We start from the raw sequence: 57,671 nt of genomic DNA on the forward strand, positions 1-57,671 counted from the left end.
CTCACCCGCCCCTACGTTGGCCTCCCTTCTCCCTGGAAAAACCCACGCGTAACCAAAAGGGGTCAGGAGAGGATCCACGATAAGAGTAGGCTCCGCCTCGCTCACCCTCTCCATTTCCACCCTTTTCCCTACCGCGAACCCGAAATGCCTCACCTTCCCCCCTAAAAAGTTCCTAACCAGCGAGAGGGCTCCATCCGCCCCTATCACCATCTTGGTCCTGAGTTCCCCATTCAGAAGCATATTTCCCTCCTCCCTTTCCAGCAGGTGGACCTTTTCCCTCCTGATCTCTCCTCCCTCTCTCCTCACCTTTTTCGCCAGCTTCTCCTCCCATTTCTTCCTGTTGATGAAGAGGAATCTGAACTCACTACGCCATCCAGGGGCCCTTACCCCCGAGAAGCGAAGTTCCTTGCCGTGGAACCTGACGGTGAGGCTCTCATGGACCTTCTCCACCGCCCCCTTCACCAGCTCCCCCACGTCGAACCCGTAGAGCCTCTCCGCCATAAGCTCCCCGCATGCCTTGTGCCCGAACTCCGTGCTCCTCTCCAGCACCAACGGAGATATACCCTCTTCCAGTAAGGAGAGGGCCGCGGTAAGGCCCGCTGGCCCTCCCCCCACGATTACCACCTCTTCCATCCTCTACTTTCGGAGAGGGGCTTTAAAGGGGAAAGAGGAGCTTTAAAGATGGAGAGGTCCCTTCAACTGGTAGTCTTGATAGCACTCGCCCTTACCGGACTGGGTGCTTCCTTCCTTTTTCCTCCCAGCGGACTCATCCTGAAAAACCTAACTATGGAGGCGGGAGAGGGGGACCTCATCGTCAGGGCAGAGGAAATGATCATCACTGGTGCCCTAGTCCCCTCTCAAGGAAAGCTGGTAATTGAACTTTCTGAAATGACAGCGAGAAAGTTCTCCATGGATTGGACAACCAAGATAAGGGCTGACCAATTGAAGGCCAAGAAGGTGAGCATGATAGTGGATCCCTCCAAGCTCGAGAACCGGGGGATGGGATCCTTCCTTCTTCTTCTGCTGGAAAGGGGAGAAAACATAGAAGTGAAGGAGCTGAAGATAAGGGGAACGGAATTAAAGGCAGAACGCCTCTATACGCGTGAAATCCTGCTGAAAGGTATGAGGCTCTAATCCTCACATCCCCATTATCTTCATGCTCACCTCTCGGAGCACCGTATTCTCTGCTTGGAGCAGGAGAAGTTTGAGGCCCACGTTTGTCATGAGGGCTGGATCCTTTGCCAATTCTCTCAAGTTGGGGGGCTGCTGGCTTCCCAACCAAGTCGCCCCAAAACCTAAGACCTGACCACGAGTTTCAATAGACCTTATTTCCGCCTTCCTTTGCTCCACCTTTCCACCCAACACGCAACGTTTATAACCCATATACATTTCCCCACTCAGTTCCTGAACGGAAATGAGGGTGACTTTGACTTCCTTCCCCGATGGCAGACGATAATCCTCTGGACCTCTCATTTCCCAACCCCTCATCCTCACGTAAGGCATGTTAACTTGCTTGAAATCCGAAAGGGAAGTGGCCTCCACACGGAGGGAAAAAGGAACCATTTCTTCCGCCTCCATGGCGAGGATCTTCATCCTAACTCCCGTCATCTCAGCATTTTCCCTCGGCAGGAGAAGCTCGAGTATCCGGAGGGGGACATTCCCTTTCTCCCAGCCTGCCTCCACTCCTCCGGCGGTTCCCTCTACCGAGAGGGCATAAACAGTGAGTTTTCTTACCTCCACCAAGGGAGAGAAGGTACCTAGGGGAGAGAGGGTGAGGTTGGAAAGGATGGAGGAATCTGCCGTGATTTTGGTGACCTCGTATCCACCGTATTCCGCCGGCTCCATTTTCCAACCGCTCATTACCACCCTTTCAGCTACGAGCTCGAAGAAACACCCTTCTTCACCCCTCCATTTTGAAAATCCAAGGAAAGCGAGGAGAAGGAAGAGAACCGCCAAAAGACCCCCATTCTTCTTGTCTAGCACTTTTTTCCTTTGTAGAGAACAAATATGAGGTTTCCGGAAGCTGTATTTTCTTTTATTCCGTGGGGATATGAGAAAGTGGATCAAAAAGGTGTCTCAGAGACAGTTGGGGCAATAATGGTCATCTTGGGTACGATAGCCTTAATGCTCATGGTCACGTATGCCATGGGGGTACTCAAGGAACCAGCTCCTAGAGTTCATGGGATTCTGTTTCTTAACTTAGTGCCCACTGGAGAGAACCTCTGGTCTTTCGAAGTCCTAGGAGGAATACACTCTTCCCCCTCTACGGATGGACAGAGGATATATTTCGGTTCCGATGATGGGAAAGTATACGCCCTAACCCTTTCTGGAAATCCTGTCTGGTCCTTCAAGACTGGTGGGCCTGTGGTCTCTTCTCCCCTAGTGCTAGGCGATACCGTTTACGTGGGGTCCTACGATGGCAAGCTCTATGCCTTGGAGAGCAGTACTGGAAGGGTGAGGTGGGGCTTTCAGACCGAGAGCTCCCTTTTTTATTCCCCTTCCGCTTGGGAAAATCGCATTTTTCTATCCTCACCTCAAACTGGTGAACTTTATGCCCTTTCAGCTGGGGATGGTCTTCTAGTCTGGAAACAATCTCTTGGTTCTCCTATCTGCTCTCCTCCCCTAGTCTGGGAAAACAGAATTTACGTCGGCACCTGGGAAGGAATTTATGTCCTACAAGCGGAAGACGGCAAAATCCTCTGGTCCTTGCCTGCTCCCTTTCCCTCCGTAACCGGCATCTGTCTGGCGAACGGTAGGATTTACCTGCCCGTTGGTCCCTATTTCTTCTGTTTAGATGCGGAAAACGGGGAAAGGCTATGGTATCACTATTTTGGGGAAACCTCCTATTCCCCGGCTTTTTGGAAGGGTAGAATTTATGTGGGGGATGCAACTGGAATATTGCACTGTTTAGATGCCGAAAAGGGAGAAGAACGATGGTATTACAGGACGGGTGATGCCATTCTCCATTCACCCTCTTTCCGAGGAGAAGAATTGTACGTCGGTTCTCGGGATGGAAGGGTCTATTGTCTGGATTCAGAAAACGGGAACTTACGAGGATACTTCCAAACGGGAGGTCCTGTCACATCACCCCTACCCTTGGAAAATCGCCTCTACGTGGGCTCTTCCGACAAACACCTCTACTGCCTGAACCTTGGAGAGTTGACAATAATGGCAAAGTGGAGGGGGGAAGAAATAAAGGACGCTCTTTTGTTGGAAAACGGAAAGATAGAATGGAAGAACTTGAGGCTAAGGATAAACGGAAGGAGACTAAAGACTGAATGGGCTACCCTGAACGGAAATCCCAATCCTGGCCTAGTTCCGTTGAGAGATGGGGATTTGTTGGAGCTACTCCCTTCCCCCCCACTAAAGACCGGTGACAAGCTCACCGCAGCTTACGCTCCTGCCGACCAACTCCTTGGCTTCTGGAGGATTGAGGCCAGAACCTCCTGAGTACCCGCCAAAACATGTCCTCAATCTTTTCCCTTCTCTCCCTGATCTGGTAAAAAACCCATCCTGCAGCTGAAAAATAGAAAATGCCCGCAATCATCCTCCACTTTTCCTCCAAATCTAACCATTCCCTAAAAACGAGCATGAAAGAACCCTTACCCACGATATATCCCAGAGGAAGGATGAGGAGTGCGGGGGGGAGGGAGTGAAAAGTATCGAAACCGAAAGCCCTCCTGAAAATTCTAAAAGTTAGAAAGGAAGCAATGGGGGCGCTCAAAAGGACGGCCCAAGTGACATAGAACCAATCCCCAAAAAGACGCATCTCCTTAACCTTTCCCGGAGGTTCTTCCACCCCCATCGCTATCAGAACTAGCGAGAAAAGGAGTGGAAGGAGCCAGAGGAAAGAACATGCAAAAACTAGATGCTCTATTTTGGAATAGGAGATTCTCTTACCAAGGAGTAGACAACCAAAATATCCAATGACACTAACATAAAGGAGTGTTCCAGCCGCTGCCGCCCCCCCGAAAAGGGAATGCAGCCAGAAGAAAAGACCGGCATGAAACTCCTCCACGGTATAAACGGGGTAGAGGAAGAAATGGAAGGTGTTGTAGAGAAAACCTAAATAGAAGGAGACTGCTATCATGAAACCCAGAGAGAACCTTTCTTTCACCCTCTCCGGATGTAGAATCACTTCCTTCCAAGTATAGAAGACCTCCCTCGCTATTCTCATGAACTTCCCCTGAGGAGAGTGAAGAAGATCTTAATCCCATCCAAGAGCGGCGAGAGTTTGGATTTACCCGTTCTACGGTAGGAAATGGGTACTTCCCCTATCCTAAGACCCTTTCTAACGGCTTTTACGAAAAGTTCGGTCTCCACTTCGAATCCCCTGCTCTTCAAACCCAAGGACAAGAAATCCTTCTTCCTCATCGCGAACATCCCGGTGAGGAGGTCGGAGGTGTTGGAATAGAGAAGGGAAGCCAGCCTGCTCAACAACTTGTTTCCCAACTTCCTAAAGGGGGAGAAATTGGATTTTCCCAAAAGCCTTGAACCCCTCACCAGCTCGGCCCTACCCGACAGTAAAGGGTAGAGAAGGTAAGGAAGAGAAGTCGGTGGATAGCTTCCGTCCCCGTCGAGGAAAAGGAGGATTTCCCCCTTGGCTTCCTCGGCCCCCCTCTTCAAGGCCAAGCCCTTTCCCCTTACCGCTCCCACCACCCTAGCCCCTGCCTTCCTGGCTTCCTCCACCGTATCATCCTCGGATCCCCCATCAACTACCAATATCTCGGCCCAAGGTAACACCTTTCTCGCTCCCTCCACCACTCTCCCTATGCGTCCCTCTTCGTTGTAGGCGGGAATGATCACCGAAACCTTCATCCTTTTTATTGGGATGGAAGGGGTAAAAGCTCCGTCAGAGTAAAAGCCTTCCCCACCAGATGATAAAAGATGGTATTCCCCAGTATTTCTCCCACCCTGGCGGAAGTCTTGCTCCTGAGTCTGACCTTAGCCCTAGGTTTTTTTATTGGATGGGCTGTGGGCTCTTCTCAAACTCCAGAACCCCCATTCTTTCCCTTCCTCACCGTCTCCGGCTTCGGGGAGAATTCCACGGAACTCACGATAAAGCACCTTTACGGAGGAACTATCAAAAAAGCCTTCGATTTGGAAAACGGTGCCATCGTTTGGAGAAACCTAGAGGTGAGGATAAACGCCCTGAAAGTTACTGTCAAAGAAGGAGGGAAGCTCAACGGAAGGATGGATGGGGGAAGGTGCGATTTTAAAGCCGGTGATGTTTTGAGTTTTCCCTTGGGGGGACTGAGGAAAGGGGATGAGCTCTTACTCGTTTACGTCCCACAGGGAATACCCCTCTACAAAAGCGTGCTGGAGTGAGAGATTGCCCAAGGTCCTCTTCACCACCGTGTATAGGGAAAAACCCTTCGACTTCCTAGACTTGGGCTCAAAGGAACCCATCCGTTTTTCCTCCCCCGCCCAAATTTCTCCAGGTCTCCGCTTCCTCAAGCAGAACGTTCCTGAATTGGAGATCTTGGAGTATCCCACCAAGGAGGAATACCTGAGGAAGCTGGAGGAAGGGTGGGATGTGGTGGGTTTTTCCTTCTATGGCCATGAAATCCCGGAAATCCTGGAGATGGCGGATCTGGCCAGGGAGAAGGGGGTGGGAGAACTCTGGGCTGGTAACTACGGGGCCCTCACTCCCGGGATGGAGCTTTACTTCGACAGGGTTTTCAGGGGATATGCGGAGGAGGAGGTGGCTTCCTTCTTCGGGAGGAAGATCAAGGAGGTGGTACATCCTCCCTTGGTATATTCCTTCACTTCTCCCTTTTGGTTCAAGCTTAACCGCTTTGGGGTGATTTCCACTTCTAGGGGATGTCCTTTCAGGTGTAACTTCTGCCAAATCAAGCTCTTTTGTCCCAAACCCTACACCCTGCCCCTCCGGAGTATAGAGAGAGTCTTGGCCTACTATGCTGAGAAAAAAATTTGGCAGGTCTGGATCTTCGATGACACCTTCGGTGTTTTTAGACAGCATGCGGAAAAGGTGATTTCCCTGCTCGAGGAGTACGGTTTTTACTGGATCCCCATGACCACCATAAGAATTCTGCTGGAGAATTGGGAAGACTGGACGGAAAGGGGAATGGTAGGAGCCGTCATAGGGGTAGAGAGCCTAAACCAAGAGAACTTGGATTTCCTAAAGAAAGGGCACAGTGTGAGGGAAGTCTATGAACTCGCCCAAAGGGTGAAGGAAAAGAGGGAAAGTGGAATACCCCCCGAGCTAAGATTTCACAAGTTCCCGCACCTGCTGGCCTTTTACATGCTGGGCTTTGAGAACGAAACGGTAAAGGGGATCAAGGAAAGTGTGAGAAAGTTGAAGGAGCTTCCCTTCCTCTTCACCCAGCTCTTCGTTCTCACCCCCATCCCTGGTACGGAGCTGTGGGACTACATAGGGGAAAAATATGGAATCTTCGAAAGTGATCTCCACAAGTACGATGGAAAACATTTGGTATGGAACCATCCCCACCTCCTCCCAGAAGAGGTGGAAAGACTCGTAAAGTGGGGCATGAGGGAGTTGAACTCTTGGGCCCTTCCGCGTTATATGCTGAGGGGTCTTCCCGATTATTTCCTCCATCTCAAATGGCACTTCACCCATTTCGCCCTCACCAACACCTATGACTACAGGAGGGAGAGATTCTTTGAACTCCGGTGAAAAAGTACTCCTCACCACGGTATACACGAACGGTCAGTACTACGACTACATAGAAAGCAACATGCTCTTTCCCCTCAGGATGACTTGGGTGAGGAGAACTTCCTATGGCCTCCGCTTCCTCAAGCAGAACGTTCCTGAATTGGAGATCTTGGAGTATCCCACCAAGGAGGAATACCTGAGGAAGCTGGAGGAAGGGTGGGATGTGGTGGGTTTTTCCTTTTACGTGAATGAAATCCCGGAAATCCTGGAGATGGCGGATCTGGCCAGGGAGAAGGGGGTGGGAGAACTCTGGGCTGGTAACTACGGGGCCCTCACTCCAGGGATGGAGCTTTACTTCGACAGGGTTTTCAGGGGATATGCGGAGGAGGAGGTGGCTTCCTTCTTCGGGAGGAAGATCAAGGAGGTGGTACATCCTCCCCTTCTGGGCACCGTGGGGACTACTTTTGGTCTCAAGTTCGCACCAGTAGGAGTACTTTTCACCACCAGAGGATGCCCCATGGGGTGCAAGTTCTGCCAGACCCCTTCCTTTTGCCCCAAACCCAGTGTCATACCCCTTAAGAGCATAGAGAGGGTGTTGGAGTTCTATAAAAAGCTGGGGCTTGGGTATGTACTCATCCTAGACGAAAACTTCGGCCTCTTCAGAAAACATGCGGAGGAGGTGGCAGAACTTTTGGGGAAATACGGCTTTATGTGGGCACCCATGATAAGGGCCGACTTGCTGTTGGAGAAACTGGAAGAGTGGAGAAAGCTAGGGATGAGGGGGGCCCTCTTCGGGATAGAGAGCTTCGACCAACGGGTATTGGACGACCTGGAAAAAAGGGAAAGGGCCGACATCGTGAAGGAGGTAATACGGAGGATAAGACTTTCTTGGAAAGCTCCCTGGAGAGGGATAGGGGGAATAGGTTATTACATGATAGGCCATGAAGAGGAAACAAAAGAGTCCATCAAGGCTGCCCTCAAGGAACTGAAGGGGCTGAACCCAGGTTTCGTACAGCTCTGCATTCTTACCCCCTTACCTTCCACCCCCCTCTGGGACTATCTGGACAAAAGATATGGAATTTTCGAGAAAGACTGGCATAAATTCGATTGCAAGCATCTCGTCTGGAATCATCCTCATCTCTCCCCGAAGGAAATGGAGGAACTCCTATGCTGGGGTATGAAGGAAATAAACTCTCCCCACCTCCTTCGCTATCTCCTCCATAGACTCCCAGAATACCTAACAAACGTGGGGTTCTATGTAAAGGATGTATACCTAGCCCACGTCCTCGATCAGCGAACCCCTTTCTACTTCCCGTTAGACTAGCGTCCTGCCAAGGTCCTGAGACGGGTAAGCTCCACCCCATCCGGAGTGATGGTGAGCTCGAAGGGTTCTGGACTTATGGTAGTTCCCCTCATGCGCTTGCAGGAAAACAGGGTTCTCCTAGCTAATTCTTCCCCTTGTATTTCAAAGGAAAAGACCCCATCGGCGTTGGAGACGATAAGAGCCTCCACATCCGAACTGAAGATCCCACTCGCCAAGATGGCAAGCACCGTGACACTCCACTCCCTACAGATCTCCCTCAAACTTTGCAGGAAACTCACAAACTCCATCTCCTCCCCCTTCCTGAAAAGGAGGGAAAGATCCGTCAGGGTATGGAAGACCACCATCATACCCGGACCTTCCCTTTCCAAGAACCTCGCCAAAGAGGAGAAAACCTCCCGGCGGAGTTTCACGTGTCCTCCGTTGCTTATCACGGAAGCTACCCACTCATGAAAGGAAGTGAGACGGGAAGGAACGGTGAGGAACTCCCTGAAAAGGGTGCCCCTAGTAAACCTCTCATAGAAATCCTCGCTGAACTTTCCCCTCACATCGGAGAGTACACCTTCTTCGCTCCTGCTGAAAGTAGCGTACCAAACATGCTCTGGAAGTACCACATCGAAACCTGAAGGGAGAAGGGAAGGATCTTCTCTCATGGAGTTAACATTTGCTGTTACGGTATAAGTGAACTCGCTCTTTCCCGCTCCCGACTCTCCTACCAAGAGTATCAGAGAACCTGCCGGTATTCCTCCACCCAAAGCCAAATCCAAACTTTCTATCCCAGTGGGTATCCTGGGCATCATTTTCTTTAGGTGAGGCTGTTTAAAAAAGGTGGTACCGAAGAAGGGTTTCCTCTCCCTTTTTAAACCCCTTTTTCTTAGTATTGGGAGAGAAGAATGATCCTCTCGGTGGTCTCTGCGAAAGGGGGAGTGGGCAAAACCACCATAACCGCCAATTTGGGAGTTCTCCTGAACAAAAGGGGAATCAAAGTAGTTTTGGTGGATGCGGATTTGGCCTCTGGGGATTTAACTCTCCAACTGGGTGGAAAAACTGGAACGAAGGGCCTCCACACCCTCCTCCAGTCCGAGAAAATCTCCGAAGAGGAGGTAACCAAAACTCTGAGTACCGCCTATGGCGTTCCCCTCTTGCCTGTCATCCCCTCGCTTCGGGGATACTTGAAGGCCAAGTTGGACCTTCTTTCCTCCGTCCTCTCCCATTTGAAGGATCAATACGATCTCGTGCTCGTGGATACCCCCCCCGGTGTGAACAAAAACTCCATAGTACCTTTAACCGAATCCGACAGGGTGCTATTGATTACCACTCCCGATCCCATCGCTGTGTCAGATGTCTCCACCAGTAGGGATGTGGCAGTACTCTTGGAGAAGAGCGTGATGGGGGTGGTAATCAATAGGTTCAGAAAAGGTTTCCTCTTCGGTTCCAAGCAACTGAAACCCAGGGAAATAGAAAACATCCTGAAGCTGAAGGAAATGGGGGTTATACCCGAAGACAAAGCGGTGGAAGAGTCCATTCTAGCCAAAAAACCCGTAGTCCTGCACAAACCTCGCTCTCCAGCCTCCAAAGCTTTTCTCTCCCTCGCCAAAAGGGTAACCGAAGAACTGAGTTAGGCTGAAAAAGGTCTACCGAAAGGCTTTTCAAACCTCTTTCGGCATATTAATTGACTGCAGGGGTGGGGGGGTCCAGAGGATCCCCCGTGGAAGAAAGAGAAAACGGTCTAGAGGAAACCCCGGAATACGTCCGGAAGCTGGCCGATAGGTATCCGGCTTTTAAAAAACTCTTAGATTCAGGAGAAGAAACCCCCTCTCCTCCAGACCATCCCTTAAATAAAACAGGAGGAGAAAAGGAGTGGAGAATGGAGAAGGAAGAATTCGCACAAAGGCTGAAGAGATTGCTCTATACCCCGGAGATTCCCGAGGTACCAGAAGAACTCTTCCCAAAGGAGGAAACCCCCGAGTCTGCTGAGGGGAGGGAAATCCTCCGCTCCTTCTCGCTCGGTATAGAGTACTTGGAGGAAAAGGAGGTCAAAGAAGATGTGGTGGAGCTGAGAAGACTCCTTCTCCTCGTAGAGGAAGGAAAAGAACTCAGGGCTCTAGAGGAAAGGGAAAACTTGGTCCACCAGGAACTCCGGGAGGGAATAAGGGGTCTCCTCCTGCTCTCCGTGGGAATAGAGCACTTGGTGGAGGAGATGCCTCCCCGAAGGGAAGAGGAGGAAATTTCCCTCGAGCTCACTTCCCTTGGCATGCCCCCCTATGACATGAGACTGTTCGGGAAGCTGGAGGAGTTCACTTCCTTTCCCAAGGGATATACAGAAGTAGAAAGGTATTGGATAGAGAGGCCCTTTTCCTATGCCGTCATCTTACGGGAGGAAGGAACGGGTCGTTTGAGATACCACTTGGTTGAACCCAAGCTCACCTTTGAAGAACAGAGAATTCTTCAGGAAATGTGGGAAGAACTGAAAAACAAGCTTCCCTATGAAGTACCTCCAGCGCAGAAGGAGGAACTCTTGGTGAGGGAAATGATGGGAATTGCCAAGAGGATGGGCATCTCCGATCCCAAAACCCTCTATCGCCTTTACTATTTCCTGAGAAGGGAAAATCTCGGCTTTAGGAAAATAGATGCCTTGCTAAAGGATCCCATGATCGAGGACATTTCCTGTGATGGCCCGGAGATACCCATCTTCATCTACCATCGCAGATACTACAACATGGAAACCAATATACAGTTCGAAAGGAGTGAACTGGACCACTTCAATTCCCTCCTCGCGGAAAGGAGTGGCAAACACCTTTCCTTCGCTGAACCCGTGGTGGACGCCAAGCTACCGGATGGGGCCAGGGTGCAGGTAACTTTTGGTGATGAAATCACCGCAAGGGGGGCCTCCTTCTCCATCAGGAAATGGTTGGGGAAGGTCTTTACCCCAGTGGACCTCATAAGGTTCCATACCTTCAGTCCTGAAATGCTTGCCTACCTCTGGCTCGCGATAGAAAACAGGTGCAGCGTGATGGTAATAGGGGGGACGGCGAGTGGGAAGACTTCCACCCTAAACGCGTTGGCTTTCTTCATCCCACCCGACGCCAAAATCATCTCCATAGAAGATACGAGGGAGCTTTCCCTCTATCAGAAGAACTGGGTTCCCAATGTCACCAGGGAAATGCTGGGGGTAAAACCCATCGACATGAACGAACTCGTGAAGATTGCCATGAGACAGAGACCAGAATGCCTGATCGTGGGGGAGGTGAGGGGAATAGAAGCCCAAGCCATGTTCCAAGCCATCTGTACTGGACACACCGCTTTTTGCACCATGCATGCTGGATCCGTTCAGGCCGCCGTGAACAGGTTGGAGGGAGATCCCATCAACATTCCCAGACCCATGTTGGCCGAACTCGATATCGTATGCCTTCAGCTGCTCACCAACTTGGGGAGCGAAAGGGTGAGACGCAACCTCCAAATCACCGAATTCGCCGGGCTCGATCCCGTTACCGAGGAGATAAGAGTGGTCGACACCTTCCATTGGGATCCAGCCACCGATACCTTCAGGAAGGTGGAGGAGTCCTGGGTACTCAGGGAACTGAGAAGGAATCTGGGCCTCACGCCCATTCAACTCAAGAAGGAACTGAAAAATAGGGAAAAAGTACTGACCTGGCTCGCCAACCAACCCGAAATCACGCCTTCGGAAATAGCGGATGTGCTCAGCCAGTACTATTATAATCCAGAAAGGGTTCTGAGAAGGATTGGGGAAAGCTGAATGTTCCCCACGCAATTCCTGCTCAGGAGGATCAAAAGGGAAAGGATCGAGGAAGTGCGGTTGGCCCTCCGAAGGGCGAGGATTCCCCGCTCCGCTAGGGAATTCCTGGAAGAAACCATCAACTTCTCCCTCCTCCTCTTCCTGGCTATCTTCCTGCTGGTCCTCTTCTTGGGTATCAGATATGGGATTCCCTATTCCCCCCTCTTGGCTTTCCTCTCGGGAGCTGGGGCGGGTTATGGGCTCTACCGCCTTTTCCTCCTGAACCTAGACCACACGGGTAAGGCGAGGAGCAAGGAAATAGAGGCCAGGCTTCCCCACGCCATTGCCTTCATGCTGGCCATGAGCAAGGGAGGAATGGGGATCATAAGGATCTTCAAAGAACTCAGCAAGAGGAAGGACGATTATGGAGAGATATGCAAAGAAGCTGGCACCATCGTCAGGAACGTGGAAGTCTTCGGTATGTCCCCCGTCCAAGCCATCATGGATGTGGCCGAAACCACACCTTCCGAAAAATTCAAGGAATTCCTCAAAACCCTCTCCACGGTGGTGGAAACCGGGACCAGCCTTAGCGATTTCCTCGCCTCCCGCTGTGAAAAGGCCTACTTCGAAGCCAAGGATGCCCAACTCAAGTCTTTCGAGACAGTGGCCATCATAGCGGAGATTTCCACCATCACCATAGGCCTTCTTCCCTTCCTCCTACTGGTTACCCTTCTCCCCCTCCAGATGATGAGTCCCATTCCCTCCATCGTCCTTTACGCCACGGTATACTTGGCCATCCCCTTGGGTTCTGCCCTTTTCATTTTCCTCCTTTCCCAGTACTCACCCTGGGAGGCCAAGCATCCTCCAAAGACCCCAGGAGTTAGAGGTTTGGGAAGGAGGGGAAGCTTCTGGATGGAGACTCCAAGGAGGCTCTTCTCCTTCCTCAAAACCCTTCCAGAAGACCCCATAAGGGTTTTCTACCTTTCCCTCCCTGCCGCCCTTTTCTTTTCCCTCCTGAGGTTCATGGGTTTTCTGAACTTGGAAACAGGATTGGGCCTCGAACCCAAGCCCGAAACCACTTTCGTGCTTTCGCTCGTGATCGCCCTCCTTCCCTTCATCATCCTCCATGAACTGAGGGAGAGAAGGCTGGAGAAGATCATCACCATCACCCCCGATTACCTCTCCTCCTTGGCCGCTGCCGTCTCTTCCGGCCTGCCTCCAGCCAAAGCCATCAGAACCCTCCCACCCGAACGCTTCGGCGCTTTGGCTCCCGAGTTGGCCAAGGTGAAGAGGGATATAGAGTGGGGAAGTTCGGCCTCTCAGGCCCTTTCCGAAATGGAGAGGAGGATCAAGAGCGGGCTCCTCATGAGAGTGATTTCGGTCATGAACGTCGCCAGCGCCGCCACTAGCAACATAGGCGATGTGTTAAACGTGCTCGCCAAGGATGTTTCGACGGAGGTTCTCCTGAAGAGGGAGCGCAGGGCGCAAACCTTCACCTATGTCCTGATAGCCTACATGATCTTCGCCGTTTTCACCATCACGGCCGTCGGAATGGTGGTGGTTTTTGTTCCGGCCCTTCCCACCCAGAACATAGAAATGCCAGGCGGGATGGGGATAGGGATCAGCCCCATCAACCCGGAGCTGGTGAAAACCCTCTTCTATCATGCCGTACTGATACAAGGATTTGCATTGGGCATCCTGGCTGGACAGTTCAGGACCGGTAGGATAAGGGATGGACTCAAACATTCCCTTCTCATGTGCGTGATGGGCTGGCTTATCTTCACGGGAGCAGAACTCCTGCCCCTTTCTTCCTTCCTGAAACTTCCCACCGTTCCCACTCCGAGGTGAATCATTACCGAAAAGCATAAAAGGAAGATGTTTCATTTCCAATATGAGCTATCGAGTTCTAGGTGATAATCATGGCAACTAAGCCCATCCTCATCCTGCCGGAGGGTGCGACGAGGCTGGTGGGAAGGGATGCTAAGCGCATGAACATCGCTGCAGCCAAGATAGTGGCTGAAGCCGTGAGGACCACCCTCGGTCCCAGGGGAATGGATAAGATGATGGTCGATACCCTGGGAGATGTCACGGTCACCAACGATGGTGTCACCATCTTGAAGGAAATGGATGTGGAGCATCCAGCCGCCAAGATGATGGTGGAAGTGGCCAAAACCATGGATGAAGAGGTGAAGGATGGAACCACCACGGCGGTGGTGTTGGCCGGAGCCCTCCTTCACCAGGCCGAAAGACTTTTGGATCAGGGCATTCATCCCATGATCATCGTTACCGGTTATAGGATGGCCGCCGATAAGGCCAAGGAAATCTTGGAGGAGTTGGCCGAACAGACTTCCATCGATGACACCGAAACCCTACGCAAGATCGCCATGACCTCCATGACGGGGAAGAAGTCGGAGGGAGCCAGGGAAAAGCTGGCCGACCTGGCCGTGGAGGCCATCAGGAGGATTGCCGATAAGACCGATGGAAAGTACAGGGTTGATCTCGACTACGTGGGAATAGAGAAAAAGGCTGGAGGAAGCATGGAAGATTCCCAACTCGTGAATGGTCTCATTTTGGACAAGGAAAGGGTTCACCCGGGCATGCCTGAAGTGGTGAAGAATGCGAAAATCGCCCTCCTCGATTTGCCCTTGGAGATAAAGAAGACGGAGACCGATGCCGAAATAAGGGTTACCAGGCCGGAACAGCTCAGGGCCTTCTTGGACCAGGAGGAAAAGATGCTCAAGGAGATGGTGGAGAAGATCTCCTCTGTGGGGGCCAACGTGGTCTTCTGCCAGAAGGGAATAGACGATTTGGCCCAACACTACCTCGCCAAGGCCAAGATCCTGGCCGCCAGGAGGGTGAAGAAGTCTGACATGGAGAAGCTCGCGAGGGCCACTGGAGGAAAGATTGTGACCAACTTGGATGACCTGACACCCGCAGAGCTTGGAAAGGCTGGGGTGGTAGAGGAGAGGAAGATCGGTGACAAGAAGTTCATCTTCGTGAGGGATTGTGAGAACCCGAAGGCTGTGGGTATCCTGGTGAGGGGAGGTTCCGAACACGTCACCGATGAGATAGAGAGGGGCCTGACCGATGCCCTAGGAGTGGTGGCAGCCGTGGTGGAGGATGGCAAGTACGTGTATGGAGGAGGAGCTCCTGAGATGGCCCTCTCCACTAGGCTGAGGGATTATGCAGACACGGTAGGCGGGAGGGAAGCCCTAGCCGTGAAAGCTTTCGCGGATGCCCTGGAAATCATTCCGAAGACCTTGGCCGAGAACGCAGGTATGGACAGCGTGGATGTTCTGGTAGAGCTCAGGGCCAAGCATGCCAAGCCCGATGGCAAGTACTATGGGGTGGACGTTTACAGCGGAAAGGTGGAGGACATGAGAAAGCTAGGGGTTTGTGAACCCCTGAGGGTGAAGACGCAGGCCATCAAATCCGCGGCGGAAGCCGCCATCATGATCCTCAGAATAGACGATGTCATCGCCGCCGCCAAGAAATCTTTCCCCTCACCCAAGACGGGAGAGGAGGGTGGCGGGGAGAAGACTGAGACGGAAACGGAAAGTGACTGATAGACTTCCCGCTTTTTCTAGGATTTTTCTTAGGGAAGGAAGACGGCTATGGCCACTGCTGCCCCGTGATGCTTCACCACGTGACCTGCTGAAACGGAAGTGACCTTAGTGGGTTCTAATCCCCTTTCCTCCATCATGTATTTCACCATGGCCTCTGCAGTCTTACCGGCCGTCCTTTCCGAGACCCCGATATCGTGGTATTCGGAAATCATGCCATGGGAATTCTCGCTCATGGCCACCCCTAGGGCAGCGGCTATTTTCTGACCGGGGGTGGAGCTACAGATCTTCGAAATGACCACCGGTGTGAGGGTCCCCGGTGGAAGGGAGGGAAGCTCGGAAAGGACACAACCTTGGGGGAGGATGCTGGATACGGGAATGAGGTTGAGCTCCCCTACCCCCGCCTTCCTCAAAGCATTGTCCAAGGCCACTAGCTCAAAGGGTCCTTCAGCACTAGCCGAAACCAGTGCGAACCTCTTTGGAGTAGTCCACACCCTACCACTCCCTCGGTCTGTCCGTGAGTCTTTCCAGCATCATTCCCTCTATCCTCATCGGGAAACTGCGCGAGACCACCTTCAACGCCTCCTCGAGCTTGCCCTCATGTTCTGCATAAATTTCAAACAACTTTTCCCCCCTATTAACTTTATGCCCTCTTTTCACGAAGAGTTTCACTCCTGCTCCCTTACTCCTTGGCGCTCCCGCCGCACAGGCTATGGCCGTGATCCTCTCGTTGTAGATATGGGTAACATAGCCATCGAGAGGAGCCTCCACCGTGAACCTTTTATCCCCCACTGGGAGGTCCTCGGGCTTCACCTTGGGATCTCCTCCCTGGGCCTCGATCATTTCCCTCATCTTGGCCTCCGCCTTTCCCGATTTCAAGAGCTCCCAAGCCACCTCTTTCCCCCTTCCGAGCGGGGCTTTCCCCCCCATCTCCAGCATCACACCCGCCAGGCTCAGTGCCTTCTCCCTTAGGCTGTTGGGACCTTCACCCCTAAGGGCTTCCAGGGCCTCCCTAGCCTCCAAGGCCGGACCAACCGTCCTCCCCAACGGCTGACCACCATAGGTCAGGGCCACCTCCACCCTCACGCGTAACCTCCTTCCCAGTTCCATGAAATCCTGGGCTAGCGAACGTGCCTCTTCCATTTCCCTCACCTTCGCACCGGGGCCTGTGGGCAAATCTATGAGGATGTACTGGGCTCCCTCTGCCAGCTTCTTGGCCATCACGCTCGCCAACATCTGGCAGGGTGGATCGATACGCAATACCCGCTCGGTCCTTATCAGGAGATCATCGGCTGGGGCTAGATTGACTGAACCCCCCCAAGCGATTATTCCTCCCACCCTTTCCACGATCTCCTTGATTTCTCCCAGACTGAAACTCACGTTGGCTAGAACCTCCATCACATCGGCCGTGCCAGCGGCACTCGTGATGGCCCTGCTGCTGGTCTTGGGTACGGTCAAACCCCCCGCCACTGCCAAGGGAACCGTCACCAGTGCATACTTGTTCCCCGGGACCCCTCCTATGCTATGAACATCCACCACCGGTCCCCTCTCCAGCCTCAATTTTTCTCCCGTCTCCACCATGTGAAGGGTAAGGGAAACTATCTCCTCCATGGACATTCCCCTCGTGTATTCCGCCACCACGAAGGCGGAAATCTCCGTGGGGGTGAGGTTGTTTTGGACGATGTCCCTGATTATTTCCCCTATTTCTTCATGCGTGAGACGCTTTCCCTCCATCTTCTTCCTTATGGCCTCAACCGAAGGGGGAGGGGGAAGGGGAGAGACCGTTACCCTATCCCCCTTCTTCAATCCCAATCCCCTCGAGACCTCCAGCAGGGTTCCCACTTCCCCCCTTTCCACCATCTTTCCCGTGAGGTTCACGGCCGCCACCACCGAGGAGGAGGGGGTGGAGAGCTTTACCCTATCTCCGACATAAAGCCCCAGCTCTTCTGCATCACGTTCGTGGAGGAGGATCAGGTTGTATCCTGATTCCATCTCGATGGGTCTAACCGTGAAGATGGGTGTCATCCCTTTCTTTTTCCAACTTTCCACCTAATTTAGTTGTTCCCTAGTAAACGATCACGCTGTGCACGCTGGGCAAAGCCCTGAGCTCCTCTATGACCTTTCCCTTCAGGGGTTGGTCGGTTACTATCGTGATCTTGGGAAAGGGAACGAGGTAGGGATCGTCTGCCACCACCTGCCTCACGCTCACCTTGAACTTAGAAAGGACTTCCGCCACCTCGTGGAGGATACCTGGTTTGGTGGCATCCTCCGCCGTGATCTCCACCACCCCCAACCCCAGGTGGTGCGCCACGGTTTTGAGGTAGGGAAAGGGTTCGAGGTTGGAGAAGAGGGGACCAAGTTTCTCATCCCCGAGGAGGGTCATGGCCGTAGTTTCCACGGTCCTCCTGTCCACTCCTGCCTCCTTCGCCACCTGCACGGAGGGTACCCTCAAGTTCTTGCACATGACCTTTCCCCCCTCCCCCACCCTTAGACCATGGGAGAAGAGAACCTTCGCTACCTGGAGCTGGGCGGGATATTCCCTGAAGACCCTGTTGAGGTGCTCCCACCACTCGGGCCCACGAAGCCTCTCGGCTTGTTTTTGGGTGGATCGGGAAATGATCACCCTCATGACGGTCTCGGCGATCTCCGGGTCCAAACGGAGCTCCTTGGCCATTTTTCTGGCCCTTTCTATTACCTCGGCTTCTCTCCTCTCATCCCTCAGGGGTCTTCCTTCCAACTCCTTCACCCTCGCTATTTCCTCCGCCAGTTCCATTCTGCGGGCCAAAAGCCCCACGAGCTGACGATCTATTTCGTCTATCTCCGCCCTCAATTCTTCCAGTCCCTTCCCCTTTCGTTCGGGAGCGGACACTACCCCACCCTCGCCCCTTCCGGGGAGGGCCGGGTTAAAAGCACCCTACCCTCCCTCCTTTCCCAAGCCTCCTTTATACGTCGTGTCTTGGAGGGCTCGCAAACTGCCACGGTGGCTGGACCCTTCCCCGTGAGCCCTGCCGCCAAAGCTCCCAAGGAGAGGGCTTCGAGGGCCACGGAGGGATCATGCCCCAGCACCTGTGCATACAAGAGGCCGTTCACCGTCATGGCCCCCCAGATGTTTCCCAGCAGGGCTTGGCGATGCAGCTGTTCCACCATTCCAACTATCGGCCTTAAGGTCTCCCTCCTCACCTGGGAGGTGTAGAGTTTGTGGGGAGGAAGGTGGACGAGTACCTCCAGCTCGGGATCGACCTCAAACCTCCTGAGGATCCTCCTCCTCAGGTTATCCGTCAATACCCCTCCCCCCAAGTAAGAAGCGGCGGCATCGTCGAAGGCACCCGTAAGGGTCACACCCTCCTCCAACGAAGCCTGAATGGCCAGTTCGAGAACCTCCCTCGCCTTGGGTTTCTTTCCCAAGGCATCGAAGGTGGCCAGCACCGCAGCATTACTGGCGGCACTGCTGCTGGAGAGTCCCACCGCAATGGGGACCCCTGCTGTCGTCTTTACCCTCGCCCCATACTCCCCCCACAAACCCTCCCTTTCCAAGACTTTCCTCACGCATCTCTCCACCAACGAGGGGCTTTCCCTAGCCCCCCTCACCTCTCCCTTTACCCCCTTCCCACCCTCTATCAGTTCCACCTCCGCTTCCACCCTAAGCTCCACGGCAAAGGCCCCTCCCTTTCCCGTTGAGAGGGCATTTATCACGGTGGCAGAACCACAGGCAGAAGCCCTCCCCCTCAACCTCTCCCACCCCACCTATCCGGATGGAGCTTCCCCGCCAAGAGCATGTGATCCACCAGCACCATGGCCAGCATGGCTTCCGCCACGGGCACTACCCTCGGGCAGAGGTTGGGGTCGAACCTCCCCCTCAACTCCAACACCGTCTCTTCCATTCTCTCCAAATCCACCGTACGCTGGGGGAGGGAAATCGAGGGAGTGGGCTTGACCGTCAGACGAACCACGATGGGGGTACCCACACTTATCCCACCCAAGATTCCCCCTGCCTTGTTGGTGAGGGTGGTGATCCTTCCTTCCCTGAGCACGATGGGATCGTTGGCCTCCGAACCCCTCATCCTGGCGAACTTCGTCCCCTCCCCAATTTCCACCGCTTTCACCCCTCCTATGGACATCATGGCATGGGCTATGTCCGCATCCAGCTTGTTGAAGACGGGATCCCCCAGCCCGGGAGGAACCCCTATGGCCCTGACTTCCACCACCCCTCCCGTGCTATCCCCCAGTCTGGCACATTCGAGCACGGCCTCCTCCATCCTTTTGGCAACCTCCGGATCGGCGCATCTCATGGGATTGCGCTCCACGTTCTCCCTTATCTCCCAATCCTCCACCTCCCTTTCCACCCTTATCCCCGCGGCCTCAAGGGTGTGCCCCAGGACCTCCACCCCCTCGAAGGAGAGGAGGAGCTTGGCCACCGCTCCCGCCGCCACCCTCCCAACGGTTTCCCTCCCCGACGATCTACCCCCTCCCCTCCAGTCCACATATCCGTACTTCAGGAAGTAGGTCAAATCGGCATGCCCCGGACGGGGTTTCGTCCTCACCTGCTCGTAGGCAGAGGAATCCGCCCCTTCATTCCTCACCATCAGACAAAGGGGTGCACCTGTGGTCTTGCCTTGGAAGACTCCGGAAAGGATTTCCACCCTGTCCCTTTCCTGCCTAGGACTACTCACGGGACTCTGTCCTGGCCTCCTCCTATCCAGCTCCTTCTGGATATCCTCCTCCCGTAGGGGAAGACCCGCCGGTACTCCCTCCACCACCACCCCCACGGCTGGACCATGGGATTCCCCAAAGGTCATGACCCTGAACTTCCTGCCGAACAGACTCCCCATCGTCATAAGAAAGGAAGGGCCACCCTAAAAGAACCGTCTAAAGGTATTCCATTTTGGCCCCGAGTCTCTTCATGTCCCAAACGAAGGAAGGATAGGAAACGGGTATGGACTCCGCCCCCTCCACCACGGTGGTCCCCTCTGCCACCAAACCAGCCACCGCCAAAGCCATGGCCATCCTATGATCTCCAAAGGAGTTTACTCTGGCACCTTTGAGCTTCTTAACCCCCCTTATCCTGAGTTCGTCCGGAAGCTCCTTCACCTCAGCCCCCATTTTCCTGAGCTCGGAGGAGAGGGCATGGAGCCTGTCCGTCTCCTTCAAGCGGAGATGGGGGATGTTGGTGAGGACCGTCCTTCCCTCCGCCACGGATCCGAGCACGGCCAAGATGGGTACTAAGTCGGGATGATCTCCGCAATCAACCTCCATCCCCTCCAACTTTTCCGCCCCCCTCACGGTGAGGGTATGGTCCCCGAACTCCACCTCAGCCCCGAATTCTTCCAACAACTTCACGATGGCCCTATCCCCTTGGGGATCTTGGGGATCCAAGTTGCTCACCTTTACTTCTGAGCCCACCAAAGCCCCCGCTCCCAACACGAAAGCTGCCGACGAGTAGTCTCCGGGAATGGAGAGGGAAAGCGGACGGAAGAGCTGTCCACCAGGGATCCTGAATTCGGTAAGCCTCGTATCCCTCCTGATCCTAGCACCGACTTTTTCCAGGAGGGAAAGGGTGAGCTCTATGTAAGGACGGGAACGTAGCTTCCCCACCACGGTGAGTTTCACCTCCTCCTCGGCATAAGGACAGGAAAGGAGGAGGGCCGAGATGAACTGGGAACTGACCTCCCCCGTAATCTCCACTTCCCCACCCACCATCCCTCCCCCCACCACGACCGGTGGTCTTCCCCCCTCCCCCTCGCATCTCGCCTCCACCCCCAGCTCCTTGAGGGCCTCCACCAAAGGACCCATTGGACGTCTCCTCAGGGATTCGTCGCCTGTGAGTCTGATGAGGGAGGGGGAATGGGAGGCCACGGCCGTCATGAGTCTGAGGGTGGTACCGGAGTTCTTCGCATCTATGAGCTTGGTACGGGGTTTGAGCTCGCCCTCGGTACCCCTTATCCTCCACTCCCTACCCTCCAAAACCGAAACCTCCCCACCGAGCAACTCGCAGGCCTCGAGGGTGGCTCCCGTGTCTAAGCTCTCGAGGGGATTCAGTATCCTGCTTTCCCCCTCTGCCAGGAGGGCGAGGGTGGCCGCCCGGTGGGTATAGCTTTTCGAGGGAGGGGCCCTAACTTCTCCCTCGAGCTTCGAAGGACGAACGAGGAGGATTGACATCACCCTCTCTTAACCAAGGCCCTAAATAGGGATACCTCTAGGAACCGAAGATCCTCTCGTACTCCCTCAGGTACCTCTTCTGTTCCTCCGTCAGATGGGTGGGCACCTTGATCACCACCCTCACCTGTAAATCCCCCCTTCCCCCCTCAGGTCTGGGCATTCCTTCCCTCCTGATCCTGAAGATATGACCGCACTGGGTTCCGGGAGGAATGCGGAGGGTGGTTTTTCCCCTGAGGGTGGGCACCTCCACCGTGCATCCCAAGGCCGCTTGGGGAAGGGTCAAAGGAAGCTCGTAGAGGAGGTCGCTCCCTACACGCTCGAACAGTGGATGTTTTTTGATTTTCACGGTGAGGTAGAGGTCGCCCGGCGGACCCCTTTCTCCCCTTTCACCTTCTCCCCTCACCCTAAGCACGGAACCTTCCTCCACGCCCGGGGGAATCCTCACCCTGACCTTTTTCTTTCTCACCACCCTACCCGAACCCCTGCATTCCCCACATGGTTTCACCACTACCTTTCCCACCCCTCCGCACGCCTGACAGGAGGTCCTCACACTGGTGAAGAGGGTTCCCAGATTCCTAGTGAACTCCTTCCATCCCGATCCACCACAGGACCCGCAGATCCGAAGACCGCCAGGAGCAGCCCCGGAACCGGAACAGGAAGAACACTCCTCCATCCTTTCCACTTCCACCTCCTTTTCACCTCCAAAGGCCACTTCTTCCAACTCCAACTCCACCTCCCCCACCAAATCCCTTCCACCCCTTTCCCTCTTCCCGAAGAAGATCTCGAAGATGCGGTCCAGATCGGAAAAACCGAAGCCCCTCAGGAGATCGAAGTCGAAATCCCTGAGCAAATCCTCCGTGCTGTACCTTCCCGTGAAACCCACATGTCCCCACCTATCGTATTCCGCCCTCTTCTGGTCATCGGAAAGAACGGCATAGGCTTCAGAAATTTCCTTGAACTTCTCCTCCGCCTCGGGTGATTTGTTCCTGTCGGGATGGTACTTCATCGCCAGCTCCCTGTAGGCCCTCTTTATTTCCTCCTTGCTGGCGTTCCTGCTGACGCCCAAGATTTCGTAGTAGTCCTTCATGTTTCCTCAATCTTGTTTCTCCCTTCCGGAAGAACGGTAAATTCTGGAAGTGGCCTCTCCCAGCACCTTTTTGAGAGCCTCCATCCTTTCCTTGACCTTCCCTATGTCCTTTCCAGCCAAAGCCTCCCTGAGTTCCTCCACTGCCTTCTCTATTCCCCTCCTTTCCTCCTCGGAAAGCTTCTCCCCAAGCTCCTTCACCGTCTTCTCGGCGGTATAGGCGAGGGAATCGGCTTCGTTCCTGAGTTCCGCCTCTTCCCTCCTCTTCCTATCCTGCTCCGCGAACTGTTCTGCCTCCTTTATCATCCTCTCTATTTCCTCCTTCGAGAGTTTCATCGGTGCGGTGATCTTGATAGCCTGTTCCTTTCCCGTTGCCAAATCCCTAGCCGTAACCTTCAAGATACCATCGGCATCGATGTCGAAGATTACCTCTATTTGGGGAACCCCTCTGGGAGCTGGGGGTATCCCCACCAAGTCGAAACGTCCCAAGGAGACATTATCCGCTGCCATCGGCCTTTCTCCTTGGAGCACGTGGATGGTCACGGCCGTCTGGAAGTCCGTGGCCGTGGTGAAGATCTGGCTCCTCCTAGTTGGAATGGTGGTGTTCCTGGGAATGATGGGAGTGAAGATACCACCCAGAGTTTCGATGCCTAGGGTGAGGGGAGTAACATCCAGAAGAAGGATGTCCTTCAGCTCCCCCGCGATTACCCCTGCCTGAATGGCCGCCCCCATGGCCACGCACTCCATTGGATCCACCCCCCTCTCCACCTTTTTTCCCAGGAGTTCCTCCACAAAGCGCTGGACGATGGGCATGCGGGTGGGCCCACCCACCAAGATTACCTTGTCTATCTCCTCGGGTGTGAGCTTCGCATCCTTCAAAGCCTGCTCCACGCAGGGCCTGCACCTCTCAACGATCGGTCTAACCAGCTCCTCCAGCTTTGCCCTAGTCAATTCCATCCTCAGGTGCTTGGGCCCGGTGGAATCGGAATAAATGAAGGGGAGGTTGATTTCCGTTATGGGAGTGGTCGAAAGCTCTATCTTGGCCCTCTCCGCCGCCTCCCTGAGTCTTATCATCGCCATCTTATCCTTGGTCAAATCCACCCCTTCCTTCTTCCTGAACTCCTCGCAGAGGTACCTCACTATGGCCTCATCCATGTCCGTTCCACCGAGCTGGGTATCCCCGCTCGTGCTCTTCACCTCGAAAACCCCTCCTCCGAATTCCAGGATGGTAACGTCCAACGTTCCTCCACCCAAGTCGAAAACCAGGATCTTCTGTTCCTTATCCAGCTTGTCCAGCCCGTAAGCGAGGGAGGCTGCGGTGGGTTCGTTGATGATCCTCACCACCTCCAATCCAGCTATCGTACCCGCATCCTTGGTGGCCTGCCTTTGGTTGTCGTTGAAGTAGGCGGGGACTGTGATTACCGCCTTTTTTACCTCCTGTCCCAGAAAGGCCTCCGCATCCCTTTTGATCTTCTGGAGGAGGAAGGCTGAAAGTTGCTGGGGGGTGTACTCCTTATCCCCTATCTTGTATTTGTAGTCCGTTCCCATCTTCCTCTTGAATCCCGTCACCGTGCGCTCGGGGTTAAGGGCAGCCTGCCTCCTGGCGGGCTCACCCACCAGGAGCTGTCCATCTGGGGTGAAGGCCACATAGGAGGGAAACATCTTCCCATAGGGTGTGAGACCCTCGGCGCTGGGGATGAGCACGGGCCTTCCACCCTGAAGGACTGCGGCTGCGGAGTTGGAAGTACCCAAGTCTATCCCTATGATCTTTTCGGGCATCCACCCACCTCCCTCAGGATTTGGTCACCCTCACCTTCGAGGCCCTCAGGATCTTCGACCTAAACCTATACCCCCTCTGGAGTTCCTCCACCACCGTCCCCTCCTCCATCCCAGGTATTTCCACCCGATCCACCGCTTCGTGGAGGAAGGGATCGAACTTCTTACCCACCGCTTGGATGGGTTCCAGCCCTTCTTCCTCCAGCACCTTCAGAAGCTGCTTGTAGATCATCTCCACCCCTTCCGCGAAGGCCTTTCCCTCCTCCTTGTTCTTCAGGGCCCTCTCGAAGTTATCCAGCACCTCGAGGAGCCTCAAAACCAGCCTCCCGAGGGCTGCCTGTGAAGCCTCCTCCCTTTCCCTTTCCATCCTCTTCAGGAGGTTTTCGAGCTCCGCCTGTGCCCACCTCAGCTTGGAAAGATAATCCTCCATCCTCCCCTCCAGTCCCCTCACCAGAGAACTCACCCTCTCCCAGTACCCGCAGAACTTGCAAACCGCCGGCAGTCCCCTCTCTACTTCTGAGACTGCCAAAATCTCACCCTTAATTTTGTGGACTGCTTCTTCTTCTAAAATTTTACTCCTTCATACCAGAAAACCTGAGAGTTTGAATACCAGTGCTGCTGCTACCACGAAGGGAACGAGGAAGGTGAGTCCCTTGGACACCTTTCCGTACCTCACGATTCCCACTGCCAAGGAACAGAGGGAGGCCTGGATGAGGATATAACCCAACACGATGAAGTCCATACCCTCCGGCATCCTCACCCCCCCTCCCCCCTTCCCTATGGAAACGGTGAGCCCCAAGATGAAGGGGCAGGCAAAGAGGGAAACTGCCACCAGGAAAAGGACCTGCTGCGTGGTGGTGGCCCTCCTTTCCCTCTGGAGGGCATGGACTTCCCCGATGTCCCTCGCGACGGCCTGAAGGACATCCGCCAAAGCCACCCCCCTTTCTATGCCCTCTATGAGGAGTCCGAAGGCCCTCTCGCAAAGGGGTGAGCCGGATCTAAGGGAGATGGCCCAAAGGGCTTCCACCAACGGACGTCCCCTCCTCACCTCCGCCAAGGCCCTTTCGAACTCCGCCGAGAGCACCCCATAGCCCGACCTAGCTACTTCCTCCATCGCCACGTCTATGCTCATTCCCGCCCTCAGGGTGCTGGCCATTTGTCTGAGCGCATCGGGGAGTTCCCTCTCCAGTTTGGCCGCCCTCCGCTGGACGAGATAGGAAGGAACACCAAAGGTTCCACCCAAGAAGGTCGCCACGGCTCCCAAGAGGAAGAAGGGGAGAAAGAGGGAGGGGGAGAGGAAGAGGAAGGCCAAACTCCCCGCCACCACCCCCCCCACCAAGGAAAAGAGAAAACAGATCCCAGCATATTCCTCCGCACTCAAGAGGATGCCCGTGGAGAGGAGTTTGCGATCTATCTTCTCCAGGAACCCGCTGGGCAGGAAGCGTTTGGAAATCTCCGCTGCCCTCTTCACCATCCCCATTTCACAACCTCGGCTCGAACCTTTTCACCATGAAGAGGAAAACCACGAGGAGGAAGGGTACCAGGAGGAGGAAGAGGACGGCGGCGGACTGGGTGCTCATGGCAGCCCCTCCCATCCCGGAGGTCACGGTGGTCATGATGATGAGAAGGGCTGGAACCACCGAAGAGGCGAACATGTAGATCAGGGTCAACATGTTCAGGGACTGGGTGTAGTCCCTGAGTTTCATACGCATCTCGAAGGAAGTTTCATCCGCCAAAGAATTGAGGAGATGGGAGAGATCCCCTCCCACCCTCAGGGTCCTCACCACCTGTCTGACGAAGCGCTTCAGGGGTTCGGACTCCACCCTCTGGGCCAGGGAGGTGAGTGCCTCCTCCATGCTCATTCCCCCATTCATGTCCCTCACTACCCTTCCGAATTCCTCCGAGAGCACACCGTAGTTGGCCTTGCTCACCGAGGTCACACTCTCCGGAAGACCTATTCCAGAGGAGAGATGGGTGGCCATGTGCCTGAGCGCATAGGGCATTTCCCTGTTGATGGCCACCGCCCGGCTCTTCACCCTGCTCCTGGGATAAATCCTGCCGAACGTGAAGGAGAAGAGGAAGGAGAGGGGGGCCACCAAGAGGGCTAGGAAGGTGGAAAAGAGGAGGAAGGAAAAAAGGAAGGAGAAGAGGGCTACCAAAATGCTCACTCCCAGCACCAGGGAAACATACCTCTCCGGTGAAAGGGGGAGGTTCGCACGGTAAAGATCTTGGTCTATCCCCTTGAAGAAGCCCATGAGCCTCTCCGCCGGGTGCCTAAGGGGTCCGTAGAAGGTCTGGGAAAGACGTTCGGAGAGGGGTTTCCTCAGTTCCTCCTTCCTTTCCTCCCTCAACCTCCTTTCCCTGCTTTCCCTTTCGGCTTCCCTCCTTTCCTCTTCCACCCTCAGCTCCAGCTCCTTCAGCTCCCTCAGCCTCCTCGTCATCTCGTCTTCCTTGGGGGGTCCGAGCCTGGCTAAATCCCTCGCCTTGCTCACCACCTCCCCCGTCCTCATCACCCCTCCCCCCACCCTCGAGAACCACCGGGAGAGCCTACCCCGCTTCCCCCCCACCTTACCCCCCCTTCACCTTCTTGAGCAGACCCTCAGGATCCTGGTAGTACTCCTGAATGACCTTCCCCACTTCGAACACGTTCCTTATCCCCTTCTGCCTCATCCACTCGAGCACCATGGCCCTCCTCTTGAGCTCCAGCTCTATTTCCGTCCCGCTCCTCCCGCTGAGCTCCGAAAGAACCTGCCTGAACTTCAGGGGGACTCCCGTGGGCTCCACCCTGTCCGTTCTTGGATTCCACTTGAAGATCCTGCTGAGCTGGGGCTTACCCCCCTCCAAGCCCGTGATTTCGGCTATCTCCGTGATCCTTCGGATGTGCCCCTTCTGTCTATGATAGATGCGCTGGAGCATCACGATCACGTCCAGCGCTGGAATCATGATGGGTGGAACGCTCATGGGTGGTTCGGTGAGGCGGGTGATGGTTTCAGCCGCACTGTTGGCGTGTAGGGTACCCATACAGTTAGAAACTAGGACCCCGTTGGCCACGTAGTTGTGGTCCTCTTCCACCGTCAGGTCGTAAACGGTCTTTCCCTCCAGCTCCACCTCCTCCACCCTCTCCACCTCATCCCAGTAAACGTCCGAAGATGCCAGCAAACCGAGCTTGCACGCAACCTCCACTGCCCCCACATCCCCCCTCTTTTTCGCCTCCTCCAGCATGGCGGATGCCATGGCGCCCAAGGCCCTCCTGCCCACCGCCAGGCTCCTCCCCTTCTCGAGGTGGCGGATGAGGCTCTCGCTCACCCTCCAGTACCTGGAAGCTCTCCTGGAGAGCTCCGCCACGCTCAGTCCCAGGGACTCCCTCAGTCTCCTGAGGCTCTCCCCTACCCCCGGCACCCTCTCCACGTAGGTCCCACGATACGACCTCTGCTCCCTGACCACCCTCTCAAGCTCCCTCCGCTTGCGTCCGTGGTGCATGGGGATGGTCCTCAGAAATCTCTCCAGGTTCTCCACTCCCCTGACCATGACCCGGTAAAGCGCGCCCTTCCCCCCGTTCTCGTACTTCCTCACCACGGCCGGAATGCCCAGCCTCTGCAGACCGTACCAGACTTTCCTCGCTCCCTCCTCGCTCTTGGTGGTGAGCATGATGGAAGGGGTCCCCGCATCCACCGACCCATCGGCATCGAAGAGCCCAGCCAGGTAGCTCGAGAGGATCTCCCTCCGCACCAGCACGAGATCGGGCACGGTCCAGCTGGCGGCTTTACTCCCTCTGGGGATTCCAAAGACCTTAGCCAGCACCTCGGAGAAAATCTTGGACCCCAGGTCCAGTCTGCAGAACTTCCCCTCCCTCCTCCCCCGGAACTCGTAGCCCGGCAGGTAAATCCTGGCGCACCTGATGAACTCCTCCAGATACTCCTCGTCGTCAAAGGTCACAGAGGTGAAGTACCCGTCGGACGAGAGGTACCCGTCCCCGCACACCACCCCGGCAAGGTAAGCCAGCTCAGTGGAAATGGAAGAGGGGATGCGCACGGGATGGCTGTTGGGGCTCAGCATGAACTCCGCCCTCCAAAGCTCCTCACCCCCATTGTTCGGGACCTTCCTGTACCTCCTCCCGAGGAAGGTGACCTCTCCCTCCCCGTCCGGCACAAGGAGATACCGGCTCAGGCCTCTGAAGAGCTCCAGGTCCACCCGCGGTTCCCTCTCCTCCACGGGAGGGGAGAGCAGGCAGGCCACGAACTCCCCGGGTTTCAGGGAGCCTGCCTCCTTTCTCACCACCTCACCTCCCGCTATGGTGAAGAGCGGGTGGTTCCTCGTGAGGATCACTTCCTGACCGGACCTCGTCAGGATCCTAACCATCTTCTCTCCCTTCCTGACCTTCCTGCGCCAGACCCTCGTCACGGTGTGCACGCCCGCCTTCAGCCTCCCGTCCACGCTGACCACGTCGAACCTGTCCCCCTCCTCAAGTTCGATGAACTCCAGGTCCCCGTACTTCCTCTCCCTTCCGGCGTACTTTCGGAAGAGCTCCTCGCATACCTCCCCGATCAGCCTGTGGCTTCCATCGGGGAACTGAATGACCGAGGTATCGAAGAGGGCGCCATTATGTCCCGTGTTCATGGCCGTGAACATCGTCCTGGCCTCGGGCCCCCTTACCTCCCCCACCACGATCCGATCGGGTCTCATGCGGAGGGCATTTTTAACGAGATCGTCCATGGTGATCTCCCCGCGCCCCTCGATGTTGGGGGGACGGGTGTTGGGGTTGGTGGCTATCAGACCCGTCTCCCCCGCCGGGTAATAATGGGAGGAAGCCGGGGCCACGTTATAGGAGGGTGTGGCCCGCCAGTTCCTCTCCCTCCTCACCTCCACCACCTTGCACCACAGGACATCGCCCTCCCCCCCCAGGACCCCCCTGGGACGGTGCTGCCAGTCCCTCCCCAGCATGGCGCGGGCCCGCTTCCTATTACGATCCTCCAGGTAAGGGAGGAGCTTTGAGGCGAGGCTCTCGCTCTCCCCGCCGCTCACCACCACCTGGTACCCGAAGCTCCGCTTGAAACCACCTTTCCTCCTCCGGAGCTTGCTGAAGACCCCCAACCGGAGGAGGAGGTATCTCACCCCGAAAGCCAGCTCCCGGCTCGAGGTGCTCAGGAAGATCCTGTTGTTCCTCCAGTCCACGCACCCATCCGTGTCGACCAGCCCGGCGAGATAGGCGGCTATCACCCCCTCTCCCGACCTCTGGATTACCTCCGGAACCCTCACCGACTTCGCCTTCTTCCCCACGGGCAGGCCAAAGACCTTCCTGAAGAAGTGGCTAACCACCGCAGAGTCCACCACGTAGCACCACTCGGTCTTGCCTTTCCTCACCCTCTTCCTCACCACTGGCAACAGGCCGAAGCTCTCCCTGAAGAGGGTGGAAATCCGACCCATCCTCCTTCCAGGGTAAATCTTTATCCGGTACTCCTCCAGACTTCCGTCACCAGAGATGACGCCGACGAGATAGGAGAGCCCTTCGTCCACCTTCCCGGGAATCCTCACCGGGACTTTCCCCCTTCTCCCCACCAGCATGCGTACACGGGGGGGTCTCTCCCCGACACCTTCTGAGAGCCTGATCAAAACTCCTAGGGGAATGTGGTTCGGGTTCCCCTTCTTGTAGAGGAAGCCCTCCAAGCTCTTGAGGGAGACCCCGGCCATCCTCGCCAGCTCCCGATTGGTGAGCCCACGCTTCTTGAGCTTCCCAACCAGCCTCCGGAGCTTGGGGAGGGCCTCCTCGCTCGGGACCCTCCAGCGGGGCCCAAAAATCGAGTATGGGTCAATCCCGACAGCACGTCCCCTGGCCTTTATTCTCCTGAGGACGGGGAGGTAATCGCCTGGCCTCAGGTCCTCCGCCCTCACCCGCACCTTTCTCCCTCCCGAGAGGGCGATGAGGGGTGAACCAGGGGTTAGTCTCAACTCAGAACCGTCGGAGGTTCTCACCCTAACCCAGTACTCGGGTATGTGCGTTCTGCCCAAAAGCTCCACCCTGTCCCTGAAAACCCTCAGGCGAGCAGTCTCCGTGGCCAGCAAAGTCCGCAGCAGATTGGGCTTCCTGAGGTAGAGATTGGCACCCGAGAGAAGGATTTCCCCCCTCTGACTCTTCAGCTCAAGCTCGAAGGTCTTCCCCACCTCCCTCAACACGCCCTCCCCGTCCACGAAGTGGGTGGACGGATGAACGCACTCAAGCCTCACCCAGTGGGGATGGGGCAATTGAAGCTCCGCGGTGTTGTGGCAGAGGATCTGGTTGCACACGAAGCTCTGGGTTTCGGGCAGGCTGAGGTCGTAGACATATCCCTCCCACTCCTCCTCTTCCACGCCCACGACCCTGTCGAAGTAGAGATCGCTCCTGGCCAGCCTGTAAAGGGACGTCCTCCTGAAGGCGGGGGAAAGCTCTCCCAGCACCAGCACTTCCTCCCTCCCCACCCTCCCCCTCCGAAGGGCCCTCCTGAGGCGGGAGAGGAACCAATGGTTCTTCCCCAGCTTTCCGGCCAACCCGGCTGTATGCTCCCTCAGCTCCTCCCTCAACCTCCCCGCGAGAGGGAGGGGATCCGTTTCCTGTCCCGTCCTGCGGGAAGCGGCCTGCTCCAACTTCCTCCTCTTTTCCTCCCCTATCAGCCCTATCTTCTCCCTCAGGAGGCGGAGGAACCTGGCGCCGGAGATGGAACCCCTGTATACCCCCCTCCCACCGTTGCTTCCCACCATCCCCTCCTCCAGCCTCAGGCGGGAGATGATGCCGAACCTGAGGAGGAGGGCCTGGAGGTCCCGCAGGAGAGCTGGGGAGGCGGAAGAGAACTGAACCTCGTATCTTGTCACGCATCCATTGGCGCTCAGGTAACCACGCAGGAGCCCAGCCACCACCTCCTCCGTGGCCCCGAGGAAAACCTCCGGGACCCTGCGCTCGTGGTCTTCCCTTAGCCCCAGCACCTCCTGGAAGAAGGTCTTGAAAACGGCGGAGTTTATGAGGAGGGAGTGCCCGTCGCTGTGCTCTCGCACCCTAAGCCCCAGCCGGGAGGCGAGCCTCCTCACGGTTTCGGCCAGCTCACCCTTCTGTCCGACGGAAAAGCCCACGGAGTTCTTGTCGTAGAAACCGTCCGCCAACCAGATACCGGCCAGAATCCCCAGCTCCTCGCACAGCTTGATCCTGGGGGGGAGGATTTGGGGGGAGGTCGCGTGGGGCACGTACATCCCCCCGTCGGCCGCCAGCTTGAACCTCCCAAACCTGGAATCGCTGGTCAAATCGAAGGTGGGGTCTTCCCCCTCTATCCTGATTCTCCCCGGAACCGCCAGATAGTCCCCAATCCTCAGCTCCCCACCCCTGATGGGACGAAGCTCCCCTCCTCTCACCCCAAAAAGGGAATGATCCTTGGTAACCCTGATCTCCCTCCCCGTAGCCGTGCGAATCCTGACCAGCGGCTTCCTCACCCAGTGCCTGATGAAGAGGCTGGGCCTCTCGAAGCGCACCTTACCCTCCCCATCCAGGGTCAGGACCTCCCAGGGGGCCTCTCCCACCTCGTGACCGGAGACCGCCCTCCATCCCCTCTCCCGCAGGGCCCTTTCCACCAGCTCACCCAGCGTGGTCCTGATCACCCTACCCTCCACCTTGGCCAGCACCTCCGCCTCCCCACTCACGCTGTCCTCTATCGAGATGATCCTCTCGTGTGCCGGAACGAAGGTGGTGGCGGCATTCAGGAGGGTGGTCTTTCCGCTCCCCGTTCCCCCCGAGAAGAGGATGTTGGCAGGCTTGACATCCAAACCGTGTACCAAAAGCCAGAGGAAGGCCCCCACCTCGGGAGAAAGGGTGCCGAAGTTCATGAGATCCACCACGGTGAGGGGATCCTTCCTGAACTTCCTGATGGAGAGGGTGGGACCTTCCAGGGAAACCGGAGGAATGGTGGCGTTGATCCTGCTACCATCGGGAAGACGGGCATCCAGAAGGGGCATTTGGTGGTCTATCCTCCTACCCACCAGTCTTGCCATCTTGTCTATGTAGTATCTTATCGTGTCCTCATCCTCGAAAACGATGTTGGTGGAACACATCCCATACCTGCTGTGGTAGACGTAAACGGGTTTGTTCACCCCTATCACAAGGATGTCTTCCAACTTGTCATCGGCGATGAGGTAATCCAAGGGCCCATAACCAATCATGTCGTGGAAGGCCAGTTCGGAGAGTTCTTTCAACCTTCCCGAAGGCAAACGCATTCCTTTGCTCTCCCTCTCCAGGATCTTCATGAGTTCCTGCATGAAGATCCTACGGCGTTCGGAGGGATCCGTTATGCTATCTGGATCGATCTTGATCTCCTCAACTGCCTTTTTCTTACAGAGGGCCAGCAATTCCCTTTCCTTCTGTGTTAGCTCTGGAATCCTCAACCTGTAGAGGGGAAGGCTCTCCCCTTCGAGTTTTAGGATTTCTGCCGTACCATACCTATCCAAAACCTTCTCCACCTTCCCCTTCACTTCGGGGGAGAGGAGGGGACCCGCCTTCCTTTCTTCAAGCTTGGAAACTTCGGGTGTCTCACCGAGCAAACGGGAGAGGACTTCCTTTCCCCCGGGCTTTTCTTCCTTAAGCCTCAGGAGTCTCTCGATCTCCTTGCGTTTTTCCTTTCCTACCACTTCCTCCCCTTATTTCCCTCGACGCCTGGGGATAAAAGGTAGAATCAACTCAAAGCACTAAAGCCAAAATTATGTCCTTCAAGTTGGTCTGGTAAAACTCGTATCTCAGGATGAGCTCCCCAGCCTCCCTGGGAACCCTCACCAAGTATACCATGGTCAGGTCCAGGTTTCCTGCACCCACTCCCTGGAGGGAACCAAGCACCTTTAAGAGGTAATCCTTGAGGTTTAGGGCTTCGGCTTCCGTGGATCCTCCTGCCGCCGCTTTGAGGGTTTCCCAGATATCAATACTATAGGAGGAGGAGGTCGTGCCCACCGTCCTATTCCAGTTGATGGTCCGGAGATCGGCTTCGGAACTCATCACCTTCGTCACGGTGGCATTGCCCACCAGCAGAAACATGTTATCCCTTTGGAGATCGTAAACGTAGAGGTTCACCCTAGAGCCCGGGAGAACGGAAGGTGACATTTTAAGGGGGGAGAGAACGGGCACCTCTAACTCCTCCGTCCCTTCGAAATGTAATTCTCTGAGGAAGGTCCAATCGCTGGAGAGCACAAGCTCCCTGGCATTCTCCTTGGTGAGGTAAGTCCAGGAAGTGGGGGAATTGTGTTTCATGATTACCCTTTCGTTCTCTATGGAAGAGATGAGGCCGAGCAGGTATTCCCTCCAGACGGCGGTGGCCCTCCTACCTATTTCCTCCTGCATAACTTGGAGCTCCGAAAGGGTATTCTTCGAATTGACCTCCGCCCTCAGCTCGGAAGCCAGGGAGGAAAGGAGGGACACGTTGGAGGCGGAGTGATAGGTTCCGTTGGAGGCGAGCTCTACCAACCTCAAAAGGTTTTCCCTTGTCCTTTCCCTCACCAGGGCTGCGTTGACCTCCACCAGGATGGATCCAACCTCTCCGACCGACTTGGCCTTCTTTATCCTAGCGGAAAACTGTTGGGCCAAGGTCTTTGCCTGATCCGTCGGTACCCTTGCTAAACCCGAAGCTACCTGTTGTAAGGCCGAAGTCTTGGCCTCCCTGAGATCCTCCGCGGCGGGCCTCGCCCAAAGGAAAAGATAGGCGGAGAAAAAAGCAAGACCTATGAGGGAAAAAATCACCGCCGCCCCAAGGATGGGTCTCCAATCCTTTACCTTTCGGCGAGTAACCATTCTTACTCCTCGGAGGGATGACTTTTAATAACTACCGAAAAGGGAATCACGGGAGCCTTAAATGTGGGAGAGGAGAGAGGAAAGAAGTGCTGGAGTTCCTCCCCACTGCTCTGGCTCTTTTAACGGCCACGGTGGCGATTTATACGGATGTTTTCAAGAATAGGATCATCCCGGACACCCTCACCCTTCCCATGATAGGGATAGGAATCCTCTTCCATCTCTTCTTGGGGGTATGGAAAGGGAATCTTTACCTAGCCCTTTCCGGGATGATGGGGGCAATCCTGGCCTTCTCCCTTTCCTACCTCCTCTGGCTCTTGGGGGGATGGGCGGGAGGGGACGTGAAACTCCTCACGGCCTTCGGTGCCCTTCTACCCTCCTACACACCCCCACATTCCAATCCCCCTTATTCCGGTCTACCCCTCTTTCCCCTCACCATCCTCTTCAACACCGTACTCCTCACCCTTCCCCTGCTTTTCGCCTACGCCCTTTTCTGTTTCCTGAGGGGACGCCATCCTTTCTTCGAAGAAGTCAAGATCACGGAACTGAAGGAAGGAATGATCCCAGCGGAATACATCTATGAGAGGGGGGGGAGGATAGGGAGGGAAGAGGCCCCGCTGGGAATAGCCCCTCCCCCCAAGGCCGATGTTTTCTTCACCAACCCGCGCAGGGCCTCTGGTCTTACTAGGGCCCAAATTGCTAAACTCAGAAAGTTGGTGGCGGGAAAGAGACTGGAAAATCGTCTTAAGATAAAGAAGGGCATCCCCTTTGCCCCCTCCCTTGCCGTCGGGCTCTTCTCCGCCCTTTTTTATGGGGATCTCTATTGGTCCCTCATCCTCTGGCTGGGGAGTCTCCTCTGAACTCAGAACCCCACGATTTCCGCTTCCCCACCCAATCTTTTCCATTCGGAGAGAAAACCCGAATAGGAGGAACGAAAGGCCCTAGGACCGTCCACTATTCTCGTCTCCCCTTCCGCCGCCAATCCTGCCGCCAAGAAGGCACCCACCAGTACGTAATCGTTACCTCCCTCCACCTTGGCCCCCTTCAACCCCCTTACCCCCTCCACCACCACCCTCTCCCCCTCCTTCTCTATTCTCGCCCCCATCTTCCTGAGATTTTCCACCGTCAAAGTCAACCTATCAGCTTTCATTTCCTTCGCCCTATCCACTCCCTTGAAAATGGTCCTGCCCTCCCCTAGGGAGGCCAAAACAGCGGCATAGGGAAAGAGCTCGGCCCTTCCCGAAAGATCTAACTTGGTACCTCTGGGTCTTTGGGGTCCCTTCACCCACCATCCCTTCCTCCCCTTCACCAGCCTTATCCCCATCTCCTGCAGGAGTCTGAGGAAAGCCCCCCCTTCCTCTCTTCCTCCCCTCAACTTGAGCTTGGAATCCGTGAGGAGGGAGGCCACCACGAAGGGGGCTGCAGCGTAAAGACTGGGGGGGACGGTCAGGACATGCGACCTCAACACGCTCGATACGATCTTTATCCTCCTCCCCCTCCCCAAAATTTTCACCCCAGCCTTTCTCATCGTTTCCACCATTCTCTCCCCTTCACCGGAAAGTTCCACTTCCACCCCCTCTCTGGTATAGGGGGCCACGGGAAGGAGGGGATAAAGCTCGGAAGGCTCCACCCCTTCCAACCTCCCTCCCCTCAAACCTCCCCCGAAAACGATGAAAGGCGCGGTCCCCCTCGATCCCGAAGAACTCACCTCCCCGCCCATTTCCCTCACCATCTTCAGTAAGGGAATCATGCAACGGCGACGGAGTTGGGAGTCTCCCGTGACCACGAGTACTCTGGAGGAAAGGGTGGCGAGGAAAACCAACATACCGAAGACCGTACCCGAATTCCCTGCTTCCAACACATTTCCCTTCGGTTGAACTTTACCCCCCATGCCCCAGATAGTCCATTCACCCTTCCCCCTCTGCACGACGGCCCCCAGTTTTTCCAATTCCCTGAGGAGGGGAAGGGTATCCCCTGCCACCAGGGGTTTCCTCACCACGATCTTACCCTCGGAAAGAAAGGCGAGGACCGAAAAGAATTGGGTGTAAAGCTTGGAGGGCTGAAGCTCCATCTCACCATGGAGCGCACCTCCCCCCTTGATGAAAAGCTCCATCCTTCTTGGCTAGGGAAGAGAGGATTTTTATTTGAGGATCTTGAGAATGGCCCTAGCCGCGGCCTCTATATCCTTCATGGTCTTGGCACCCGCACAAACCCCCTTCCCCGAGACGAAGAGGAGGACCACGGCCTTGGGTTTTTCCAATCTGAAAACCAAGCCAGGAAAAACCTCGGGTTCGTACTCGGTATTTTCATACATCCTAGAAATCTTTTCCAGATCGAATTCCCTCTTGAAGTCGAAAGAAGCCACGATGTTCTGTACCTGAACCTTGGGCTCCGATTTTATCTTGGCCCCAGCCTTTTTCAGTTTCTGGGTGAGCTTCTTGATGGCCAATTTGGCGTCCCTCATGCTCCTCGCCCCTACGCAGTTCATCTTTCCGGAGGAGAAAATCAGGAAGGAAGCCGGGGGATCCTCAGACTTATAGGCTATTCCAGGAAAAACCTCGGGATCGTACCTAGCATTGTCCAGCATCTTCGCCAATCTCTCCAAGTTGAAGGTGACTCCTTCGTAGGCCACGGAAAGGACTATGTTCTGAATCTCGATATCCACCCCGGGGACCGGCATCCAAACTTTTCTAAGCCATGGAAGATTTAAAAGGTTGGGAATGACCCTCCAACCAAACAGGTTCGGCTCCTTCGTGGTGGGTGAGATGCCTGAGGGATGCAGGCTTTGTGTCAGGGGAGCCAAGATGGTCCTCTTCTTGACGGGCCTCTGTCACCGTTCTTGCTTCTACTGTCCCCTTTCTTCCCTGAGAAAAAACAAGGATGTTATCTACGCCAACGAGCGCCCCATTCATTCCACAAGGGAGATGCTGAAGGAAGCGGAGCTCATGGATGCCTTGGGAACGGGTATCACGGGCGGTGATCCTTCCCTGAGGTTCAGAAGACTCCTGCGCTATCTAAGGGTGTTGAAAGAAGAACTGGGGAAAGACCATCACGTCCATCTCTATTGTTCGGAGCTCTCGAGGGAAAGACTGAGAAGACTGAGGGAAGAGGGCTTGGACGAAATAAGGTTTCACACTTGGAATCCAGAACCCGTACGGAAGGGGGTGGAGGAGGGATTGAACTGCGGGGTGGAACTTCCTTCTCTTCCCGGGAGCTTCAGAATCCTCACCAAACTCCTCAAGGAGCTGGAAAAGGTGGGATGCTCCTTCGTTAACCTGAACGAGTTGGAGTTCTCAGAAACCAACTCTGAAGAATTGAAGAAGAGAGGCTTCAAACTCAAGTCGGATACTTCCGTTGCCGTGAAAGGGAGCGAAGAATTGGCCCTGAGGGTGCTGGAATGGGCTTCGGAAAACACCGAGCTGAACCTCCACTACTGTCCCAGCCGTCTGAAGGATGGAGTACAGCTCCGAAACCGTCTTAAAAGAAGGGCCAAGAAGGTTGCCAAACCCTACGAGGTCCTCACCCCTGAGGGTCTGCTCGTGAAGGGGATCATCACCGGGATACCGTTGGAAAGATTGGTGTTGGAAAGGAGAAGACTCTTGAGGAAGTATGGAATACCCCCCGAACTCCTCTCCGTCAACCGCCGAAAGGGCAGGTTGGAAACCTCTCCTGAAATCTCTGAAAAACTTTCTGAACTGGAAAGGGGAATGAATTTCGCCTGGGTGGAAAGTTATCCCACCTTCGACGGGCTCGAGGTAACGGTTATTCCCTTACCCTTAGCTTCTAGCCCGAGGAAGTCTCTTTGAGGGAAGCACTGCTCCTGGCCAAAATGATGTCCCCAATGGCCAAGACTTGGGAGAAGGGGAGGGAGAGAAGGGTATTGCCCCTCTTGCCCAGAACCAATCCTACCACCTTTCCCTCCTCGTCACTCAAGAGGATGTCCCTTACCGATCCCACATATTTTGCCTTATCGTTGTAGATTTGGAGCCCCTGTATTTTGGAAAGTCTGAGCATCTGTGATTTTAGGTCCCTTTCGATATAAACCTGACGGAAAAGACGCGGTAGGTTAAAGAGAAACGATGTGAAAGAAAGGATGATGCGTCGTCCATATGTCATCATGAACGCCGCCATGACGCTGGATGGAAAAATTGCCACCAAGGAGGGAGATAGCAAAATCTCTTGTCCCGAAGACCTAGACAGGGTTCACAGGTTGAGGGCGGAAGTGGATGCCATCATGGTAGGAGCGGGTACTGTCCTTTCCGACGATCCCTCTTTGACCGTGAGGAGGGCCAAGGGAAAGAACCCCCTAAGGGTGGTGGTGGACGGAAGGGCCAGCATCCCTCCCACCGCCAGGATCCTGGACCGCTCCTCACCCACGCTCGTGGTGGTTTCGGAGAGGGCTCCTGAAGCCAGGGTAAGAGAGCTGAGAAGAAGGGGGGCTGAGGTAATAAGGAAGGGAAGGGAGAAGGTGGATCTTCCCCGCCTGCTGGAAGAATTGGGGAAGAGGGGGATAAGGAAGATTTTGCTGGAGGGTGGATCCACCCTCAACTGGTACATGCTCTCCTCGGGTCTGGTGGATGAGATCAGGGTGGCCGTTTCACCCATGATCGTGGGAGGTGAAAAGGCCAAGACTCTGGTGGGGGGTGAGGGTTTTGGAAGGGTAGAGGAGGGGATAAGGCTGGAACTGAAGAAAGTTTCTAAGGTGGGAAAGGACCTCCTCCTCGTCTACAAGGTGAAGGCTTTAAGAAGGGGAATTAAAGGAAAATGATGCTAGCCTATGTCCTCATCACGGCTGCCATAGGAAAGGTCCAAGCGGTGATGAAGGAACTTAAAAAGATACCTGGTGTCAAATCCGCCCATGTGGTGACTGGACCCTACGACATCATCGCCTTCGTTGAAACCAAGGATCTGGCTTCCCTCAGTAACACCGTGATAAAGGGTATCCACAGCATAAAGGGCGTGGTGGACACCAACACCGCCATTGTCGTAGAGCTCTAAGCTCCAGCGAGGAACTCGAGGAGAAGACGGTTGACCAATTCGGGTTCTTCGTTCTGTACCCAGTGGCCACAATTTTCCAAATAGACTACCTTGTAAGGGGCCTCCACGTACTCATCCGCCCTACTCACTTCCAAGCTCAGAAAAGCATCCTCCTTACCCCAGATCACCAGGGTAGGAACCTTTACCTTCGGAAGTTTCCTGGCTTGACTCTCAGGACCGTTAGCCCGATAGTAGTTGATTCCCGCCCTGAGGGCTCCGGGCTTGGACCAAGCTTCCACGAACTTCTCCAGGTCCTCCTCTTTGAAAGCCGGTTTGATGGCCGTGCTTCTCAGCACCTCCTTCAGCACCGCATAGTTCTCCGCCTCAAGGAATTTCTCTGGCTCCTTTTCCTTTCTGAAAAAGAAGATGTACCAACTCCTCCTGGACTGCTCAGGGCTTGAGATCCTCCTCGCCATGACCGAGGGATGGGGGGCGTTCATTATTACCAGCTTTTCTGTGAGGTCGGGATGTAAAGAGGCGAAGGCCCAAGCGATTACCCCTCCCCAATCATGTCCCACCACCATTCCCCTTCCACCTCCCAGCTTCTCCACCAACCCAGCCACATCCTCTACGAGGATCTCCAGTCTGTAGTTTTCTTCCCCTTCTGGTCTGTCGCTCTCGTTGTATCCTCTCAGATCCGGTGCCACTGCCCTGAAGTATTTACCCAAAACGGGGAGTTGATGTCTCCAAGAATACCAAAATTCTGGAAATCCATGGAGGAGGAGTACCAGTTTACCCTTTCCTTCACCCACGCAGTGCAATCTAACACCATTCGTCTCCACGAAGAAATGCTCCATCCTATCCACCCGGGAAGAAGGGGGGAAGGAGTCTGGGGGGAACGGGATATTTTATCAGCTTCTGTTCCTTCATCCCCTCCAGTAAGGGACGGAGCTTAAAAGCAGGGAGAGTGAAAACGATTTCGGTCTCTTGGGTAGCCGCAAAAACCCTGTCACCCGTTCCTGGTATGGCCAGGTCATACTTTCCCTCTGCATAGGACCTCAACACACTCCCACAGGAACCCATCAAACCCGCCATCCTCACCTCTATCCTCCTCCCCTGCTCACAAACCGCACCCTGTATTAGTCTCATCATTTGAGCGGAATTGCCGTAAATCACCACCACTTCGGGAACCACCTTTGTGCGCGTGAGGGGGGAGACTACCACCCTTCTTATTCCCTCCAGCCCAAGGTTTTCCAACTCCCTCAGGAGCCCCTCCGCCGCTTCCTTGCCCTTCACATAACCGGCCGCTTGAAGGAAGTCTATCACCATTTCCCTCTCGGCTGGCCAACCCAGTATCGAATTCAGAGCGGGACAGCCACTGTTTTCAGGCTCCAAAACCATGGTCCAGCCATGGGTTCTGGAAAGGGTGAAGAGCTGGCAAAGGGAAAACTTCTCCTCTGGTCTCCTCACACCCTCAGGCACCTCTTCCCCCTTGAGAAAAGTCACTGCCAAAGGATAGGTAGCAGGCCTCAGCCTCTCCTCAAGTTCTTTCCCCAGTGTCCTCCATTCCTCCATCCTCTCGCCTTCTGGGATGGTAGCCCCGCCCGGATTCGAACCGGGGTCGCGAGGTCCAGAGCCTCGCAGGATTGACCGTTGGGCCCGTCTTGGGTCTACCCCACGGGGCTACCATTTCCTTCTTCACCCTCCTTCTCAAAAACTTACCGAACTGGTAGCCCCGCCCGGATTCGAACCGGGGTCGGCGGCTCCAAAGGCCGCCATGCTTGACCATTGTGCTCCTTGCGGATCTACACCACGGGGCTACCAATAATTTTCCCCTCACCATCCTATTTCTCTTTCTTCTCTCCACTTAGAGGGATCTATCTCTCCCTCCACCCTTCCCCTCTTCAAAAGATAGACCCTATCGCACATTTCCATTAACCCCACATCGTGCCCCGCCATTACAAGAGTCCTTCCCCTCCTCAATTTGCGAAGGAGGGAAAGCAGCCTTTTCCTCATCCAAGGATCTAGGCCGAGGGTAGGCTCATCGAGCACCAAGAGAGGAGGTTCCATGGAAAGGACGGTGGCTATGGCCACCCTCTTCTTTTCACCGTAACTCAGATGCTGCGGACTCCTTTTCTCGAATCCCTTCATTCCCACCTCCTCCAAGGCCTTCCTCACCCTCCTCCTGACTTCCCCCTTTCCCAGTCCCAAGTGAAGGGGACCAAAGGCCACATCCTCGAAAACCGTGGGCATGAAGAGCTGATCATCCGGATCCTGAAAAACCAACCCTACCTTCTTCCTTATCTCCTCCACCCCATTCCTTGGATCCAAGCCAAAAACCCTCACCTCCCCCCTCTGCGGAAGGAGGAGTCCGTTGAGATGGAGGAGGAGTGTGGACTTACCCGAACCATTGGGACCCATGAGGAAAACGCTTTCCCCCTCCTCTACCTCGAGGTCCACCCCCCTCAAGGCCACGGTCCCATCGGGATAGGTATACCAGAGTTTTCTTACCTCGACCACCCTCATATCATCACCGGGAGAAGGAGGAGTGGAATGAAGAGGGAGAGGAAGAGAAAATCCGATCTCCCCATCCTCAACTCTTGCATCACCTCGATCTTCCTTTCGAAGCCCCTCGCCCGCATGGCCAAATAGATGCGTTCTCCCCTCTCATAACTCCTCAGGAAAGCCGCCCCGATCATGTTCCCCAGAATCCTCATCCTCTCCAGCCTGCCCATCCTCCAAGCCCTTGCATCCCTTGCCCTCATCATCCTTTCGAACTCATCCGAGAGGAGGTAAAGGTACCGGTACATGAAGGAAAGGATCGTGGTGAAAAGGGAAGGGAGACCAAAGGTCTGGAAACCGCGTAAAAGATGGGTAAAGGGAGTGGTGGAAACGAGGAGACCCATCACCATCACCGAGAACCAAGCTTTGAGAAGAACGTTCGTGAAGATGAGGAGGGCGGAACGGGTCACGTGGAAGGGTCCTAGGTTGTAGGATCCACCGCTCCCACCCAAAAAGGGCAGACCAACCGCCACCAAGCCCACAAAGGGTAGCACCACGGCCGACCTCTTGAGGAGAAAGATTGGGGGAACCCCGGAAAGGAGAATGAGGAGGAAGAGGAGTAGAAGATAGAAGAGGAAACGAAAGGGTGGGAGAAGGGGGGTAAGGACCACCACTATTACGAAGGAGAGAAGGGCCACGATCTTGGTCCTAGGGTCCAAGGAATGAAGGGGACTTTTCCTACCGCTGTACTGATCCAGGAAATGGTGCTTCATTTCCTCTTCCTGAGAACCCTAGCCCACAAGAGGGTTAAGAGGAGGACGAGGGAAACACCCAAAAGTCCGGCTAGGGAGGTGGAAAGGGCCCCGCCTAGGATGGGAAAGGAATAATCGGGGAAGGGGGAGGAGAAGAGCTCCTTGGCCTTCTCGGCAAACCCATGATCCTCCGCAACCCTTTCCAGACCGTCTGGAAGGGGGGAGGCGAAGAGGGAGAGAACCCCTGCCATGAAGAAGCAAATCGCCAAACCCACCATCCACCACCTCAGTTCCATCCTCCCACCTAAACCTTCGGTAGTTCTAGGAGATCCGGTCTGGTCCTCGAAACAAAACTCACCACGGCCATGGTCACCACGGCCTCCACTACCCCTATGATCACATGATATCCCACCATGGCGGGAAGGGCAACCCGAAGGGGGGAGGTACCGGAAGCCGCCAGTTCCAAAGAACATGCTACGGCACCCAAAACAATGGCCATCCAACCCGCTACTCCCGCCCCCATCAGCTTTCCCTTCTTTCCCCCTACAGCACTCGAAACCAACCGATAAAGCCAGTATCCCAAAATGGTTCCTATCAATCCCATGTTCACAATGTTGGCCCCCAAAGCCGTGATGCCACCATCTTGAAAGAAGAGGGCCTGCACGGAGAGAATGGAGGCCATCACGAGAGAACCAGTCAAGGGACCCACGAAGAGGGCAATGAGCACTCCCCCCACTACATGTCCGCTGGTTCCCCCGGCCACAGGGACGTTGAGCATTTGAACGGCAAAAACGAAGGCTGCAAGCACTCCTAGGAGGGGTACCTGTCTGTCCTCAAGCTTTTTGTTCACCCTTCGAGTGGAGAACCCCAAGACTCCTGCTGCCAGAAGCCAAAGGGGGATCCACACGCTGGGTACGAGGAAACCGTCGGGGATGTGCATCCTTTGAGTATTATTTTCTTCTATTTAAGTATTAAGGAAAGCTTGCTTCCTTTTTCTTTCCTCTTTTTCCGAGAAAACGCTGTAATACCGATTTCTTTTTCCTCTTTGTCCAGAAAAACCATCACATTTAAATAGAGTCGTAGGAAAGGGGGAAAGATGACCGGTAAGATGCTTGGTCTCCTCCTTTCTTTCCTCGTCATCCTCTCCATCGTTTCCTATGCCAGTTACCGGTTGGGATACCAGAAGGGCAGGGAAGCCATAACTACGGTGAGGATGGGTTATCTCGTGGGGGACATCCACCAGATAGGGTGCTTTGTGGGGAGGGAACTGGAACTCTTCGAGAAAGAAGCGGGTGCGGGTTTCAGGTTCAGATACTTGGAATATGTCAACGGTCCTACGCAGATGAATGAATTCATGGCTGGGGGATTGGACGCGGGATATGTGGGAGTAGTTCCTGCCCTCATCGCCTTCTCGCAGGGTGCTGACTTGAAGATCGTGGCTTCAGCCAATCTGGAGGGCTCGGCACTGGTAGCCCGAAAGGATCTCGAAAACATCAGAAGCTTGGACGGAAAAACCGTTGGAACTCCCGGTGCAGGCACCATCCAGAACGCCATGCTCTCCATGATAGAGAACCAGCTGGGTATTACCTTCAGCCGTAAGCATTACGCCGGTCCCTCCACCCTTCCCCTCGCTTTGGAAAAAGGGGATATAGACGGCTACATAGCCTGGGAACCCTTCTGTGCGGAAGCGGTGGTGAATGGTACGGGAAAGGTGGTCTATACCTCCCATGAAATCCTGCCAGGACACCAATGCTGTGTTCTCTATATCTCCGGAAAGCTCCTAAGGGAGGACAGGGACCTAGCCCTCTCCATAGTTAGAGCCCATGTAAAAGCCATGCAATTGGTGAAAGAAAATGAGAATAGGGCCATGCAAATCTTCTCCTCCCGTACCGGAAAACCCATGGGCGTAGTCCAAGAAGCCTGGAAGAGGATGGTCTGGGAGTACAGACCCAACGTGGAAAGCATCAGGACCTTTGCCAAGCTCCTCATAGAAACGGGGGCCATCAAAGGAGTGGAAAATGTGGATGCCTTTGTGGAGAATGCCCTTGACCTCACCCTTTTAGGGGAAATCTAAATAGGTTTTGGATGAAGACCTCCCGTCTCAGGGAAGTGTTCTACCTCCTTCTCCCCCTACTAGCCGTGATGCTCCTATGGGAATTCTCCTCCAGAACCATACATTCATCCTTTTTTCCAAGTCCGGAGGAAGTTTTCCGCTCCTTCTTTACCCTCCTAACCAAGGGAGACATGGAAAAAATCAGGTTACACGAACACATCTTCTATAGCCTCCTCAGGGTGTTGGGGGGATTCACCATAGCCTGCTCCACCGCCATACCCCTTGGCATCCTGATGGGGTTGAGGGAAGGTGTTTATCGCTCCTCCAAGTCCGTGCTGGAACCCATCCGTTTCATTCCGCCCCTAGCCTGGATACCTTTGGTTTTTCTCCTCCTTTCCGGAACCTGGCGCTATCTCTTCGTGATATGGCTGGGAGCTTTCTTTCCCATCCTCATCAATACCATGGGGGGTATCAAAAGGACCAACCCAACGTTGGTAGAAGTCTCGAAGAGCTTTGGGGCCAAAAACAGGACCACGGTGAAAAAGGTGGTGATACCCAGCGCCCTCCCAGAAATCCTCTCCGGAATGAGGGTGGGACTGGGAGTGGGTTGGATGTGCATCGTGGCGGCCGAGATGATGAGCGGGGAAAGCGTGGGTCTGGGTAAGCTCATCCTGAAAGCCTCGGAATTCATGAGGGTAGACATGGTCGTAGCGGGAATGATCACGATAGGGATGCTCGGGCTCCTGATGAACGAAATCCTTCTACGTACGGAGAAGCGTCTCTTCTTGTGGAGAAAGGAAATCCTCCTCTGAGGTGAAACCTTGCCCGCAAAGATAAAGGTCAAGATAGAAAACCTTTACAAGAGTTTCGACACGAGTGAGGGAAAACTGGAAGTCCTGAGGGGAATCTCCCTGGGGATAAAGGAGGGGGAGTTCGTTTCCGTGGTGGGTCCCTCCGGTTGCGGAAAAACCACCCTGTTAAGGCTTGTGGGAGGCCTAGAAAAACCTTCTTCCGGAAAAATCATCATAGACGGAAAGCCACCCAATCCCTCCCTACACCGCTTGGGTTTCGTCTTCCAAGAAGATTCTCTTTTCCCTTGGAGAACCGTCTGGGAAAACATAAGGTTCGGAAGGGAAGTGAGGGGGATGGAAGGGGAGGAAAGGGTAAAGGAGCTGGTGGAGATGGTTGGCTTGAGGGGTTTTGAAAACTGCTATCCCCACCAGCTCTCAGGGGGGATGAAACAAAGGGTAGCCATCGCTAGGGCCCTAGCCGTGGATCCCGATCTCCTGCTCATGGATGAGCCCTTCGCCAACCTCGATGCCCAGACCCGCTGGATTCTCCATCAAGATCTAACCAAGATCTGGGAAGAGGTGAGGAAAACCATCCTCTTCGTGACCCATAACGTGGAGGAAGCCGTCTATCTTTCCGATAGGGTGATCGTGCTCACTTCCCGACCGGCCAGGATAAAGAGGATACTGGAGGTGGGTCTCCCCCGTCCAAGGGACAAGTTGAGCAAAGAACTTGTGGAACTCAGGAAAAGGGTGGTGGAGCTCCTCAGGGAAGAAGTACCTTACCTCTGAGGACCCCTCGCTATCCAGAGACCCATCTTCTTCCACATCAAGAGGAAGAAAAACAGGGAAAGGAGAAGGCCTAAGAGAGTTAGGGAGTAAAAGAGGGGTGCCTCCGCGGAACCATAGCCCCTCAAGGGGAAGAAGAGAAGACCGTAAAGGGGAAGGATGAGGAGGAACATGAGGGGCATGCCCTTTACGTAGTCCTCCACCGCAGGCGTGCGCAAATCTGGATCCACCACCCTGCATAGGGCTATGCCAGAATCCATGGTACCCGTAAGGGTACCGTAGGTCACCAGTGTCCTTTCGAACCTATAGTTCCTCCAAACCCTCTTGGGCAACCAGAGGAAAACCGAGACCGTAACCACTCCTCCCGCCAGGGAGAGTAGGATGAGGGGACCAGCGTACATCCTCAAAGCCGGCAGGGAAATGGCGGCCACGGAGGCGGCCACGGCATAATCCACGCATACACCGGCCAAATGCTTCTGGACCTCTGGAGAAAGGAGATGTTCTGCCCCCATTTTCTCCATGAGTTTCCTAACCGCCATACCCACCATTACCGTCACCACGAACATGGCCCCCCAGGCCGTTTCCGAACCTAGGGAAAGGAACTTCCCAACCAGATAAGCTAGGGCATAGACCAAACCGCAGAGGGCCACTTGTAGACTCAGGGTATCCACCGCCTCGGAAGAAGAAACGGTCTCCCCGAAGGCTTTTCTCCTATGCTTGGGTATGATACCCGTCCATACCTCCTCGGGTACCCTGCGCAAATCCTTGAGGAGGGTAGCCTTTCCCCTCCTCACCCCCAAGTTGAGCCATATCGTCCCCACACCATAGGCCCAGAGAAAACCTACTGCCCCGAAGATCAGTCCCACCTCCCCTCCATGCAAAAAACCTTCCTTCTCCCAGGAGGAGCCGAAAGAAAAGGCCTGACCAGGACCCGAGGCATATCCTATGGCCATGAGGGAACCGAAGTTGGGAAAGAGATCGGGATAGAGGGTATCGATGAGGAAGAAGGTCAGGACAAAACCCACGAGCAGCTGGAGAGAAAAAACAAAAGACATCAGAATGCCCGTGCTCGCTGCCTGCCCATAACTCCTTCCCTTCCCTATCATCCCCAAGGCTAGGGCGGCGAAGGTGAAGTTGAGGAGATGGTAGATCAGGTCTTCTAGGTAGTGGAAGGAAACTATTCCCAAAACCTGGGCTAGGAGGAAACCCAAGAAACCCGCTACCAAAGCATTGGGTATGAGCAACCTCTGTAGGAGCCTGATCCTCAAGCGGAGAAAAGTGGCCAGGAGTAGTAGGAGGCTGAGGAGGAGGAAGTCGAAAAGGGGAGACCATTCTACCAAGTTCCCACCCCTCTTTCCCTCCTTCCCTTTCTCTAAAATAGTGTTCTTTTTATGGACAAAGGGGAAAACTAGAATGTGACCCTGCAAAAATGGGAAGAAGTGCTCAACTCCGCCCTAGATTCCGATGAGAAGTTCAGGGAAACCCTGAGGAGAACCCTAAAGGAGCTCCATTTGGACATGAAGGAATTCAGCAAACTTTCAGGTGTTTCTGAGAGTTCCCTTTACAAAATCCTCTCTGGGCATAGGGTCAATCCCAGGCTCTCCACTCTCCGGGACATCCTCAAGACCCTCAGGAACCTCGAAAGCCCTAAGGAGGAGGAACCCTTCATCGCCCTCATAGCCTCGAGATCCTCCCTCGATGCCCTAACCACTTCCCACGTGACGGTGGGAAACTTCAGGATAAAGATCAAGGGATATGGTGCCTCCAGCATCGAGGATGCCATTGTCGCCGCTCTCAGTGCCGAGCAAGAGGGAGCCAAAGCCATCGTTTGCGGACCCGTGGTGGCAACCATCTTAGAAAAAATAGTGAAGGTACCTATTTCCTCTTGTCCCGTTTCCCTTTGCAACCAACCCCTCTTAGAAGCAGCCAAAAATGCCGCCAAAAAAATCGCGGAAGAACTCGCTGTGACTAAGAGAGAGGCTGAGAGACGAAAAGTAATACGGTAAGGTTAAATATCCCCCCTACCTTGAAAAAAAGATGCCTGGAGTGGAATCGGATCTTTTCATAGCAGGGGTGAGGAGTTTTCTCAACGTCCTGATAAGCAACATAGAGGCCGACCCACAGTTCCAAGAAAAGACCAAGGGAAAGAACTTTTATCTTACCAACGTGATAAGACTTCCACCATCTTTTAAGGAAAAAGGCATGGAAGACGCCTACATGCGCATTCACCTCTCGGAAGGTAAGGTGGAAGCCGAAGTGGGAACGAGTCCCCTAGAGGCGGACTTGGTGCTGGAGGGGGACTGGGAGACTTGGAAGAGCGTGATCTCGGGTCAGGAAGAACTTTCCAACGCGGTGGTGGAGGGAAAAATACAAGTCGTACAAGGAGCGGAGAAAATGGATTTTGAAGTCATCTCGCTGATCGCCAACGCCATCATGCGTTCCACCGTTCCCATGGACGTCTTCAAGCTGATAGAACCTTCTTAAAGGGCAGGAAGTCTAAAGCCTTCACCCTCCAACCCCAATTCTCTGAGCTTCTGGGGAGTAGGTAGGCCCGTGGCCCCATCCCAGCCCCTCTCTTCGTAGTAATCCTTCAACAAGTTCTCCATGTCTTTTTCCGATAGGACTACCTCCCCATAATAATCCCTCAGGAGGACTTCTCCCTCCGGTGTCTTTCGAGGTATGAGCCATATCTTAGAGCACTTGTAATCTTCCTTGCGCAGTCCCTCCTCCGCGTTCAGCATTTTCCAGAAGGTAAAGATCCTCTCCCCTTTCTTCCTCAACTCTTCCACTCCCACCTCAAAACCTGTAACGAGGGAGTAGAGTTCCGCTGCCAAGTTCAAGTTGAGATATTTAATACCCAAAAAGCCCCAGAGGGCATGAACGATGCAAGTACCCAAGCTGTTGTAGATCACCATCCTGTCCTCCGCATATCTCGCATATCTCGCGGGATTGAACTTCATGGGTCCCCCAAAAATCCTATCCAACTCCCCTTCGGAAAGCCCCATTTCCTTGGCGTCCACTTCCCTCAGCACTTGGGGATCCACCATTGGAACGGTGTAGAGGGACTGGGTTCCCCCGTGATGGGGTCGAGGAGAAGTGAGGTGGGAGAAGGCCTGAGGATGGAGTCTGGTGAACCTGGCATCCTGAATGGCGTCAACACCCCTGAAGAGGCCCGTTCCCTCCTCGAATTCATCCGGGTCAGCTCCCAGCTTCTCGGAAGCCGGATACCATCCATCCGAAAGCAACCCTCCAAAACCTTCCCTTTCCGCTATCTCCTTGAAAAGGCGCCGATAAGTTTCGAAGTTCCTTTCCAACTTTTCTTTGAGCTTTCCCGTCTTGGAGAGTCTGGTAACCCAATTCACCAATTGGCTGGTGGTAAAATAACACATTCCCTCCCTGTTACACAGGTCCAAGAGGGCTACCGCATCCCTCGGATCCTCCAACTCCAACCTCTGACCCACTCTCGCAGGCAACATGTAGGATCCCGTAAAGGTGGAAAGTCCGGCATGTCTTCCTTCCCTGATGTGGAAGTCCACCCTACATCCCATCGGACAGCCCCAGCACGAAGAGTTCCTTCCCCCTTTGAACTTCAACCAAGTCTCCGGACCATAGAGCTCGTTCCACTTGGAGTATTCCCACACACCCTCCCTGACGAGGGGAGAGTGGGCGGGCCATCCAGCTGCTATCCCCAACACCCTCCACTGGGGAAGAAGGGGATTCTTCTCTATGTCCTCCCTCCACTTCTTGACCAACTCCGAGAGCTCCTCTTCCTTTGCCACCGCTATTCTTCCCTCACCCCTGGCCACCACGGCCTTCAGATGCTTGGAACCCATCACTGCCCCCACCCCGAATCTTCCCAGTGTTGCCACCCTGTCCACGATGGCCATCGCATGTCTCACCCTTCTCTCGCCCGCCCTCCCTATCACCGCTAACCCTGCCCCCGGATGCTCACGAAGGAGCCATTCCGTAGTCTCGTAGGTATCCTTCCCCCAAAGGGCTGAAGCATCGAGGAGTTCCGCCCTTCCATTCTCCAAATTCAGATACACGGGCTCCTCCGCCTTCCCTACTATTACCACATGGTCGTAACCAGCTCTCTTGAGCTGTACTCCCAGTCTACCTCCACAAACGGCTCCATCCACGAAGTGCTTCCCCCCTCTCGAGAAAATGGGTGATTTGGTGGTGGCCACCAACTTGGTGGCTCCAGGAACTTCCGTTCCAACCAAGGGGCCTGCCCCCAAAACTAAGGGGTTGGCGGGAGAAAGGGGATCGGAGAGGGGTTTGGCCTCCTCCCTATAAAGCTTCAAGTTTATTCCCAACCCTCCAAGAAAACCCTTTACCAAATCCTGGGGAAGATCCCTTCTCCGGATCTCGCCCGTGCTTAGATCCACTTTCAGTATAGAACCAACGTAACCGAAATGACCCACATCTTTCCCTCACCTGAGAGACTAAAAATGTGCGTTTCCAACAAAATTTATAAACTCCTTTTTCAAAAAGAAAGGCGTGGGGGAGGATTTAAAGAAAATCGTTGAAGAAGCCTTCCAACTTCCTTTAGACGAGCTGAGGGGGAACCTCCCCACCCTTCTCAACGGCATAAAGGAATTTGGAGTTTCCAAACTCATGGAGCTGGTCCCAGATCTCATACCGAGGTTGGCAAGTAGGCTCAAGGAAGTAAACGTGACCCAGTTCATTAAAGATGATCCCGAAACCTCTGCTAAGTTCATGGATATCCTTTGGGAGGGAATTAGTTTGCTCGCCGAAAAGAATCCGGATGTGAAGGAGGCCCTAGAGAGGGTGGGAGAGGTGTCCGTGAACTTGGAAGCGATAGATAGTCCCATGAGGGGTCATTTCAGGATAAGCGGGGGTAAGCTTTCTGGCGGATCCGGATTGTTAGAAAAAGCCGATCTCACGGTAAAAGGCTACACCCAAGTCATGATAGAATTGTTTTTGGGAGAAAGGGATCCAACGGAGGCCTTTTTCAAACAGCTCATAAGAACGGATGGAAGTATACCTTTGGCCATGAAAGTCTCCTCAGCCATGATGGAGGTCTCCCAGCTCCTCAAGGGTTAATTCAATCTACCTTCTTCCCCATTTTTTTGTCTGCCAGCTTGCTGTAATATTCTAGGTTTTTCCCTGAACCGTCGTAACCTTCCTCCACCATGATCTCCACTTTCTCCCTAGTGATGTCGAAGGGCCATATCTGACCTTTGTTGGGATCGAGGGGAGGAAAGTCCTTAGGCTGGAGGGGCTCCACGGAAGGATCGAAGAGGAAGTGGAATCTACCCGTCTCCTCTATGGATGGCAATTGGCCCGTTTCCTTGTTCAGACCTCCCTCGCTCTCCAGCAATTCCAGGAACTCTTTGCTGGGTGGGGTCTCCAAGTACTGCCTGATATTGATAGGCTCCAGAGAGGGTGGAATGGCCCTCGCCAAAACGAAGGGCGGAAGGATTCCCTTTACGTGGGGATAGAACTGACCATGCTCCCACTGGAACTTCCTTATCTTGAAGAGGTTGGGAATCTTTTTCTCACTGCAGGCATATTTGTGGATGGTGTTATACCCTCCCAAGAAAAGTTCACTCATCCTCTTCACGAAGGTCTCTTGCGTAAGACCCAACAAAGTTCTCAGGATGGGGGGCAAGGGCACGTAGGAGAAGAGGTTGTACCTGACCCCAAGGGCAGCCGTGTTCAGGCCATAGTAAACGTAAAGGAAGAACTCGCTACTCATGAGGGCATTCTGGGCGATGGTGCTGATGTAAGCCGAAACACCCGAGATGTAAAGTGTGGCGTGTAACCACTTGGAGAAGAGCTCCGTACGCATATCCATGATCACGTCTCTTACCCCCATCCCCCAATCGTAAGGATCCCAATAATACTTGGGAACATCCCTCACCTTGACCCCCGTCCTGAGGTGTCTACGGTTTAACCTATCGTCCAGCTCTTCTTTGCTACTGGCTCCCGTCCAAGTCTCCGTTGAGGTCAGGAAGCACTTCTCATCCTCCTCATCAAAGTATTGGGAAATGTCCTTCGAGGCTCCCAGAAGCCAACGATGTACTGGGATGCCATCCTCGTTATGATAACCTAGGATCCAATAGACTTCCCTAGTAAAGTCATCCACATGAACATACTCCACGGTAGCATATTTTCCATAAAGCATCTGACAAGTGGTCCTCCCCACATCCGATCTGCAAAGGTAAGCGGGTGGGTGACTCAGATAGCAGAGGTTGTCCATGAGATAAAGTTCTTCCCTGGGTGGAGGATTTTTGAGCAGCCTTCTGGAAGTCTCCACCGCATGGTCTACGCGGTAGGACCACTCCACGAAGTTCTCGTACTTGAGTCTCTGCCATTTTTCTGGGGTCATGCCCAAGTATCTGAAGATGTGCCTCCAAACCGGCATAGAAGTGAAGATTTCCAAGCTAAGGGGCATTTGTCCTGGGAAGGGGTTGATGGCACTGAGATAATGCCAAATCTTATCCAAACCCATGCGTTTGATCCACTCTTCCCATTCCGCCTTTTGCTTGGCACTCCTTTCCTCCATTGTTTCCATCTTCCCACCTCACACGAACTCCGTTTTCGATACTAAGAGGAGCGTGAACTTCGTATATCCATCCAATCTCCTCGTAAACTCAAACATTCTCCCCCTGAACTCGATTTCCCTGTCCATGGTAGCCCATAGGAAATCCTCACCCGTCTTTATCTTCTCGAAGGTGGAATATTTTCCCTTCATCATCGCCGTATATGATTCTCCTTCCTTGGCCGGTCTGAAATCCACCAACTTCCCCTCTTTCCATTCCAAGAGAAGCGTCACCCTATCCGTTTCTTTGGCCTTCTTGAAGAGTGCCTCATCTATCATTCCCCCATCCAAGATGGCCTTCTCTAACTCTGGGGAGAGTCTGGAGATGGGAAGTTCCTCAACTATCCAAAGGATCTTCTCGCTGGCTCCCTCGAGGCTCCCCACATTAGAAGGATCGGAATTCCAACCTTCCTTGATGCTCTCAAACCATTCCTTCGTTAGCACCAAGGGCACAAAAAATATAATCTTGAGGTGTTTAAAAAGATTAGGTTCTAAGAAACTCGGAGAATTTATAAAGAATTACGGAAAGGAGGAGAGGATGAGTTGTGGTGAGTCAAAAGAATTACCCAAAAGAACTCTAGAGAATCTAAGATACCTCTTCGATCCCCAATCGGTAGCGGTGATAGGAGCCTCCCGCTCTCCCATCAAGTGGGGAAGTATCATCCTAAAACACGTCATCGAGGGGGGTTTCAAGGGGGAAATATATCCCGTCAATCCCCACGAAGAGAACATTATGGGGCTTAAAGCCCATCCGAAGGTTCCGGAGGAAACGGACCTGGCCCTCATCGTCACCCCTGCCAAAACCGTTCCTTCCCTTTTGAGAGAATGTGCCGAAAGGGGAGTGAAGTCCGTGGTAGTTATTTCGGCGGGTTTCAAGGAAACTGGAAAAGAGGGAGAAGAACTGGAAAGGGAACTCGTGAAAATCGCGGAGGAGGAAGGTTTACCTTTTGTGGGCCCCAACTGCATGGGTATTTTCTCGGCTACTTCTAGCCTCTGTGCCCTCATGGCTTCCGTCAAACCGCTCAAAGGTAATATTTCCTTTCTTTCTCAAAGCGGGAATCTCGGCACCCAGCTGCTCGATCGAGGAACCTACTACCACATAGGTTTTGATATCTTCGTGAGCACCGGGAATGAAGCCTTCCTGAGATGTGAGGACTTCATAGAGGTACTGAGGGAGAGAAAATCCACAAAGGTCATCCTCACTTATATAGAAGGGGTAAAGAACGGCAGGAAATTCTTCGAAGTGGCAAGGAAAACCACTCCCCTCAAACCCATCATAGCCCTTAAAGTGGGAAAGACCCAAGCCGGAAGCAGGGCTGCCAAGTCCCATACGGGTTCTCTTTCGGGCTCCACCCAAGTCTATCGGGGTGTCTTCAAACAGGCGGGGGTAATAGAGGTGGAAACTACCGAAGACCTACTTAAGGTAGCCATGGCCTTGGAGCAACCCCTTCCCAGAAACAACCAAGTGATCATCCTCACCAGGGGAGGAGGATGGGGGGTGGCCGCCACCGATTCCTGCCAAGAAGGTCTGGTGGAGGTACCTCCTCCTCCACCTTCCATCTTGGAAGAGCTGAATTCTTTCATGCCTCCCTACTGGAGCAAAGGTAATCCCATCGATACGGTGGCTGAGTTGGATCCTTCTCTCGAATTCAAAATCCTGAAAACCATAGAGAAATGGGATGCCGGAGGACTCATAGTACTTGGGGGACTGGACGCTTACGCCACCAGATTCCTAGACCCAGAACTGAGGAAAGTTTATGTGAAGGAAGTACAGATCCCCCTCATCAAAAGACTCATAGATCTCAACCGGAAAGGTAAAACTGTCTTCGCCGTTGCTCTTAAACCCTTGGACAAATCCAGATCCGTCAAACTCCTCCGAAAAAACCACATTCCCGTTTACTTCTCACCGGAAGATGCCGGGAGAGCCTATTCCAAATTAATAGAGTACAAGAAGATGAAGGAGAAGTTGGAAGCCTACGGGTGACCTCTAGGCCAGCACCTTGGTCTGGGAACTTCGAATCCCAGAATGGCCGTCATCACATCGTATTGGTCCAATCCCGCCGTGGTATTCCCTATGATTTCCGCCCTTCCCTCGTACACAGCGTTGAAGACGCTTATTTCCCCTCCCAGAATGGGAACGAAATCGTAGTATCCCATCTTAATCCAGAGATCGGGCTCCTCTTCTGGTGGACCCTCCAGCACTTGAGTGGGATTCAAGAACATCCTCACGAACTCCGTCCCACGTTTGGGGTGTATTATCTCATAAACGATTAGACGGGTGGGCGCCGAGGCGGCCAGCTCCATGGCCTTGGGACTCGAGATCGCCCTTCCTATGATGAAATCCATGAAGAGCTCGTATGCCGTCGGCTCCCTTCCCCTATCCTGAACCCATTTGGAATAGGGGGGCTCCCTCCACCACCCATCCGGACGAGGACGGCACATGCTTGGAGGGGGAAGGGGTTCTGGAGTAACCCTGTCCAAAACGGATGGAAGTTTGGTTTTTTCATATTCCTCTGCAAACTTGGGATACATCTCCCGAAGGGAAGGCAACTTTCCCATCCTCTCACCTCAGTGGGGCGGGAGTACTGGGTCCCTCTCCCCCGCAGGCATGAACTGTCTTATGCCTGCCTTGGCGATACAGAGCCTGGGATGTTTGAAGTCGAAAACCAGATGGGGATCGGCGAAGGCCACCTTTACGATGGGGCTCAGGCACCAGGCGCTTCCCCTTCCTATCATCGCAGCATATACGGCGGCGCCCCTAATGGCTCCATGGGCTGCGGTATAGGACTGCATGGGATAGTTCAATCCCCTCAATTCCACTAGGTTCCCCTCCTCCGGCCTGAAGCTGCACAGATAGGGGAGGCCTATGTGGTCTTGAACTTCCTGCCCCGCCCAGCCCGTTCTGAGCCAACCCTCCTTCATGGCAAAGGCGATGGCATAATGGGCCGCCATCAACCCCATCGTGGAACTTCCCGTGAGCAAGGCGGCAGAAGAGGCCGCTATGGAACCTATCACGGAAACCCTGTGGGCACCTCCCCAGTGGAATTCCGTAAGGGTGGGGAACTTCTCATAGCTTTCCATTGCGTACTGGACGATCGAATTCACCATCGTCCTCACCGTTTCCCAGCGGAGTGGAACCTTTCGAACTCCCTGCATGTAACGGTGGGAGAGCTCTATGAGCTCCATGGAGATTTCGTTCATCACCTCTGAATAAGCAGCGGAAGCCACGGTGTTGGAGAAACCTATACCCCCACTCATGTAGAAACCCAACCAAAGCACGTTGTCTATCACCGCCGCTATTCCTCCTACCCCTTCCTGTACGGCATGCGAATATTTCAGGGCCTCCTCCTCATCCTCCTGGGCTACCTCCAGGAACCTCCTGGCCGGGAGATCCCTTTCCGCCTGCATGAAGTCGCAGATGTAACCGTCGGGGAAGCCTCCGGGTTCGTTCGTTCCCCTCATCCTCTGATACCACATCTTGTTCCCCATCCTCACCACCCTGGCGTGCTTGAAGGAATAGGCCAGATCAGAGATGATGTGTTCTCCGGAGAGACCATAGGAGGCTATGAAGGCCATGGTGTTCTGCATGGCCGCCCACCTGGCGGCCTCATCCCCATCCGCCATGCGAACGGCTAGGGTGGGGATGCGGAGGACCACCCAGATGGCATCCCCTATGGCTGCCTTGAGCCTCTCGGCCCTGGTCGGATGGAAGAGCTTGTCTATGTCTATGAGGAAGCGCTTGTCCAGGGCATCCTTCACCTCATCCGAACCCGTGATGACCTTCGCATAGGCATCCTTGACCAGGAGGGGGTTGATCTCTGACATGTGTTCCTGGGCCACGGCCCCCCCACACATGGTGTGCTGGAGGGTTTCGAGGTAGAGGTTGATGGTTTCTGGGGTGACCTCCTTTCCAGCCCTTACGGTGAGCATCCGATGGGCTATGTCCAGGTTCACTATGACCGTGCGTTTTATGTCATCCAGCATCTGCTGGATGGCCACGTTGTTGAGGTGGTGGGTATCATCCTGTTCCACCACGATGTTGGTTCCAGAGATGAGGAAAGGTTCCAACTGTCTTTGACCTATGGGTAGACCCACTGCCCTGTTGTAGGCTGGAAGACCCCTCTCTATGGCCACCTGTCTTCCCAACCTGGCGAACTCCTGCTTGCGCTTTGACTGCCTGTAACCTCCCCTCTTGTACATCTGGGAATCTTGGAGGGCAAAGGGATCGGTACCGAAAGTATTTTTCAAGCTTTCGTAAAGGACTCTTTCTTTTTCTATAGGAAGAAATCTAGCAGAAACAGCGTAAAGTTCTCTCACATATTCCCTTTCTCTAGCCTCTATCTGCCCTCTTTCCTGAAAGGCTTTTTCACCCCTTTTCTCCGAAGTGGACATTCAGAGGTTTTCTCCTCTTCCCATAAAAACTTTCCCCTCTTGGAAAAAACCTCTAATTTTTTCTTTGTCTAGAAGGAAAATTTTTCCCAAAATTTGGCACAAAAGTGCCATCCTCAGCTGGGCTCAGGAAGCCAAGGTTCCAGCGGGAAAACCACATGTTTAGGCCAAAGGCCCCGACCTTAGAGCCCCGGGTGGGATTTGAACCCACGACCCATCGCTTACAAGGCGATTGCTCTACCCGCTGAGCTACCGGGGCCTTTTTATTTTCTCCTTTTTTCCTTTTAGCCTTCCGAAACTCAAAAAAGAATCCTCTCCGAAAAAAAAGAGGAGAACATTCCAAGGAAAAAGAAAAAGATGGTGGATCTCTTGCTGGCTTCGGAGGTTATGGCCTCAGGTAAGGAACTGAATAGGGAACTAACCAAAAGAAAGAAATCAAGAGATAAGGGGTAAGATTTCCCCAAACACACAGTCGAGAAAATCCTTGAGTTCCACCCTACTGAAGGTGGTTATTACACAATTCCTGGTAATTCCCACCACCATGTTGTACTTGCGGAATTCGAAGACGGCATACCAAATCTTGCCATGTTCTAGATATTCCCTGTAAAGCTTGCTGTCGGCTAGGGCCGATCCAGCCAGGGCCACCTTTCCCACGTTTGGGATATCTATATCGTCGAACCAAATGAGTTTGGTGGCCTGTGGATTGGATTCATGTAATTCTTTCAAAGTCTCGTGCGTGATCCTTCCTTCCACGATGGCCCCCGTTTTCAGGAAGAGTATCTCGCTCAGCTTGTTG

At 54.3% G+C, this 57,671-nt stretch carries 54 protein-coding genes and 3 tRNA genes (1 of these 57 running past the window's edge); 20 read left to right on the forward strand and 37 right to left on the reverse strand.

All coding sequences use genetic code 11. From position 1 onward, the window contains the following. Positions 1-633 (reverse strand): FAD-dependent monooxygenase (locus tag QXG22_00005; protein ID MEM0358386.1); only part of this gene is annotated, 633 nt, incomplete at its 3' end. Between the two features lie 48 nt (positions 634-681). Here QXG22_00005 and QXG22_00010 point away from each other — a divergent pair. Next, positions 682-1,134, forward strand: a complete 453-nt coding sequence (locus QXG22_00010) for a hypothetical protein (protein MEM0358387.1) — start codon at positions 682-684, stop codon at positions 1,132-1,134. A 3-nt stretch (positions 1,135-1,137) separates the two neighbouring features. Here QXG22_00010 and QXG22_00015 read toward each other — a convergent pair whose 3' ends face one another. Continuing rightward, positions 1,138-1,983, reverse strand: a complete 846-nt coding sequence (locus QXG22_00015) for a hypothetical protein (GenBank protein MEM0358388.1) — start codon at positions 1,981-1,983, stop codon at positions 1,138-1,140. A 114-nt stretch (positions 1,984-2,097) separates the two neighbouring features. Between QXG22_00015 and QXG22_00020 the strand changes: the two genes are divergently transcribed. After that, complete coding sequence (locus QXG22_00020) at positions 2,098-3,450, forward strand: PQQ-binding-like beta-propeller repeat protein (GenBank protein MEM0358389.1); 1,353 nt, start codon at positions 2,098-2,100, stop codon at positions 3,448-3,450. Here the strand turns inward: QXG22_00020 and QXG22_00025 are convergent. Both QXG22_00025 and QXG22_00030 read right to left on the reverse strand, forming a co-directional pair. Next, entirely contained in the window at positions 3,383-4,177 is a 795-nt protein-coding gene (locus tag QXG22_00025; protein ID MEM0358390.1) for a hypothetical protein, read from the reverse strand. The two genes, QXG22_00020 and QXG22_00025, sit on opposite strands and share 68 nt — an antisense overlap. After that, a complete protein-coding gene (locus QXG22_00030) occupies positions 4,174-4,818 on the reverse strand; it encodes a glycosyltransferase family 2 protein (GenBank protein ID MEM0358391.1) in 645 nt (214 codons plus the stop codon). The genes QXG22_00025 and QXG22_00030 overlap by 4 nt, the downstream gene beginning before the upstream one ends. 69 nt (positions 4,819-4,887) lie before the next feature. On the opposite strand from QXG22_00030, the gene QXG22_00035 reads away from it, so the two are divergent. The 3 genes from QXG22_00035 to QXG22_00045 are packed head-to-tail and all read left to right on the forward strand — an operon-like array spanning position 4,888 to position 7,961. Next, entirely contained in the window at positions 4,888-5,328 is a 441-nt protein-coding gene (locus tag QXG22_00035; GenBank protein MEM0358392.1) for a hypothetical protein, read from the forward strand. Between the two features lie 4 nt (positions 5,329-5,332). Further along, positions 5,333-6,658 (forward strand): radical SAM protein, encoded by a 1,326-nt coding sequence (locus tag QXG22_00040; GenBank protein ID MEM0358393.1) that lies wholly within the window; start codon positions 5,333-5,335, stop codon positions 6,656-6,658. Further along, complete coding sequence (locus QXG22_00045) at positions 6,645-7,961, forward strand: radical SAM protein (protein ID MEM0358394.1); 1,317 nt, start codon at positions 6,645-6,647, stop codon at positions 7,959-7,961. The genes QXG22_00040 and QXG22_00045 overlap by 14 nt, the downstream gene beginning before the upstream one ends. Here the strand turns inward: QXG22_00045 and QXG22_00050 are convergent. Beyond that, complete coding sequence (locus QXG22_00050) at positions 7,958-8,755, reverse strand: RAD55 family ATPase (protein MEM0358395.1); 798 nt, start codon at positions 8,753-8,755, stop codon at positions 7,958-7,960. The two genes, QXG22_00045 and QXG22_00050, sit on opposite strands and share 4 nt — an antisense overlap. 96 nt (positions 8,756-8,851) lie before the next feature. On the opposite strand from QXG22_00050, the gene QXG22_00055 reads away from it, so the two are divergent. The 4 genes from QXG22_00055 to thsB all read left to right on the forward strand — a co-directional run bounded on the left by QXG22_00055 (position 8,852) and on the right by thsB (position 15,260). Continuing rightward, positions 8,852-9,580: a P-loop NTPase gene (locus tag QXG22_00055; GenBank protein MEM0358396.1), complete on the forward strand. Its 729-nt coding sequence runs from the start codon at positions 8,852-8,854 to the stop codon at positions 9,578-9,580. A gap of 86 nt (positions 9,581-9,666) precedes the next feature. Next, on the forward strand, positions 9,667-11,715 hold the full coding sequence (locus tag QXG22_00060; GenBank protein MEM0358397.1) for a type II/IV secretion system ATPase subunit: 2,049 nt from the start codon (positions 9,667-9,669) through the stop codon (positions 11,713-11,715). Beyond that, positions 11,716-13,542: a type II secretion system F family protein gene (locus tag QXG22_00065; protein ID MEM0358398.1), complete on the forward strand. Its 1,827-nt coding sequence runs from the start codon at positions 11,716-11,718 to the stop codon at positions 13,540-13,542. A 71-nt stretch (positions 13,543-13,613) separates the two neighbouring features. Continuing rightward, complete coding sequence (thsB, locus tag QXG22_00070; protein MEM0358399.1) at positions 13,614-15,260, forward strand: thermosome subunit beta; 1,647 nt, start codon at positions 13,614-13,616, stop codon at positions 15,258-15,260. Positions 15,261-15,289: 29 nt separating this feature from the next. On the opposite strand, the gene QXG22_00075 is transcribed toward thsB, so the two are convergent. The 13 genes from QXG22_00075 to QXG22_00135 are packed head-to-tail and all read right to left on the reverse strand — an operon-like array spanning position 15,290 to position 34,060. Next, positions 15,290-15,751, reverse strand: coding sequence for an arginine decarboxylase, pyruvoyl-dependent (locus QXG22_00075; GenBank protein ID MEM0358400.1), 462 nt, complete (start codon positions 15,749-15,751; stop codon positions 15,290-15,292). Between the two features lies 1 nt (position 15,752). Next, positions 15,753-17,282, reverse strand: coding sequence for an AMP phosphorylase (locus tag QXG22_00080; GenBank protein MEM0358401.1), 1,530 nt, complete (start codon positions 17,280-17,282; stop codon positions 15,753-15,755). Positions 17,283-17,322: 40 nt separating this feature from the next. Then, positions 17,323-18,126: a chorismate mutase gene (locus QXG22_00085; GenBank protein MEM0358402.1), complete on the reverse strand. Its 804-nt coding sequence runs from the start codon at positions 18,124-18,126 to the stop codon at positions 17,323-17,325. Further along, positions 18,126-19,001, reverse strand: a complete 876-nt coding sequence (locus QXG22_00090) for a shikimate kinase (GenBank protein ID MEM0358403.1) — start codon at positions 18,999-19,001, stop codon at positions 18,126-18,128. Before QXG22_00090 ends, QXG22_00085 begins: the two co-directional genes overlap by 1 nt. After that, on the reverse strand, positions 18,983-20,086 hold the full coding sequence (gene aroC / locus QXG22_00095) for a chorismate synthase (GenBank protein MEM0358404.1): 1,104 nt from the start codon (positions 20,084-20,086) through the stop codon (positions 18,983-18,985). Before aroC ends, QXG22_00090 begins: the two co-directional genes overlap by 19 nt. Positions 20,087-20,123: 37 nt before the next feature. Next, positions 20,124-21,413 (reverse strand): 3-phosphoshikimate 1-carboxyvinyltransferase, encoded by a 1,290-nt coding sequence (gene aroA, locus QXG22_00100; protein MEM0358405.1) that lies wholly within the window; start codon positions 21,411-21,413, stop codon positions 20,124-20,126. A gap of 37 nt (positions 21,414-21,450) precedes the next feature. Then, positions 21,451-22,500 (reverse strand): molecular chaperone DnaJ, encoded by a 1,050-nt coding sequence (gene dnaJ, locus QXG22_00105; protein ID MEM0358406.1) that lies wholly within the window; start codon positions 22,498-22,500, stop codon positions 21,451-21,453. A gap of 6 nt (positions 22,501-22,506) precedes the next feature. Continuing rightward, entirely contained in the window at positions 22,507-24,276 is a 1,770-nt protein-coding gene (gene dnaK / locus QXG22_00110) for a molecular chaperone DnaK (GenBank protein ID MEM0358407.1), read from the reverse strand. Positions 24,277-24,289: 13 nt separating this feature from the next. Next, positions 24,290-24,802 (reverse strand): nucleotide exchange factor GrpE, encoded by a 513-nt coding sequence (locus QXG22_00115; protein ID MEM0358408.1) that lies wholly within the window; start codon positions 24,800-24,802, stop codon positions 24,290-24,292. A gap of 51 nt (positions 24,803-24,853) precedes the next feature. Next, positions 24,854-25,753, reverse strand: a complete 900-nt coding sequence (locus tag QXG22_00120; GenBank protein MEM0358409.1) for a type II secretion system F family protein — start codon at positions 25,751-25,753, stop codon at positions 24,854-24,856. 1 nt (position 25,754) lies between these two features. Then, positions 25,755-26,840, reverse strand: coding sequence for a type II secretion system F family protein (locus QXG22_00125; GenBank protein ID MEM0358410.1), 1,086 nt, complete (start codon positions 26,838-26,840; stop codon positions 25,755-25,757). A 1-nt stretch (position 26,841) separates the two neighbouring features. Beyond that, positions 26,842-32,913: an ATPase, T2SS/T4P/T4SS family gene (locus QXG22_00130; GenBank protein MEM0358411.1), complete on the reverse strand. Its 6,072-nt coding sequence runs from the start codon at positions 32,911-32,913 to the stop codon at positions 26,842-26,844. Positions 32,914-32,962: 49 nt separating this feature from the next. Next, entirely contained in the window at positions 32,963-34,060 is a 1,098-nt protein-coding gene (locus tag QXG22_00135; protein MEM0358412.1) for a hypothetical protein, read from the reverse strand. Positions 34,061-34,146: 86 nt separating this feature from the next. On the opposite strand from QXG22_00135, the gene QXG22_00140 reads away from it, so the two are divergent. Continuing rightward, positions 34,147-34,917: a prepilin peptidase gene (locus QXG22_00140; protein MEM0358413.1), complete on the forward strand. Its 771-nt coding sequence runs from the start codon at positions 34,147-34,149 to the stop codon at positions 34,915-34,917. 2 nt (positions 34,918-34,919) lie between these two features. Here the strand turns inward: QXG22_00140 and QXG22_00145 are convergent, their stop codons facing one another. Then, a complete protein-coding gene (locus QXG22_00145) occupies positions 34,920-36,170 on the reverse strand; it encodes a hypothetical protein (protein ID MEM0358414.1) in 1,251 nt (416 codons plus the stop codon). Between the two features lie 27 nt (positions 36,171-36,197). Then, positions 36,198-36,737 carry a TATA-box-binding protein gene (locus QXG22_00150; protein MEM0358415.1) on the reverse strand — a complete coding sequence of 180 codons (540 nt, stop codon included), beginning with the start codon at positions 36,735-36,737 and terminating at the stop codon, positions 36,198-36,200. 40 nt (positions 36,738-36,777) lie between these two features. Here QXG22_00150 and QXG22_00155 point away from each other — a divergent pair, with 40 nt between their 5' ends. Next, positions 36,778-37,863, forward strand: a complete 1,086-nt coding sequence (locus QXG22_00155; protein ID MEM0358416.1) for a hypothetical protein — start codon at positions 36,778-36,780, stop codon at positions 37,861-37,863. Here the strand turns inward: QXG22_00155 and QXG22_00160 are convergent. Next, on the reverse strand, positions 37,841-38,071 hold the full coding sequence (locus QXG22_00160; GenBank protein ID MEM0358417.1) for a PRC-barrel domain-containing protein: 231 nt from the start codon (positions 38,069-38,071) through the stop codon (positions 37,841-37,843). The genes QXG22_00155 and QXG22_00160 overlap by 23 nt on opposite strands. Before the next feature lie 67 nt (positions 38,072-38,138). Between QXG22_00160 and QXG22_00165 the strand changes: the two genes are divergently transcribed. Together QXG22_00165 and QXG22_00170 are read left to right on the forward strand one after the other, a co-directional pair. Continuing rightward, the gene (locus QXG22_00165; protein MEM0358418.1) at positions 38,139-38,825 is read left to right on the forward strand and encodes a 2,5-diamino-6-(ribosylamino)-4(3H)-pyrimidinone 5'-phosphate reductase; all 687 of its coding nucleotides are present in this window, start codon (positions 38,139-38,141) and stop codon (positions 38,823-38,825) included. Further along, complete coding sequence (locus QXG22_00170) at positions 38,825-39,055, forward strand: Lrp/AsnC ligand binding domain-containing protein (GenBank protein ID MEM0358419.1); 231 nt, start codon at positions 38,825-38,827, stop codon at positions 39,053-39,055. Before QXG22_00165 ends, QXG22_00170 begins: the two co-directional genes overlap by 1 nt. Here the strand turns inward: QXG22_00170 and QXG22_00175 are convergent. The 8 genes from QXG22_00175 to QXG22_00210 form a co-directional block, all read right to left on the reverse strand. Then, the gene (locus QXG22_00175) at positions 39,052-39,891 is read right to left on the reverse strand and encodes an alpha/beta hydrolase (protein ID MEM0358420.1); all 840 of its coding nucleotides are present in this window, start codon (positions 39,889-39,891) and stop codon (positions 39,052-39,054) included. The genes QXG22_00170 and QXG22_00175 overlap by 4 nt on opposite strands. Position 39,892: 1 nt before the next feature. Beyond that, positions 39,893-40,609: a DUF169 domain-containing protein gene (locus QXG22_00180; GenBank protein ID MEM0358421.1), complete on the reverse strand. Its 717-nt coding sequence runs from the start codon at positions 40,607-40,609 to the stop codon at positions 39,893-39,895. A 17-nt stretch (positions 40,610-40,626) separates the two neighbouring features. Next, positions 40,627-40,719, reverse strand: a tRNA-Gln gene (locus QXG22_00185). Positions 40,720-40,761: 42 nt separating this feature from the next. Further along, positions 40,762-40,854: transfer RNA gene (locus QXG22_00190), tRNA-Gln, on the reverse strand. A gap of 16 nt (positions 40,855-40,870) precedes the next feature. Next, a complete protein-coding gene (locus tag QXG22_00195) occupies positions 40,871-41,560 on the reverse strand; it encodes an ABC transporter ATP-binding protein (protein MEM0358422.1) in 690 nt (229 codons plus the stop codon). Continuing rightward, positions 41,557-42,309, reverse strand: coding sequence for a cobalt ECF transporter T component CbiQ (gene cbiQ / locus QXG22_00200; protein MEM0358423.1), 753 nt, complete (start codon positions 42,307-42,309; stop codon positions 41,557-41,559). The genes QXG22_00195 and cbiQ overlap by 4 nt, the downstream gene beginning before the upstream one ends. Next, the gene (locus QXG22_00205) at positions 42,306-42,584 is read right to left on the reverse strand and encodes a PDGLE domain-containing protein (GenBank protein MEM0358424.1); all 279 of its coding nucleotides are present in this window, start codon (positions 42,582-42,584) and stop codon (positions 42,306-42,308) included. Before QXG22_00205 ends, cbiQ begins: the two co-directional genes overlap by 4 nt. A gap of 8 nt (positions 42,585-42,592) precedes the next feature. Next, positions 42,593-43,228, reverse strand: coding sequence for an energy-coupling factor ABC transporter permease (locus QXG22_00210; protein ID MEM0358425.1), 636 nt, complete (start codon positions 43,226-43,228; stop codon positions 42,593-42,595). Between the two features lie 156 nt (positions 43,229-43,384). Between QXG22_00210 and QXG22_00215 the strand changes: the two genes are divergently transcribed. Genes QXG22_00215 through QXG22_00225 form a run of 3 tightly spaced genes read left to right on the forward strand, consistent with a single transcriptional unit; the run spans position 43,385 to position 45,921 of the window. Continuing rightward, on the forward strand, positions 43,385-44,362 hold the full coding sequence (locus tag QXG22_00215; protein MEM0358426.1) for an ABC transporter substrate-binding protein: 978 nt from the start codon (positions 43,385-43,387) through the stop codon (positions 44,360-44,362). A gap of 11 nt (positions 44,363-44,373) precedes the next feature. Continuing rightward, positions 44,374-45,153: an ABC transporter permease gene (locus QXG22_00220; GenBank protein MEM0358427.1), complete on the forward strand. Its 780-nt coding sequence runs from the start codon at positions 44,374-44,376 to the stop codon at positions 45,151-45,153. Between the two features lie 9 nt (positions 45,154-45,162). Then, a complete protein-coding gene (locus QXG22_00225; GenBank protein ID MEM0358428.1) occupies positions 45,163-45,921 on the forward strand; it encodes an ABC transporter ATP-binding protein in 759 nt (252 codons plus the stop codon). Here the strand turns inward: QXG22_00225 and QXG22_00230 are convergent. Then, positions 45,912-47,258 carry a hypothetical protein gene (locus QXG22_00230; GenBank protein ID MEM0358429.1) on the reverse strand — a complete coding sequence of 449 codons (1,347 nt, stop codon included), beginning with the start codon at positions 47,256-47,258 and terminating at the stop codon, positions 45,912-45,914. The two genes, QXG22_00225 and QXG22_00230, sit on opposite strands and share 10 nt — an antisense overlap. A gap of 75 nt (positions 47,259-47,333) precedes the next feature. Here QXG22_00230 and QXG22_00235 point away from each other — a divergent pair, with 75 nt between their 5' ends. After that, entirely contained in the window at positions 47,334-47,924 is a 591-nt protein-coding gene (locus QXG22_00235) for a helix-turn-helix domain-containing protein (protein MEM0358430.1), read from the forward strand. 31 nt (positions 47,925-47,955) lie between these two features. Then, positions 47,956-48,402 carry a hypothetical protein gene (locus QXG22_00240; GenBank protein ID MEM0358431.1) on the forward strand — a complete coding sequence of 149 codons (447 nt, stop codon included), beginning with the start codon at positions 47,956-47,958 and terminating at the stop codon, positions 48,400-48,402. Here the strand turns inward: QXG22_00240 and QXG22_00245 are convergent. Beyond that, complete coding sequence (locus QXG22_00245; protein ID MEM0358432.1) at positions 48,399-50,342, reverse strand: aldehyde ferredoxin oxidoreductase N-terminal domain-containing protein; 1,944 nt, start codon at positions 50,340-50,342, stop codon at positions 48,399-48,401. The genes QXG22_00240 and QXG22_00245 overlap by 4 nt on opposite strands. A gap of 76 nt (positions 50,343-50,418) precedes the next feature. On the opposite strand from QXG22_00245, the gene QXG22_00250 reads away from it, so the two are divergent. Beyond that, positions 50,419-50,985: an SCP2 sterol-binding domain-containing protein gene (locus tag QXG22_00250; protein MEM0358433.1), complete on the forward strand. Its 567-nt coding sequence runs from the start codon at positions 50,419-50,421 to the stop codon at positions 50,983-50,985. Between the two features lies 1 nt (position 50,986). Here the strand turns inward: QXG22_00250 and QXG22_00255 are convergent, their stop codons facing one another. Continuing rightward, positions 50,987-52,450, reverse strand: a complete 1,464-nt coding sequence (locus tag QXG22_00255) for a hypothetical protein (protein MEM0358434.1) — start codon at positions 52,448-52,450, stop codon at positions 50,987-50,989. A gap of 18 nt (positions 52,451-52,468) precedes the next feature. Next, positions 52,469-52,939 carry a hypothetical protein gene (locus QXG22_00260; GenBank protein MEM0358435.1) on the reverse strand — a complete coding sequence of 157 codons (471 nt, stop codon included), beginning with the start codon at positions 52,937-52,939 and terminating at the stop codon, positions 52,469-52,471. An 85-nt stretch (positions 52,940-53,024) separates the two neighbouring features. On the opposite strand from QXG22_00260, the gene QXG22_00265 reads away from it, so the two are divergent. Further along, a complete protein-coding gene (locus QXG22_00265) occupies positions 53,025-54,470 on the forward strand; it encodes a CoA-binding protein (protein MEM0358436.1) in 1,446 nt (481 codons plus the stop codon). Here QXG22_00265 and QXG22_00270 read toward each other — a convergent pair. From QXG22_00270 to QXG22_00285, 4 genes are all read right to left on the reverse strand, one after another. Continuing rightward, positions 54,461-55,045 carry a hypothetical protein gene (locus tag QXG22_00270; GenBank protein MEM0358437.1) on the reverse strand — a complete coding sequence of 195 codons (585 nt, stop codon included), beginning with the start codon at positions 55,043-55,045 and terminating at the stop codon, positions 54,461-54,463. The genes QXG22_00265 and QXG22_00270 overlap by 10 nt on opposite strands. A 9-nt stretch (positions 55,046-55,054) precedes the next feature. Beyond that, positions 55,055-56,878 carry a hypothetical protein gene (locus QXG22_00275; protein MEM0358438.1) on the reverse strand — a complete coding sequence of 608 codons (1,824 nt, stop codon included), beginning with the start codon at positions 56,876-56,878 and terminating at the stop codon, positions 55,055-55,057. 183 nt (positions 56,879-57,061) lie between these two features. Further along, a tRNA-Thr gene (locus QXG22_00280) sits at positions 57,062-57,134 on the reverse strand. A gap of 176 nt (positions 57,135-57,310) precedes the next feature. Next, positions 57,311-57,671: the 3' portion of a hypothetical protein gene (locus QXG22_00285; GenBank protein ID MEM0358439.1), read on the reverse strand. 344 nt of this gene lie beyond the right edge of the window; the window shows 361 of its 705 coding nt (coding positions 345-705); its start codon lies off the right edge, out of view — the gene reads right to left on this strand; its stop codon occupies positions 57,311-57,313.

The sequence above is a fragment of the Candidatus Hadarchaeales archaeon genome, from assembly GCA_038736355.1.
In the GTDB taxonomy this organism is placed as follows: Archaea; Hadarchaeota; Hadarchaeia; order Hadarchaeales; family WYZ-LMO6; genus WYZ-LMO6.

What these genes read in the sequence shown, in the direction of transcription:
- QXG22_00010 (MEM0358387.1), top strand. Translation starts at nt 682, where the DNA reads ATGGAGAGGTCCCTTCAACTGGTAGTCTTGATAGCACTCGCCCTTACC.
- QXG22_00020 (MEM0358389.1), top strand. Translation starts at nt 2,098, where the DNA reads ATGGTCATCTTGGGTACGATAGCCTTAATGCTCATGGTCACGTATGCC.
- QXG22_00025 (MEM0358390.1), bottom strand. Translation starts at nt 4,177, where the DNA reads ATGAGAATAGCGAGGGAGGTCTTCTATACTTGGAAGGAAGTGATTCTA.
- QXG22_00030 (MEM0358391.1), bottom strand. Translation starts at nt 4,818, where the DNA reads ATGAAGGTTTCGGTGATCATTCCCGCCTACAACGAAGAGGGACGCATA.
- QXG22_00035 (MEM0358392.1), top strand. Translation starts at nt 4,888, where the DNA reads ATGGTATTCCCCAGTATTTCTCCCACCCTGGCGGAAGTCTTGCTCCTG.
- QXG22_00050 (MEM0358395.1), bottom strand. Translation starts at nt 8,755, where the DNA reads ATGCCCAGGATACCCACTGGGATAGAAAGTTTGGATTTGGCTTTGGGT.
- QXG22_00055 (MEM0358396.1), top strand. Translation starts at nt 8,852, where the DNA reads ATGATCCTCTCGGTGGTCTCTGCGAAAGGGGGAGTGGGCAAAACCACC.
- QXG22_00065 (MEM0358398.1), top strand. Translation starts at nt 11,716, where the DNA reads ATGTTCCCCACGCAATTCCTGCTCAGGAGGATCAAAAGGGAAAGGATC.
- thsB (MEM0358399.1), top strand. Translation starts at nt 13,614, where the DNA reads ATGGCAACTAAGCCCATCCTCATCCTGCCGGAGGGTGCGACGAGGCTG.
- QXG22_00080 (MEM0358401.1), bottom strand. Translation starts at nt 17,282, where the DNA reads ATGACACCCATCTTCACGGTTAGACCCATCGAGATGGAATCAGGATAC.
- aroC (MEM0358404.1), bottom strand. Translation starts at nt 20,086, where the DNA reads ATGGGGAGTCTGTTCGGCAGGAAGTTCAGGGTCATGACCTTTGGGGAA.
- aroA (MEM0358405.1), bottom strand. Translation starts at nt 21,413, where the DNA reads ATGTCAATCCTCCTCGTTCGTCCTTCGAAGCTCGAGGGAGAAGTTAGG.
- dnaJ (MEM0358406.1), bottom strand. Translation starts at nt 22,500, where the DNA reads ATGAAGGACTACTACGAAATCTTGGGCGTCAGCAGGAACGCCAGCAAG.
- dnaK (MEM0358407.1), bottom strand. Translation starts at nt 24,276, where the DNA reads ATGCCCGAAAAGATCATAGGGATAGACTTGGGTACTTCCAACTCCGCA.
- QXG22_00120 (MEM0358409.1), bottom strand. Translation starts at nt 25,753, where the DNA reads ATGGGGATGGTGAAGAGGGCAGCGGAGATTTCCAAACGCTTCCTGCCC.
- QXG22_00135 (MEM0358412.1), bottom strand. Translation starts at nt 34,060, where the DNA reads ATGGTTACTCGCCGAAAGGTAAAGGATTGGAGACCCATCCTTGGGGCG.
- QXG22_00145 (MEM0358414.1), bottom strand. Translation starts at nt 36,170, where the DNA reads ATGGAGCTTTTCATCAAGGGGGGAGGTGCGCTCCATGGTGAGATGGAG.
- QXG22_00150 (MEM0358415.1), bottom strand. Translation starts at nt 36,737, where the DNA reads ATGCCGGTCCCCGGGGTGGATATCGAGATTCAGAACATAGTCCTTTCC.
- QXG22_00155 (MEM0358416.1), top strand. Translation starts at nt 36,778, where the DNA reads ATGACCCTCCAACCAAACAGGTTCGGCTCCTTCGTGGTGGGTGAGATG.
- QXG22_00160 (MEM0358417.1), bottom strand. Translation starts at nt 38,071, where the DNA reads ATGCTCAGACTTTCCAAAATACAGGGGCTCCAAATCTACAACGATAAG.
- QXG22_00170 (MEM0358419.1), top strand. Translation starts at nt 38,825, where the DNA reads ATGCTAGCCTATGTCCTCATCACGGCTGCCATAGGAAAGGTCCAAGCG.
- QXG22_00175 (MEM0358420.1), bottom strand. Translation starts at nt 39,891, where the DNA reads ATGGAGCATTTCTTCGTGGAGACGAATGGTGTTAGATTGCACTGCGTG.
- QXG22_00180 (MEM0358421.1), bottom strand. Translation starts at nt 40,609, where the DNA reads ATGGAGGAATGGAGGACACTGGGGAAAGAACTTGAGGAGAGGCTGAGG.
- QXG22_00195 (MEM0358422.1), bottom strand. Translation starts at nt 41,560, where the DNA reads ATGAGGGTGGTCGAGGTAAGAAAACTCTGGTATACCTATCCCGATGGG.
- cbiQ (MEM0358423.1), bottom strand. Translation starts at nt 42,309, where the DNA reads ATGAAGCACCATTTCCTGGATCAGTACAGCGGTAGGAAAAGTCCCCTT.
- QXG22_00205 (MEM0358424.1), bottom strand. Translation starts at nt 42,584, where the DNA reads ATGGAACTGAGGTGGTGGATGGTGGGTTTGGCGATTTGCTTCTTCATG.
- QXG22_00210 (MEM0358425.1), bottom strand. Translation starts at nt 43,228, where the DNA reads ATGCACATCCCCGACGGTTTCCTCGTACCCAGCGTGTGGATCCCCCTT.
- QXG22_00215 (MEM0358426.1), top strand. Translation starts at nt 43,385, where the DNA reads ATGACCGGTAAGATGCTTGGTCTCCTCCTTTCTTTCCTCGTCATCCTC.
- QXG22_00220 (MEM0358427.1), top strand. Translation starts at nt 44,374, where the DNA reads ATGAAGACCTCCCGTCTCAGGGAAGTGTTCTACCTCCTTCTCCCCCTA.
- QXG22_00240 (MEM0358431.1), top strand. Translation starts at nt 47,956, where the DNA reads ATGCCTGGAGTGGAATCGGATCTTTTCATAGCAGGGGTGAGGAGTTTT.
- QXG22_00255 (MEM0358434.1), bottom strand. Translation starts at nt 52,450, where the DNA reads ATGGAGGAAAGGAGTGCCAAGCAAAAGGCGGAATGGGAAGAGTGGATC.
- QXG22_00265 (MEM0358436.1), top strand. Translation starts at nt 53,025, where the DNA reads ATGAGTTGTGGTGAGTCAAAAGAATTACCCAAAAGAACTCTAGAGAAT.
- QXG22_00270 (MEM0358437.1), bottom strand. Translation starts at nt 55,045, where the DNA reads ATGGGAAAGTTGCCTTCCCTTCGGGAGATGTATCCCAAGTTTGCAGAG.
- QXG22_00275 (MEM0358438.1), bottom strand. Translation starts at nt 56,878, where the DNA reads ATGTCCACTTCGGAGAAAAGGGGTGAAAAAGCCTTTCAGGAAAGAGGG.